46 protein-coding genes, 2 tRNA genes and 1 rRNA gene are annotated in these 51,627 nt (G+C 35.9%); 18 read left to right on the forward strand and 31 right to left on the reverse strand.

What is annotated here, in order from left to right; translation table 11 throughout:
- Window positions 1–65: 65 nt before the first annotated feature.
- Window positions 66–437 (forward strand): thiol-disulfide oxidoreductase DCC family protein, encoded by a 372-nt coding sequence (locus ACFSQJ_RS19645; RefSeq protein WP_377768622.1) that lies wholly within the window; start codon window positions 66–68, stop codon window positions 435–437.
- A gap of 4 nt (window positions 438–441) precedes the next feature.
- Here the strand turns inward: ACFSQJ_RS19645 and ACFSQJ_RS19650 are convergent.
- From ACFSQJ_RS19650 to ACFSQJ_RS19695, 10 genes are all read right to left on the reverse strand, one after another.
- A tRNA-Val gene (locus tag ACFSQJ_RS19650) sits at window positions 442–516 on the reverse strand.
- A gap of 27 nt (window positions 517–543) precedes the next feature.
- Window positions 544–954: a 6-pyruvoyl trahydropterin synthase family protein gene (locus ACFSQJ_RS19655; protein ID WP_377768623.1), complete on the reverse strand. Its 411-nt coding sequence runs from the start codon at window positions 952–954 to the stop codon at window positions 544–546.
- Window positions 955–1,032: 78 nt separating this feature from the next.
- A complete protein-coding gene (locus tag ACFSQJ_RS19660; protein WP_377768624.1) occupies window positions 1,033–1,869 on the reverse strand; it encodes a sugar phosphate isomerase/epimerase family protein in 837 nt (278 codons plus the stop codon).
- A 9-nt stretch (window positions 1,870–1,878) separates the two neighbouring features.
- Window positions 1,879–2,601, reverse strand: a complete 723-nt coding sequence (locus ACFSQJ_RS19665) for a gluconate 2-dehydrogenase subunit 3 family protein (RefSeq protein WP_377768625.1) — start codon at window positions 2,599–2,601, stop codon at window positions 1,879–1,881.
- Between the two features lie 2 nt (window positions 2,602–2,603).
- Window positions 2,604–4,328, reverse strand: a complete 1,725-nt coding sequence (locus ACFSQJ_RS19670; protein ID WP_377768626.1) for a GMC family oxidoreductase — start codon at window positions 4,326–4,328, stop codon at window positions 2,604–2,606.
- 28 nt (window positions 4,329–4,356) lie between these two features.
- Window positions 4,357–7,695, reverse strand: a complete 3,339-nt coding sequence (locus ACFSQJ_RS19675; RefSeq protein ID WP_377768627.1) for a VCBS repeat-containing protein — start codon at window positions 7,693–7,695, stop codon at window positions 4,357–4,359.
- A gap of 112 nt (window positions 7,696–7,807) precedes the next feature.
- Window positions 7,808–9,331 (reverse strand): SusD/RagB family nutrient-binding outer membrane lipoprotein, encoded by a 1,524-nt coding sequence (locus ACFSQJ_RS19680; protein WP_377768628.1) that lies wholly within the window; start codon window positions 9,329–9,331, stop codon window positions 7,808–7,810.
- A gap of 10 nt (window positions 9,332–9,341) precedes the next feature.
- Complete coding sequence (locus tag ACFSQJ_RS19685; protein WP_377768629.1) at window positions 9,342–12,449, reverse strand: SusC/RagA family TonB-linked outer membrane protein; 3,108 nt, start codon at window positions 12,447–12,449, stop codon at window positions 9,342–9,344.
- A 205-nt stretch (window positions 12,450–12,654) separates the two neighbouring features.
- Window positions 12,655–13,815, reverse strand: coding sequence for a family 10 glycosylhydrolase (locus ACFSQJ_RS19690; protein WP_377768630.1), 1,161 nt, complete (start codon window positions 13,813–13,815; stop codon window positions 12,655–12,657).
- The gene (locus tag ACFSQJ_RS19695; protein ID WP_377768631.1) at window positions 13,790–14,896 is read right to left on the reverse strand and encodes a carbohydrate-binding family 9-like protein; all 1,107 of its coding nucleotides are present in this window, start codon (window positions 14,894–14,896) and stop codon (window positions 13,790–13,792) included. Before ACFSQJ_RS19695 ends, ACFSQJ_RS19690 begins: the two co-directional genes overlap by 26 nt.
- Window positions 14,897–14,984: 88 nt before the next feature.
- On the opposite strand from ACFSQJ_RS19695, the gene ACFSQJ_RS19700 reads away from it, so the two are divergent.
- Together ACFSQJ_RS19700 and ACFSQJ_RS19705 are read left to right on the forward strand one after the other, a co-directional pair.
- Complete coding sequence (locus ACFSQJ_RS19700) at window positions 14,985–16,100, forward strand: sensor histidine kinase (RefSeq protein ID WP_377768632.1); 1,116 nt, start codon at window positions 14,985–14,987, stop codon at window positions 16,098–16,100.
- A gap of 5 nt (window positions 16,101–16,105) precedes the next feature.
- Window positions 16,106–16,819 carry a LytR/AlgR family response regulator transcription factor gene (locus ACFSQJ_RS19705; protein WP_377768633.1) on the forward strand — a complete coding sequence of 238 codons (714 nt, stop codon included), beginning with the start codon at window positions 16,106–16,108 and terminating at the stop codon, window positions 16,817–16,819.
- 277 nt (window positions 16,820–17,096) lie between these two features.
- Here the strand turns inward: ACFSQJ_RS19705 and ACFSQJ_RS19710 are convergent, their stop codons facing one another.
- The 12 genes from ACFSQJ_RS19710 to ACFSQJ_RS19765 form a co-directional block, all read right to left on the reverse strand.
- A complete protein-coding gene (locus ACFSQJ_RS19710; RefSeq protein WP_377768634.1) occupies window positions 17,097–18,509 on the reverse strand; it encodes a M16 family metallopeptidase in 1,413 nt (470 codons plus the stop codon).
- Window positions 18,510–18,649: 140 nt separating this feature from the next.
- Window positions 18,650–20,035, reverse strand: a complete 1,386-nt coding sequence (locus tag ACFSQJ_RS19715; RefSeq protein WP_377768635.1) for a S41 family peptidase — start codon at window positions 20,033–20,035, stop codon at window positions 18,650–18,652.
- Between the two features lie 51 nt (window positions 20,036–20,086).
- On the reverse strand, window positions 20,087–20,932 hold the full coding sequence (locus ACFSQJ_RS19720) for a cupin domain-containing protein (RefSeq protein ID WP_377768636.1): 846 nt from the start codon (window positions 20,930–20,932) through the stop codon (window positions 20,087–20,089).
- Between the two features lie 97 nt (window positions 20,933–21,029).
- Window positions 21,030–21,338 (reverse strand): LytTR family transcriptional regulator DNA-binding domain-containing protein, encoded by a 309-nt coding sequence (locus ACFSQJ_RS19725; RefSeq protein WP_377768637.1) that lies wholly within the window; start codon window positions 21,336–21,338, stop codon window positions 21,030–21,032.
- A 684-nt stretch (window positions 21,339–22,022) separates the two neighbouring features.
- Window positions 22,023–22,664 carry a class I SAM-dependent methyltransferase gene (locus ACFSQJ_RS19730; protein WP_377768638.1) on the reverse strand — a complete coding sequence of 214 codons (642 nt, stop codon included), beginning with the start codon at window positions 22,662–22,664 and terminating at the stop codon, window positions 22,023–22,025.
- Window positions 22,661–23,419 carry an alpha/beta fold hydrolase gene (locus ACFSQJ_RS19735; protein WP_377768639.1) on the reverse strand — a complete coding sequence of 253 codons (759 nt, stop codon included), beginning with the start codon at window positions 23,417–23,419 and terminating at the stop codon, window positions 22,661–22,663. Before ACFSQJ_RS19735 ends, ACFSQJ_RS19730 begins: the two co-directional genes overlap by 4 nt.
- A 50-nt stretch (window positions 23,420–23,469) precedes the next feature.
- Window positions 23,470–24,255, reverse strand: coding sequence for a class I SAM-dependent methyltransferase (locus ACFSQJ_RS19740; RefSeq protein WP_377768640.1), 786 nt, complete (start codon window positions 24,253–24,255; stop codon window positions 23,470–23,472).
- On the reverse strand, window positions 24,246–25,142 hold the full coding sequence (locus tag ACFSQJ_RS19745) for a TolB family protein (protein WP_377768641.1): 897 nt from the start codon (window positions 25,140–25,142) through the stop codon (window positions 24,246–24,248). Before ACFSQJ_RS19745 ends, ACFSQJ_RS19740 begins: the two co-directional genes overlap by 10 nt.
- A 34-nt stretch (window positions 25,143–25,176) precedes the next feature.
- The gene (locus tag ACFSQJ_RS19750; RefSeq protein ID WP_377768642.1) at window positions 25,177–25,596 is read right to left on the reverse strand and encodes a hypothetical protein; all 420 of its coding nucleotides are present in this window, start codon (window positions 25,594–25,596) and stop codon (window positions 25,177–25,179) included.
- A gap of 31 nt (window positions 25,597–25,627) precedes the next feature.
- A complete protein-coding gene (locus tag ACFSQJ_RS19755) occupies window positions 25,628–26,515 on the reverse strand; it encodes an alpha/beta hydrolase family protein (RefSeq protein WP_377768643.1) in 888 nt (295 codons plus the stop codon).
- 287 nt (window positions 26,516–26,802) lie between these two features.
- Complete coding sequence (locus ACFSQJ_RS19760; RefSeq protein WP_377768644.1) at window positions 26,803–28,626, reverse strand: CocE/NonD family hydrolase; 1,824 nt, start codon at window positions 28,624–28,626, stop codon at window positions 26,803–26,805.
- A gap of 105 nt (window positions 28,627–28,731) precedes the next feature.
- A complete protein-coding gene (locus ACFSQJ_RS19765; protein WP_377768645.1) occupies window positions 28,732–29,355 on the reverse strand; it encodes a DUF6624 domain-containing protein in 624 nt (207 codons plus the stop codon).
- A 117-nt stretch (window positions 29,356–29,472) separates the two neighbouring features.
- On the opposite strand from ACFSQJ_RS19765, the gene ACFSQJ_RS19770 reads away from it, so the two are divergent.
- The 12 genes from ACFSQJ_RS19770 (at window position 29,473) to ACFSQJ_RS19825 (ending at window position 36,341) form a co-directional block, all read left to right on the forward strand.
- Window positions 29,473–30,030, forward strand: coding sequence for an ankyrin repeat domain-containing protein (locus ACFSQJ_RS19770; protein WP_377768646.1), 558 nt, complete (start codon window positions 29,473–29,475; stop codon window positions 30,028–30,030).
- Between the two features lie 21 nt (window positions 30,031–30,051).
- The gene (locus ACFSQJ_RS19775) at window positions 30,052–30,438 is read left to right on the forward strand and encodes an acyltransferase family protein (protein WP_377768647.1); all 387 of its coding nucleotides are present in this window, start codon (window positions 30,052–30,054) and stop codon (window positions 30,436–30,438) included.
- Entirely contained in the window at window positions 30,426–31,160 is a 735-nt protein-coding gene (locus ACFSQJ_RS19780) for an acyltransferase family protein (RefSeq protein WP_377768648.1), read from the forward strand. The genes ACFSQJ_RS19775 and ACFSQJ_RS19780 overlap by 13 nt, the downstream gene beginning before the upstream one ends.
- Window positions 31,144–31,656, forward strand: a complete 513-nt coding sequence (locus tag ACFSQJ_RS19785; protein ID WP_377768649.1) for an RNA polymerase sigma factor — start codon at window positions 31,144–31,146, stop codon at window positions 31,654–31,656. Before ACFSQJ_RS19780 ends, ACFSQJ_RS19785 begins: the two co-directional genes overlap by 17 nt.
- Window positions 31,643–32,287 (forward strand): hypothetical protein, encoded by a 645-nt coding sequence (locus tag ACFSQJ_RS19790; RefSeq protein WP_377768650.1) that lies wholly within the window; start codon window positions 31,643–31,645, stop codon window positions 32,285–32,287. The genes ACFSQJ_RS19785 and ACFSQJ_RS19790 overlap by 14 nt, the downstream gene beginning before the upstream one ends.
- Window positions 32,288–32,428: 141 nt before the next feature.
- The gene (locus ACFSQJ_RS19795; RefSeq protein ID WP_377768651.1) at window positions 32,429–33,043 is read left to right on the forward strand and encodes a nucleoside deaminase; all 615 of its coding nucleotides are present in this window, start codon (window positions 32,429–32,431) and stop codon (window positions 33,041–33,043) included.
- Between the two features lie 106 nt (window positions 33,044–33,149).
- Window positions 33,150–34,019 carry a helix-turn-helix domain-containing protein gene (locus tag ACFSQJ_RS19800; protein WP_377768652.1) on the forward strand — a complete coding sequence of 290 codons (870 nt, stop codon included), beginning with the start codon at window positions 33,150–33,152 and terminating at the stop codon, window positions 34,017–34,019.
- An 82-nt stretch (window positions 34,020–34,101) separates the two neighbouring features.
- Window positions 34,102–34,611 (forward strand): YybH family protein, encoded by a 510-nt coding sequence (locus tag ACFSQJ_RS19805; protein ID WP_377768653.1) that lies wholly within the window; start codon window positions 34,102–34,104, stop codon window positions 34,609–34,611.
- Window positions 34,612–34,639: 28 nt separating this feature from the next.
- Window positions 34,640–34,954, forward strand: coding sequence for a hypothetical protein (locus tag ACFSQJ_RS19810; RefSeq protein ID WP_377768654.1), 315 nt, complete (start codon window positions 34,640–34,642; stop codon window positions 34,952–34,954).
- A 6-nt stretch (window positions 34,955–34,960) separates the two neighbouring features.
- Complete coding sequence (locus tag ACFSQJ_RS19815) at window positions 34,961–35,356, forward strand: hypothetical protein (RefSeq protein ID WP_377768655.1); 396 nt, start codon at window positions 34,961–34,963, stop codon at window positions 35,354–35,356.
- A 44-nt stretch (window positions 35,357–35,400) separates the two neighbouring features.
- The gene (locus tag ACFSQJ_RS19820; protein ID WP_377768656.1) at window positions 35,401–35,943 is read left to right on the forward strand and encodes an MOSC domain-containing protein; all 543 of its coding nucleotides are present in this window, start codon (window positions 35,401–35,403) and stop codon (window positions 35,941–35,943) included.
- A gap of 26 nt (window positions 35,944–35,969) precedes the next feature.
- Window positions 35,970–36,341, forward strand: coding sequence for a hypothetical protein (locus ACFSQJ_RS19825; RefSeq protein WP_377768657.1), 372 nt, complete (start codon window positions 35,970–35,972; stop codon window positions 36,339–36,341).
- A gap of 394 nt (window positions 36,342–36,735) precedes the next feature.
- Here the strand turns inward: ACFSQJ_RS19825 and ACFSQJ_RS19830 are convergent, their stop codons facing one another.
- From ACFSQJ_RS19830 to nhaD, 8 genes are all read right to left on the reverse strand, one after another.
- A complete protein-coding gene (locus ACFSQJ_RS19830; protein WP_377768658.1) occupies window positions 36,736–37,296 on the reverse strand; it encodes a BfmA/BtgA family mobilization protein in 561 nt (186 codons plus the stop codon).
- 166 nt (window positions 37,297–37,462) lie between these two features.
- Complete coding sequence (locus tag ACFSQJ_RS19835) at window positions 37,463–38,746, reverse strand: site-specific integrase (protein WP_377768659.1); 1,284 nt, start codon at window positions 38,744–38,746, stop codon at window positions 37,463–37,465.
- A 231-nt stretch (window positions 38,747–38,977) separates the two neighbouring features.
- A tRNA-Val gene (locus ACFSQJ_RS19840) sits at window positions 38,978–39,052 on the reverse strand.
- A 72-nt stretch (window positions 39,053–39,124) separates the two neighbouring features.
- The gene (locus ACFSQJ_RS19845) at window positions 39,125–40,336 is read right to left on the reverse strand and encodes a bifunctional folylpolyglutamate synthase/dihydrofolate synthase (RefSeq protein ID WP_377768660.1); all 1,212 of its coding nucleotides are present in this window, start codon (window positions 40,334–40,336) and stop codon (window positions 39,125–39,127) included.
- Entirely contained in the window at window positions 40,336–41,247 is a 912-nt protein-coding gene (locus ACFSQJ_RS19850; RefSeq protein WP_377768661.1) for an energy transducer TonB, read from the reverse strand. The genes ACFSQJ_RS19845 and ACFSQJ_RS19850 overlap by 1 nt, the downstream gene beginning before the upstream one ends.
- Window positions 41,247–41,633, reverse strand: a complete 387-nt coding sequence (locus ACFSQJ_RS19855; protein ID WP_339337558.1) for an ExbD/TolR family protein — start codon at window positions 41,631–41,633, stop codon at window positions 41,247–41,249. The genes ACFSQJ_RS19850 and ACFSQJ_RS19855 overlap by 1 nt, the downstream gene beginning before the upstream one ends.
- A gap of 7 nt (window positions 41,634–41,640) precedes the next feature.
- Window positions 41,641–42,333, reverse strand: a complete 693-nt coding sequence (locus tag ACFSQJ_RS19860; protein ID WP_377768662.1) for a MotA/TolQ/ExbB proton channel family protein — start codon at window positions 42,331–42,333, stop codon at window positions 41,641–41,643.
- 55 nt (window positions 42,334–42,388) lie between these two features.
- On the reverse strand, window positions 42,389–43,717 hold the full coding sequence (gene nhaD, locus ACFSQJ_RS19865; protein ID WP_377768663.1) for a sodium:proton antiporter NhaD: 1,329 nt from the start codon (window positions 43,715–43,717) through the stop codon (window positions 42,389–42,391).
- 245 nt (window positions 43,718–43,962) lie between these two features.
- On the opposite strand from nhaD, the gene ACFSQJ_RS19870 reads away from it, so the two are divergent.
- The 3 genes from ACFSQJ_RS19870 to ACFSQJ_RS19880 all read left to right on the forward strand — a co-directional run bounded on the left by ACFSQJ_RS19870 (window position 43,963) and on the right by ACFSQJ_RS19880 (window position 51,413).
- Window positions 43,963–45,105, forward strand: coding sequence for an acyl-CoA dehydrogenase (locus ACFSQJ_RS19870; RefSeq protein ID WP_377768664.1), 1,143 nt, complete (start codon window positions 43,963–43,965; stop codon window positions 45,103–45,105).
- 326 nt (window positions 45,106–45,431) lie between these two features.
- Complete coding sequence (gene gltB, locus ACFSQJ_RS19875; protein ID WP_377768665.1) at window positions 45,432–49,937, forward strand: glutamate synthase large subunit; 4,506 nt, start codon at window positions 45,432–45,434, stop codon at window positions 49,935–49,937.
- Window positions 49,938–49,946: 9 nt separating this feature from the next.
- Window positions 49,947–51,413: a glutamate synthase subunit beta gene (locus ACFSQJ_RS19880; protein ID WP_377768666.1), complete on the forward strand. Its 1,467-nt coding sequence runs from the start codon at window positions 49,947–49,949 to the stop codon at window positions 51,411–51,413.
- 122 nt (window positions 51,414–51,535) lie between these two features.
- Here the strand turns inward: ACFSQJ_RS19880 and rrf are convergent.
- Window positions 51,536–51,627: ribosomal RNA gene (gene rrf / locus ACFSQJ_RS19885) — 5S ribosomal RNA — on the reverse strand; the annotation flags it as partial.

A 51,627-nucleotide genomic window follows, 5' to 3' on the forward strand; every position in this document is an offset into this window, starting at 1 on the left:
TTTTGAGTTTGATGTGAAATGGTTCCGGTGGTTCTACGACCTATAAGGGGTAACAACTAGTAATCATGGACAACAGTATTATCATTTTTGACGGTGAATGTAATTTATGCAATGGCGTGGTAGGTTGGTTATTAAAATTCGCCCCTGCCGATAGCTTTAGTTTTGTAGCGTTTCAATCGCCATATGGGCAATCTTTACTACATACTTTTGGTTTTCCGAAAAAAGAGTTGACCACGGTTATCTTAATTGATGAGGCCGGTGCACATACCCATTCTGATGGTTTTTTAAAAATAGTTTCACAAATACCCAAGTGGAAATTGGTTGCGGCATTACTAGCCTTCGTACCAAGAATTATACGAGACACCATTTATAACCTAGCTTCAAAAAATAGGGTTCGTTGGTTCGGGAAATCGAATACGTGTACGGTAGGGTTTTAAAAAGTGGAGTATACTGGATTCGAACCAGTGACCTCTGCCCTGTCAAGGCAGCGCTCTAAACCAACTGAGCTAATACTCCAAAAAGTGCTGCAATATCGTAAAAATGTTACCAATCACCATACTCGGCAGCATTCTTTTGAGTTTCATGCAATGTAATATGAAGCAAATGCCCTTTTAAAAGTTTAGGCTTAAGAATATCATAGATGACTTTTACAAAATTTTCGGTCGAAGGCATAATTCCTTTAAACTCCTCACAGTCTTCGTTCAGGTTTTTATGATCAAAACGCTCTTCTACTTCGTATTTAATCATTTCACCTAAATCGGCCAAATCCATTACAAAACCTGTCTGCTGGTCTACTTCACCTTTAACCCGAACCTCTAAATCAAAATTATGGCCATGATAATTTGGACTATTGCATTTTCCAAAAACCTCTAGATTTTTTTCGTCCGACCAATCAGGGTTATGCAATCTATGCGCAGCATTAAAATGTGCTTTTCTACAAATAGTAACTACCATGGTATTGAATAAGATTGCAAATTTACTTCAAATTTCATTTTCAAAATAAATTAGTATCCTAATATGTTGCGGCAGTACTTATATTTTTCTCAAAAAATCTAAACTCTGTGGAATTTGCTCGACCACTCTGGAAGATTCATCTTCAATAAACATATATTCAACGCCCATCTCTTTACCCTTAAGCATTAAAGCCTTGATATCTATCATACCTGAACCTAAGACTACGTTGGTCTCAACATCACCATGGCCGGTATGGTTTCCAACAGTGCCTTTCTTCATATCTTTTAAATGCATCAACTTAAATTTTTCAGGATATCTTTCAAAAAGCGCAAATGGGTCTTCACCACCATGTACTACCCAGTACACATCCATCTCAAAGTCAAAGCTTTCCTCATTTTTAGCCATATAATCGAATAAGGTTCCATCTTCATAAGGCTTGAATTCATAACCATGGGGGTGGTATACCAACTGGATCCCTTCCTTCTTTAAGAACTCACCAGAAGCATTAAATACTTTTACAGCCTCCTTGGCATTTTCAATGTTAAAATGATCATCTTTATGGGCAATCCATGCGCACATTACATATGTTGCTCCAAAAGCTTTGGCACGTCTCAAAGTTTCTTCCGGGTTGTCTCTCAGCTCTTCAAAACTAGCACCGACGCTAGCTGTTTCAATTCCATTTTTATTCAATAAATCGATAAATTTCGACTCTTCCATACCATAGGTGTTTTCCCCACCTTCAATAACATTTATCCCCCAAGATTTAATTTGTGCTATCGTACCCGGTACATCTTTTGGAAACTGCGCTCTTAGACTATACAGTTGTAGCCCAATATTGTCTTCAACGTAATTATCGTTCTTACAGCTACTGACCATAATCGCTAAAATAAGCGCCCTCAATATAATTTGCCTCATTATAGTTTTCTAAGTTAACAGGTTACCCTCTTCATCCCACTCGGCGGCAATATTGCGTTTACTTTGATCTACACATTTTGCAATCCATTCAGGGTCGTAAGCCACACCATGTTGATCTAAAACATCTTGTGGAACACCATCCCAAACATTGGGCATATTGCCCTTATAGCCCAGTTCTTCAATACCTAGTTTGGTAGTATAAAAACCAGACATGGTTAAATTTCTGACCATACTAAAAAAGTTCACCTCAAAAGGTCTTTCACTATCCGGAGTATTGGGGTCATAATATGCAATTTCATCTAAAATCGCTTTTTGTTGTTCAATTGTGGCATCCTTAAAAACAAGCTCATTTTCTGTATTGCATTTATGGTCTAACCACATTAAACCACCCTTTAGATCGGTCTGCATTTTTTCTGATTCGGTATCCCTCGCTATAAAATCAATAAAAGAAACCACATCTGCATCAGATGCGCCTTTGTATTGCTCACTTGGCGGGAGAATTAGATCACAAAGCACAACCATGGTTTCTCTTTGGTGCTCGTTGAAAAAATCTTCCCCTTCTTTGATTTCAGTTAGAATCTTATTCTCGTAATCGGTACGCCATTTGACAGGTTCGTGTGCTTTTACATCTGTTACTTCCGGTTTTTCTTCACCAGGCTTACAACCATGTGCGGCCAAACCTGTCGCCACGGAACCTAAGGCTATTGCTTTTAAACTTTTTCTTCTATCCATGGTTAAATATTTTGTTTTTTTAATTGTTCAATAACATAGTCTGAAGCTCTCCATGAAAGTGCCAAAATTGTCCAGGTACAATTTTTGTCCGCTTGTGAGGTAAATACTCCCGCATCAACAACAAATACATTATCGACATCGTGTAACTGCTGGTATTTATTGGTCACTGATGTTTTAGGATTATCCCCCATTCTAGTTGTCCCAACTTCATGAATGATAGCACCTGGAGTATGAAGACCATAGTCCCTATCCTTACCTGGTTTATCGCCCATAAGTTCGCCTCCCATATTCGTCAATATTTCTTCGAAGGTATCATGGGCATGCTTGGCCTGATTTCGTTCTAAGTCTGACCACTTATAATGGAAACGCAGCACAGGTATACCCCATTCATCAACAACATTAGGGTCTATCTCACAATAATTATCTTTTCTTGCAATCGACTCACCTCTAGCAGATATACCAACGACGGCACCATAATATTTTTTCAAGTCACTTCTCAGGATATCTCCGTACCCCCCTGCTTTTGTTCCAAAAAACTTATTGAAATCATTTACATTAAAACCCGTTCCGTAGCTGGGCATGCCCATACCTCCCCAAATTTCAAGATGATATCCGCGCGGAAAATCAAGTTTGGAATTGTCGCCCCACCAAGGTGAATAAATATGCATTCCACCTACCCCGTCTTCGTTGTAGGATACTTTCCTGTTCATTAAATCTGGAATAAATGCAGCCCTATCGGCACCTGTTGAATCATGTAAATATTTACCAACTACATCACTACTATTACCTAAACCATTAGGGTGTTGCTTGCTTTTGGAATTCATTAATATTCTAGCCGAGCTACACGCAGAGGCAGCTAAAATTACTGTTTTGCCCTTCAACTTATATTCTTTTCTATCGTCTTTACTAATGTACGATACGCCCGTAGCTCTTCCTTCTTCATCGGTAGTTACTTCCCTTACCACAGAGTTTACAAAAAGATCTACTTGGCCTCTACTTTTCTGTGCCGGAAAAATTAAACAGGTACCTGCAGAAAAATCAGCATAGACCTGACAAGCCCTAGCACATTGCCCACAATAAAAACAAACACCACGTTCATTATTGATGCGCTTGGTCAACATCGACATTCTGGAAGGGTATACGGGTACTCCAGATTTTTTAGCCCCATTAATATAAAAAAGCTCATGTAATCTTGGCTTTGGAGGAGGTAGAAAAAAACCGTCCGGATCATTAGGGAGCCCTTCGTTGGTTCCAAAAACACCTATAAGCTTATCAACCTTATCATAGTACGGTTTTACATCGTCATAACCTATAGGCCAATTATCGCCATAACCATCCCGGTCTTTTCCTTTAAAGTCTTTTGGCCCAAATCGTAATGAAATACGACCCCAATGGTTTGTTCTGCCCCCGAGCATATGTGATCTAAACCAATTAAATTTAGTTCCTTCAACATGCGTATAAGGCTCTCCTTCAATATCCCAACCACCATAAGCAGCATCATAGTCGCCAAATGGCCTATATCGAGTACCTGCACCACGTCTTTCGGACTCATATGGCCAACGTAGTTGTGTTTTTTGCTCTGGGTCGGCAGGGTCAAAAAATGGACCTGCCTCCACTACGGCAATATCTAGTCCGGCATCTGCCAAAACTTTGGTGGCCATTCCCCCTCCGGCACCCGAACCTACGATTATAGCATCGTAAACTTTAGCGTTTTCTATTATCTGCATTAGCTCGTTTTTATATTATTTGAAATTGTCATTTTTTTATTTTTCGTTCAAAGAGTTGTAGTTGGTCATTATTATTCGCAACTACAATTACCTCTTTGTTTGCTATTTTCATTTGAAGAAGATTTTTGGTATCACCATAGGTGAAAAATCCACTTTTAGTATTTTCTACGGCCTTAAAATTGCCCTTACCATCTCCTAAGAGCAAAACGCCAATACCGGCATCGCTTCTTGGTGTTTCTATTTCGGATACGTAAAGGTTACCGACCGAAAGCACATCTAAATATCCATCACCATTAAAGTCATCTGCTATGGCATCATTCAAATTGGTCAATTGTGCTTCGGAAGGAAGCTCTTTCATTTTAAAACTGCCGTTACCTAAATTTTCTACATAATATGACGCAAAAGTATTTGCTTGGTAGTGCAGTGCATTCTTTAAGTCCGCTTCCCCATATATCTCGCTGATTTCCATTGAAGCAAAAAGATCGTATTTTTTAATTTCTTTCTTTAGCCCTGGTATTTGTTCCGAAGAACACGAAAACCCTCTAAGAGGATAATGCTTGTTGTTAGTATGGTATCCTAAAACAATGTCTCCAATTCCATTACCGTCAAAATCCTTGTAATAAATATCAAAAGGTTCTGTTGGAGAAGTTTTGTATTTGTAGTTAAGTCCTAAGTTACCAGCAATAAAATCAATATCACCATCGGCATCAAAGTCACTAGGTATCGAACTGAACCACCATCCGACGGTGTTCTCAAATTCTGGAATATTTTCTTTGCTTAAACTCCCTCCATTATTCGAAAAAACAGTAATTGGCATCCATTCTCCTACCACGATTAAGTCCAAATCATCATCCATATCATAATCTAGCCAAATGGCATCGGTTACCATACCTACATTTTCAAGCTCTGGAGCCAATTCAGAAGTTACGTTTTTCAAGCTTCCGCCATTATTTAAAAACAATGTACTTGACGCTGGAAGAGGGTATTGATGTGGCACATGCCTACCACCAACAAATACATCTAAATCGCCATCTTTATCATAATCTGCAACTACCACCTTAGAACCACTGTCTCTACCTGCGTTCAATAAAGCTCCTTTTTTGAAACTGCCGGTACCATCATTTAAGTATAGTCTATCTGCATAATGAAAGTCATTTTTTGCATATTCATTACCGCCACTAACCACATATAAATCTTCGGAACCATCGCCATTTACATCAAAAAAAACAGCATCTATATCTTCATAAGGTGCTTCTTTTTTCCAAAATTTAATATCAGTTTTCACAAACCCTCCATTGGCATTTTGAATCATTATCGCAGGCTCAAAACCTGAAGCACCTCCAATAAAAACATCATCTAAACCATCGCCATTTATATCTGCTTTTGCTAGGGCTGGGCCAAATTGAGATAATTTATGAGGTAGTAAAATTTGATGGTCAAAATCATCAAAATCGTTTTCTTGATGATTGTATACTAAACTTGCTGTTTTCGTAATATCCAGAAATAGATTGTCAACCTTTTGCTTTTTTTTCTTTTCAAAAGAGCTTGCATCCTCCATTGCCAATTTTATCAATGCATTGGATTTTAAATTGGTTTTTATGGTCTTTTTACCATTAGGCCAAAAGACTTCGAGCGTATCTATTTTTTTTGAATCCCCAAGACCAAAATGAACATAAGGTTCACTTGTTGAATATATGCCTCTTACATTGGTAGTTTCAAAAAACTGCTCTTGGCCATTTGTTACAATACGGACTCGCGAACCAAAGGTGTTTTTATTCTCTTTATCAACTAGTTGTACTCTTAAATAATTTGAATTTGGAATCGATTCTGAGTTATTGCGGTAAACAAAGGCCTGTTCATTAATGTTGTTTACCACTATATCCAGGTCACCATCATTGTCTAAATCTGCGTAAACCGAGCCATTGGAAAACGATTTTTCGGTTAAACCCCAATCATCCATTACTTTTTCGAACTTAAAGTCACCCCTATTTTTAAATGCGTAATTTTTCAACGGCTGTGATGGCAAAATGTCAAGAGCTTTATCCAAGTCCAGTATATCCCAAATACTAACATCTCCCGCATTCGGGTTTTCGGCAATCCATTTATTGGCCGTATCCAGAACATACTGACCAACTTCTTTATCGGCATCCGTATTTCTGATGTCACGCAATAGCCCGTTCGTTACATATGCATCTTTTAATCCATCATTATCAAAATCTGCCAAAAGATTGCTCCAGCTCCAATCTGTTGCTTCCATTCCTGTAAACTGTGCAACATCACTAAAAGTTCCATTACCATTATTTTTTTGAACGGTATTGTACATATATTGATAATGCCCCCCATCATTGACCACTTTCCAGAAAGCGTCGATATTCATTCCGCTCATGTTAGATTTAAGCCTAAAGTTATCTTCGGCTACCATATCTACAACAAAAATATCAAGCTGATTATCGTTATTTATATCGGCAATATCCACCCCCATACTGTAATAGGGCATGTGCTTTAATGATTCATTGGCTTTATTGGTAAAGGTTCCATCTCCATTATTTACAAATAGAAAGTCAGGAGCATAAAAATCATTGGCAACGTAGATATCTACAAAACCATCATTATTAATATCGCTTGCTGAAACCCCATTGGGAAATCCGGTAATAGCAACGCCAGCTTCTTTTGAAACGTCTTCGAATTTATCACCATGATTTCTATATAATTTTAAGTGGAATTCTGGTTTAAGTAGCTCCGATCCTCTATATTCTGAAAAATTACCAGGATTCGGCGGCTGTGTTAAAAGAAATAGATCCAACAAACCGTCGTTGTTATAATCTAAAAAAGTAGCGTGTCGTGTGCGTTGACTATTGGCAACTCCATAGGCAGCACCCATTTCTGTAAAAGTACCATCACCTTTATTTATATAAAGTAAGTTTGTTCTTAATTCGGGTTTTTTATCATACAATTCCCTACTGACATAGATATCTTGAAACCCATCATTATTAACATCTGCGATGGTCACTCCGGTTGACCAGCCATTATCTTTTGAAATACCCGATGCTGATGTCGCGTCTTCAAATTGAAGGTTTCCTTTATTTAGGAATAACTTGTCAGGCACCAGGTTACCAGCAAAAAACAAATCTTGCAGGCCATCATTATTAAAATCTCCTACGCCTACGCCTGCACCACCATAAAAATTTGCATATTGAAATATACTCAACTCCTTTTCGTCTTTTATATCATTAGAAAAATGAATGCCTGTTTCTGCCGAAGTCAATAAAGAGAAACGCGTATTTGGTATAACTTCTTCTTTATCACATGAAAAAACTATGATAAAAAAAGAACTAAATACTATAAAGATGGTGTACTTTTTAAACACGTTCTAAAGCTATAAAATTTAATTCTTAAAATAGATAAAGGAGAGTCGCCTCTCCCTTATCTGCTTGAATAAAACTAAACTAACTCATTAATTAATGAGGAAAAAACTTAAATTATTCAACATCCCACCACATTCTGGTAAAGAATTGATCAGCACCTTGTCTTCCAATTACAGCTTGATAATTATCCGCATTGGTAGTTTGTTCGCGCTCAAAATACCTTAGCCTTCTTGGGATTTCACCGTTACTTTCGTTGCCAGGATAATTATTTGGTGTTAAAGCAGGAATTCCTGTTCTTCTCCAATTCGCATAGGCTTCAATATGATTCAAGAAGGTAACAATCCAATACTGTGTATTTACTTGAACCAAACCGTTTGCAGCATCATAAGGATTTGCCGCTAAATAATCAGCAATCTCAGTGTCTGTAATACTTTGGTCACCTACATCATATAAATCTAATTGTCTCATGGCCGCTTCTACCCCAGCAGCGTAGTTAGTTGCAGCATCTGTGCCTATTCCCCATCTAATATTTGCTTCTGCTAGCATAAATGCGACTTCGGCATAGGTTTGAAAAAAGTACGGGTCGTCTTCTCCCGTAATCAAATTTCTATTAGGTTCGGAAAAGTTATTTAAATCATCTCCACCAGGAATAGCTTGAACCGTTGTTCCATCCAAGCCGTTAGGTAAACCTCTTTGTAATGCTGGATCATTAGAACCACTGGTATTTCTATCTCCATCATCATCTGGAAGAGCGGCATAAATACGCATTCTTGGATCGCTTGTGCTACTCAAAGCATTGATAAAGGTATCGCTCATACGCATACTATCATCTGCTTGAAAAACCTGACCGTTACCATTTCTATTGATACCTTCCGGACCATTTGTATGTCTCATATAGGCGATGTCGTCATTTGACTCCATAACCCCGCCATCAATAGCTCTTTGTGCCCATTGTTGTGCTGCGGTTGCATCAACTTTAATGAGCCGAAGTCCAAGGCGCAACATCATCGAATAGCCAAATCTTCTCCATTTACCTTGGTCACCATCAAATAATACATCTGCGCTTCCAAATTGTGAAGTACCATCGGGCAAAGCTGCTGTAGCTTCAGCCAATTCATTTAACATATCTGCATAAATCTCGCTTTGTAGATCATAAACTGGTCTAAAAACACCATCTGCAAAAGCCTTACCCGCTTCACTATAAGGAACGTCACCATATAAATCTGTAATCTTATGATATACAAATACCCGCCAGATTCTTGCTATTGCCAACATATCATCAGAATATTGTCCCTCTTCATCGCTTTCTAGTTGATTAATGATATCTTCAATACCTTTCACATGATCATTATACCCTCTTTCAAACCAAGCCCCAGACCATTGAGCATTATATAAATAACGATCTCCGGCACCCAAACCACTTGGGTTTGCCATGTGTTGAATCATATAAGAGCTGTATATTATATTTGCTCTCCAATTTTCAAATCGATCTCCAGCTGTAAACAAGAGGTTTGCTGTAAATTTAGGTGCTGGATCTAAAGATGTGGCAGCATTTGGATTTGTATTTAAATCTTCAAACCCTTCGTCACAGCTTAATAATACACTAAAAGCTGCAATTAATATTAGTATTTTTTTCATAGTGTTATTTTTAGAATTTAACATTTAAGGTTAGACCATAGCTACCTATTGGTGGCAAACCAAAATATTCTAGCCCTTGTGCATTACCTGCATTAAAGGCAGATTCAGGATTAATATTATCAGCCGCCCGGGAAATAAAGAATAGATCCCTACCTACAAATGATATGCTGGCACTTTGGATAAAAGTGTTTTCCAATAAGCTACTCGGTAGAGTATAGCCAAAACTTAACTGTCTAAGTTTTATGAAATCTGCATCATAAGTTACTTCTTCTGCTATTGAACCCAATCTTCCATAATATGATTGCAAGGTTGAGTCATCATGGGTAAAGGTGAAAGGATTTCCAGCTTCATCAACACCACTGACCGTTAAACCTCCTTCCCTACCTTCTAAGGTATTCTTGTGTAATCCATTACCATAAGCAATAGCATTTGTGCCTGAATATACTTGACCACCAAATTTACCATCTATCAAGAAGCTTAGATTGAAATTCTTATAATTGAACGAATTGTTCCAACCAACGGTCCATGGTGGTACACCATCTCCTAAAACTTGTCTTTCTGGATTAATTACTGGTAATCCTGCGGCATCATAAACAATCTGACCATTATTTCTTAAAAAAGCTGTACCTACAATCTTTCCAAAGCGCTCACCTGGTCTGTGAATAATATTCGCAGCAAAAGTTCTTACATTCCCAACGTTCACATCATTTCCTGCATCATCTGTAGACTCAACCAAACTTTCATTAAAAGTTAGGTTAACACTTGTATTCCAAGCAAAGTTCTGATTACGAATAGGCGTTCCTCTCAGTAGCATCTCAATGCCCTTATTTTTTAGAACACCAATGTTAGATGCAACATTACTAAAACCTGAACTGTTTGAAATATCAACATTCAAGATATCACCGTCTGTTGTATTTGTATAGTATGCAATATCCAACCCTAAGCGGTTATCCAAAAAACTTAAGTCTAAACCTATTTCTGTCTCTGATTTTAAAAATGGTACTAATGCCTCATTAGGTACGGTTGAACCCTGTATTCTACCTAAGGGTTGCCCTAAGTGCCCTTGCCCAAAAATTTCAAATGGCAAGCTTAAACTATATGGATCAGGAGCTCCACCACCTACTTCCGAATATGCTACCCTTAGTCTACCAAAACTTAGCCAATCTGCATTATCCATTAATTCTGAAAATACTAAACTTGCACTAGCTGAACCATAAAATTCATTATTGGGCGTCTCTTTATTTGGTGCCGATAATGTTGAAAACCATTCGTTACGACCTGTTACCGTAAGATATAAATAGTCTTTATAAGAGAATTCCACCGAACCATATAAAGCTGAAAGTGCAAGTTCATTTAGTTCTCTTCTTCTACTGGCATTTTCAACATTTCCTAAGATTTCAAGAAATGGCACTACAAAACGCTCACCTCTAAGGAATAAAAAATCACTTCTTTGTGTATTCTTATTTGCGCCAAAAAAAGCCTCTACATTTAAATCATTATTAATTGCCTTATCTATCCCTAAAATAATATCGGCGTCAACCTGAGTTAGATTATTCTCTTGTTCGTTTATTGCGCCAGGTGGGTTAAATGCAGTACCAAAACCTTCTACTACAGTTCCTCTAATAGTTTGATGATCAATACCGGCTCTACCAGTAAGACTTAACCAATCTAAAATATCATATTTTAAAGTTGCCGAACTTAAAATGCGATTTCTACGATCAAATGATCTAAATCTTGAGGCAGCCCAATAAGGATTTTGTACAAATGGATTAGATGAAATTTGGTCTTCAAATCCATCATCTCTAGCACCATTAGTAGCAGAACTTAAATCCAATACATTAACATTAGCAGGTAATACAGCAGGAGCAAAATTTGGATTACCCGGCGTATCTGATATTCTTGGCCTATTATTAACCTTCTCAACCACATACCTAGCGCTCAAGTTTAAAGAAAGTTTTTCATTATGAACAGCTCCCAGATTTAATGAAAATGATTTTCTATTTAATTTAGAATTTGGTACTACATCTTCGTTATCTAGATTGGAAATACCAAAACGATAATTAAAATCTTCTTTGCTCTTGGATAAAGCAACCGTATTTATAAAAGTTGTCCCTGTTCTATAAAATCTACTTAGATTGTCACCAGCATCGGTATATGGTCTGGAAACACCATCATATTGAACAGAATTTGCGGTACTTCCTAATCTTGGACCCCAAGAATTAAAAGCATTGTCCAAAGCTTCTTGAGCAGATGTTGGAGCAACTCCCTGACTACCTTGTCCATATTCTCTTTGAAAATCTCGGACACCTTCTTGTATATTGTCAAAAGTTACTTGGCTACTATACTCAACTCCAAATCCTTCTCTCTCTTGACCATTTTTAGTAGTAATTATAATAACCCCTGCAGATGCTCTTGAACCATATAATGCAGCGGCGGCACCACCTTTTAATACACTAACCGATTCAATATCATCAGGATTAATACTGGAAACCCCATCGCCAAAATCAGAACCACCCCATTCACTGGCCGCTCCTAACTGTGTATTATCAATGGTAACCCCATCAACAACATACAATGGTTGATTATCATTATCGTTATTCAATGAGGACGCCCCACGAATTACCACCCTACTGGTACCAGCAGCACCGGTAGCCGGAGGTGTAATATTCACACCTGCAACTTTTCCTTGCAATGCATTTAGGGCATTAGTTGTTTTTACTTCAGAGAGTGATTCACCCTCTAATTGGGTCACAGCATAACCCAGAGAACGTCTGTCTCTTTCAATGCCTAGTGCAGTTACAACGACTTCGTCTAAACTTTCCGCATCATCAGCTAAATAGACATTTAGTGTTGTTGTTCCTGCAGCCGACATTTCAATTGTAGCATAACCCAATGAAGAAAATACAAGTATTGCGTCTTCTGCCACACTTATATTGTAATTTCCATCGAAATCTGTAGAAGTTCCGTTTGAAGTTCCTTTTTCCACAACATTTACGCCGGGCAAAGGGTTTCCACTTTCATCCGTAACTGTACCTGTCACGGTTTTTTTCTGTGCCATTGCTCCTTGAAATACAAGTATTAAAAAAAGAAGCATGCAATACTTTAGTTTTTGTTTCATACTAGTTTAGGTTTACTTTTTATTGAGTTCAGTTTTTGGTTAATGAAATGTTAAGTTTATATATACTACGCTAGAATTGTAAAAATTTCGACCAATGACAATTGAGGAAAGCTAGACGAAGAAATTTAATCAACTACTATTTTTGGTAATGTTTGGCAAAGGGGGTTCAAACTCCTTTTAGTTATATACTTAAGAATTCGTTTTATTAATTACTCGCAGTTAAGTTTTTTACCACTAACAGGTGTTCACTAGATAGTGCCGGACCATCAAAAATTGAAACCCCCTTAGCCCCATTGGCTTTTGCGATTAGAATCGCTTTTTTGAGTTCTTCTGGGGTAAAATCAGGAATATAAAGTCCTGTGTGGAGCTCGGTCTTCTTGCCAACTAAATCGTTTACACCTTGCCGTGTTGCATAACCTATCCAGTCTAGCTCTTCATTATAAAAACCATGGTAAACCATTGGCAATACCACATCTATATTCCATTTATCCCAGCGTTGTCGTACCATATGGCCCGCCATTTCAGGATAAGGAAAAACCGCCGCTGTCAAATATTTATCGTTTTGATGGGCAATTCCATAAGCCTCATCAACGATTCGCTTTACCTGATTTAATCTAAAATTTTTCCATTCTATATCAATCTCTGGATGCTCCATATCCCTTGGGTTCTTGTGATGTAATTTTTCAAATTCTGAAATACATACTTCACAATAACAGAAATCGAATTCGGGCAACTCAGTATTCTGTTCTAGATTGTATTTTGGTAACAAGCCTATCGGTAAAAAAATATCTGAATATCTGATATAGTCTAAATGAACGCTCGCCACACCTTCTACCTTCGCAAGGCCTTCCACCAAGGAAAGAATATGCTTTCTAGATTCAACTCTGGTCGGACACATCCATTTGTAGTAACCTACATAGGGTGGGTTGTCATAACATGATTTTCCATCTCTACTAACTGCATACCATTCTGGATGTTCTTGGGCAACTTTATCTCCTGGGCGGTTTACCGTAAACATCCAAGCGTGCACTTCCAATCCTTCGTTTTTGGCCAACGGTGCCACTCTTCTTAAAAGTTCAGCATCTGTACCTGTATTAATTAGAACTGCGTCAAAACCTGAATTGCGATATTTCTTGAATTCTTTGATGTAAAAGGCATCGGTTTTCGCCTCGTTCGCTGTGAACCACGTCCAAAATTTAAACTCATCTTTTCTATTATTAAAGGTGGTTTTTTCAGCATCCTTGGCTTTCTTTTTTTTAGCCATCATTTGGTTATCTAAAAAACCAACTGCTAAGAGAGACAACAAAACAGCTATCAGAATCTTAGCGCCATTGCCTTTATTATTTGATGCTGTTGAACTTTCCATCTTTACTTATAATTAGTTTTTTATTGGTATAAGGGCTCAAAACCCAAAGGTTCCATCCTAACAAATGCTTTTCTAAATTCAGCGATATCGAGGTATCATCATTCACAAATTTGTCAGGAATTTCATAATTCAAGTCTTCATGTAATTTTCTGTACTGCTCGTATAACTTCCATTTCAACTTCTCATCTCTTGGCAACTCGAATTGAAAACCGCTAGAACTCAATTCATCTGAAAAATAGACATAGCCCCATCTTTCGGGTTCGTGCATATTGATTACCTCTTGTGGTGACCATACCCAATTATACTCGGGCATATACTTACCTGCGGCATCCTTTTTTCTCGAATAGTTCTTGTCAGAAATATCAAAATCCCAGTTAACCCTAGAAAAATTAATACGCCAAAAGTGATTAGCTGGAGCCTTATTACTATTTGAGGCTTCTGTAATAGCAACCCAGGGAATCGCAATTTCTATACTCCATCCCTTATCTTCATCACTTGGGTCGTTTAATGTTCCCTCTATTTTAATAGCAGATTTAAGCCCCTGAATATCCCAACTATCTAACACTTTCCCCCCATTTCTATAAGGCTTTGTTAAAAACAAATCCCAGGCTGTATTTAAAGCATTGATCTCTAATTCATAATAATTATGGGTATCGCCATCAGGATCTATGAATACCTCGAAATCATTATTGTAGAAAATAACCGTGTCTTTTTTCTTTAAATCGCCCCATACATGTTGCTCTTCCAGTTTTGCAAGCAAATAAAAGTATGTATCGTTCCACGCCATCTTCACTTTGGTATTGTACTTGGGTGCTTTAACCCCTTCAATATCAATGAAATTATCTGACCATGGTATGAACTGCCAAGCCACCTCATTTTCATTGCCATCAATTAATAATTCTTGGTCTATCTTAAAGGCGGTATAGATTTTTGGTATTGGTTGAGAAATTGAACAATGCATTCCTCCATACATTAAAAAAAGAGGTAGTAACATGCTCTTGACGAACTTGAAATCTACCCTAAAAAGATTCTCTTTTTTAGATTTATGGTAGTCTATACTATGGTCAGAGAATGATATCACAACTTTTTTATCTTAATAATATTCATAAATTTAGAGCGAACCAACTAGAATTTTAGACCAATAACCCTCGAGATTTGACAAACAACTCATGAAGAATAAAGTAAGTGCTTTTCAAGATTTAGGAATGAATGGTGATTACAATGATTTCTTGTTAAAACCAAAAGAAAAGCAGTATAATATCACCTACAAACACCATATCATCTTTTGGAGTATTTATTTCTTGTTCAATACATTACGATGGGGAAGTTATTTTCAAGACTATGATTATTCATTAAAATCAAATTTGATAGGTTTTCCTATTCATATGGCATTGACCTATTTTAATATTTACTTTTTAATGCCAAGGTTTGTCTATAAAAAGAAGTACTTTTTATATACTTTACTTATTGTAGCCTCACTTTTATTGATGCTATTCGCCAAGTACTACCTAACCTATTATTTTGTTACAACCAATGTCTGGCCCGAAGGTCCGGAGCCCATCGAGGTTATCACTTTCAACTATTCCATTCAAATGATGTTAGGTGAACTCTATGTGGTATCATTTGTGACGGCCATTAAAATCACAGTTGATTGGCTGGCCGAACATAGTAAATTACATGAATTGGAAAAGCGACAACTAGCCACTGAATTACGATTTTTAAGATCGCAGGTGTCTCCACATTTTTTCTTCAACACTTTAAATAATATTTACGCTTTAACTTTAAAAAAATCGAATAGGGCCCCAGAGGTTGTGCTTAAGTTATCAGAATTGATGAGATACCTTCTATATGCAACAGACAAGCGAAAACAGAGTTTAAAAAATGAAATTGAGTGCCTACAAAATTATATCGATTTAGAACGAATACGTTTTGACGACTCTCTTGAAATCGATATCGGACTAACAGGTAATATGGAAGGTAAGACCATAGCCCCCATGCTACTTATTCCCTTTGTTGAAAATTGTTTTAAGCATGGGGCCAGTAAGAATATCGGAAAAATGTCCATTTCTTTAGATATTGACGTAAAAGATGATTTTCTTTATTTAAACCTCAAAAATACCATACCGAAGAAGGCAGAAAATAACAAAATACCTACCAGAAGCGGTGGCATCGGTCTTTCAAATGTAAAAAAGAGACTAGAATTAGGTTACAACCCCGAAGATTATGAATTAAAGATTAAGAAAAAGAATAAAAAATTTCACGTTTTTCTAAAACTAAAAGTCTAATCAACATGATATTAAAAGTAATTATTATAGATGATGAACCTTTAGCGATCAACGTTATTGAGTCTCATTCGGAAAAAATTGACCAACTAGAAGTTGTCAAAACGTTTTCCAATGCGGTGAATGCAAGTATCTTTTTGCAAAGCAATACGGTTGATTTAATCTTTTTAGATATAAATATGCCCGTTTTAGACGGCTTCGGATTCTTAGAAACCTTAAAAAAGAAACCAATGGTTGTGATTACCTCTGCCCATGCAGAATACGCCTTAAAGAGTTATGAGGTAGAAGCTATTGACTACCTCGTAAAACCAGTATCTTTTCCGCGGTTTTTAAAAACCGTGAAACGGGTAATAGACCTACTCTCTAAAAATGAATCGATTCATCAAAAATCAAATGAAAATCCTAGTATCTTCATCAAAATAGATAATAAAAAGCTTCAAAAAGTATATCTGAATGAGATATTAGTTGTTGAAAGTCTAAAAGATTACATACGAATAAAAACAACATCGGACAAATACATAATTCACAAGACCTTAACTGGTTTCACTGATGAACTACCTAAAGATAAATTCATAAGAATTCATCGTTCGTATACTGTGGCTATTGATAAAATACAATCTGTAGAAGGTAATAGTGTCGAGATTGATGATATTAGGTATACAATTGGTCGGAGCTATTGCGACGAGGTAAAGAAAAAGATATTAAGTGACTATCATTCTTAACTAAAAAAGCCTCTAATTTCTTAGAGGCTTTTTTTAGTGGGCGCTGAGGGATTCGAACCTATTTTACCAACCCTTATGTTTATTGAGTTTTCCTTGCTCCTATTTTGTTATTAACCGAATTACAGACCGTTTTACGTTACCCTGACTTCGTAGAGGATAAAGATAACTATATCCTATCAAATAATATTTTTTTGACTCTTTTGAGTTTCAATTAGATGTTTGATCATAAGTATTTTTGTTTTGCTTGGAGAATAAGGATCTTTGTGTAATCATTCTCTCATTCTATATTTGGTGAAAACAATATCCTAAATGGCTTAGGCACCATCCATTTTTTAAAAACTTTCCTAACTTGTTTTGCCGTCAACCCTTGTTGTATTTGGAGCCTCTCAAAATAGGCATTGGGATTGTCATAATAAAGTAAGCTTTCGCCCAAAAGTGCTGTTCTACTCCATTGAAAACCTAAATTTTCTCGCATTTCTTTGATATCCATAATCTCACTTTCTTTAGCTAGCCCCAAATCACGTACAGTCAAATTCTTTTTTACAAGTCTTTTTATTCTGCCCAAAATAAATTTCTCTATCTGAATGCTATCGTTAGCATTTGGGAATTGAATTCTTAAGTGAAATTGTCCGGCAGTTTTATACATATCAGCATAAGCACCGCTTTTTATTACGGTAAACGGAAAGTAATTTTTAGCTTTAAAACTATTGTTTAAGTGTGCTGAAATGAGTCTAAGGACCGCATCATCTTTCAATTGATAATTCGGTATGGCCCAAGAAAAAACCATCGTATTTAAGGAATCGTTTTGGTGTGAGGTCTTCATTGAGATACCATCGTTTGATGGTACGATATGTTTTGAAACTTCATTTACTAGTCTTTTTTTCGATTCAACCTTACTAAAGTATTGATGGACCAATTTTTTAACCCTAGACATATCAAAATTGCCAACGACGAAAAGAATGATATTTTCTGAAAAGATTATTTCTTCATAACGCCGTTTAAAATCGTTTACGGAAAATGCTCTATTATTTTCAAGTTTACCATAACCGTTCGCTGCATAAGGATGCCCTTTGCCGAAAGTACCTTCACTTATTGCCAAACTCCCTTCAGCACTCCAATGGGGGTTTTTAGCATTCCGCTTAATTTCTAATAGCACTTTTTTTCTTTCATATTCAATCCGATTTTCTGTTATAGCATTTGCTCCCGCAATTAATCTGCCGGAAGCTCTTTCTAAAGCGAGATTTATTCCTTCTGGTATTACTTTCAAATAAAATCTACTGAAGTCTTTTTTAACTTGGGCATTACTTCCCTTTAAATAAGAATCAAAAAATACTTTTTTACTTACTGAATCCATTTTATTGTAAGGCATTACATGTTCAAAAAAATGTTGTAATCCATATTCATTAGGATTGTCAATTGCAGTTCCATCACGAATCCAAAATTCTACCGAAACTTCATTAACATTCTTGTCTGGTTGTAAAATTACTTCCAATCCATTTTGAAGCGTGTAATGATTATATTTTAACTGTAAGGAATCTAGTTGACTGTTGGTGTTTGCAGGTTTAAAATGTAAAATACCTTCAGAATTAAAATCATCATCAACCCTCAGATTATTTTTTATTGATAGGTCTTGAGAGAGACTAAAACTAGAGATCATTAGCGCTAGTAATCTTATTGTATTTCTTTTCATATCATGGATTTTGATTTGAACAAGTGTATCCAATCAGAAAAAAGATTACTATGTCAAGTAACAAAAAATAACATGCTATCATCCTATATGTACCAAAGCTGATTGAATTACTATTTTCCTATAAAACCTTTTAGGTCTATCTAATCTTGCATTTTTAATATGGTATTCAAAGCACTATCCTCACCTAGCATATAATCTGAAAATTGCAAGGGCACTCTTTTGTCAGGGTCCAAATGTTCAACCGCTACGCCGTCAAATATGGTTATCCAAAAACACTTACTCCAATCACTACATCCATTTTGCCAATCGTGATAAGCTGTCCAAATTCTTAAACGTATCTTTGAATTTGGCAATACCATCTCACTTCCACCATCAGCCCAAAATTGTAAGTAATCACCTATAGGTTCTCCTACTACTATAATATTTTCTTTGGCAACATCTTTGGCAATTGCCGCCGTCATAATTCCGGCTGAAAAGGTACCATTACCAGTGATAATATAAAACGGATTACCATCTAATCGTTTATTAATCTTCTTAATAAATGAGCGTGCAATATTATAGTCGCCTCCAGGGTTAAAACGTAGATCCATAATTGTGGATTCAAGTGACTTGTTTTTAACTTCATTTAGCACCTCATTTAGATACTCATTAATATTAACAGTCTCGCTATGTACATTTTCATTGAGCTGAACGTACAAAACATTCTCTACCATCTTATGCCAAACATTTGAATTTGTATTTTGAAATGGCATTGGCTGTGAAATAGAGGAATTAAGATGATACCAATTCTTCTTTGATTTCATTAGATTTCTATTAAGCCAATGTGGGGGCCAGTATCCAACACTGTTTCGGTTTTCAGCAACAGCCTCCATGATCATATGCCGTTCTGTCCCCAAATAATCTTCGTAAACCAACGCAATGGCATTTTTCGCATAACCATGTCCTACAGCATCTAAAATTTCGGGTGACATAAAATACAGTGGACTGAAAAACCGCAAACGATTATGGTTACCTCCATACCAGGGTTCTAATAATTGCAACAAATCTAAAGGTGTTCTACCATTTATTTTTGTGATTTTTACACCAAGTAGTTCTTGATATGGCGATTGGGCCAATACTACATGTAAATCGCTGTCGAACCAATAAAATCGTATAGGGATGGTATTAACATGCTTACTCAATTCGCTAGGGGCGACGTTGGTGTGCGTGTTCTCGGCTTGAGCCATAATTTTAGCAACCGACATAACGAACTTATGGTTCTCTAATGGTAGCTGTAACTTGATCGAATCAATATGTTTAAAAAACAAAGTCCTTTTTTCTTGAGTATCAAAGCTTCTGTCTTTATCAACAAACAAAGCCAAATATTCTAAATCTTGATGCTGCTTTTCTTTTAGACTTGTGGGCTGGGGATATTCCCTCTGGGGAGCTTCAACAACAAAACGATTATAAAAAATAGCAAAGACCAGTATTAATAGCAAACCTCCTCCAAGTAAGGTAATCACTAATCTTTTTAGCCATTTTTTCATTGCAATAGGAAAAAAGTTTCTACTCGATGGTTGATATACTTGCAACAGATATTAAGCTCCCTCGCCGAACATGATAAGAATTGCTTCTGCAGGTTTATCTGACTCGTTCCACCATTTGTGGGTAACATTTGCCGGGATAAAGATGGTATTTCCTGCAGAGACCGTAATATGCTCACCATCCACTTCCCCTTGAATAGTTCCATTAATCATAACACACATCATTGGAAATGGATTCGCTTGTTCCCTGGGGTCATGGCGTACTTTATCCCCTGAGGCAACACTGTACCAAGCAGTTCGCAAACCTTTTTCATAATAAAAAACAGTTGCGTTCGATCCATGGACCTTACGGGTAGCACCTTCATGAAACGGAATTATTTCTGGAAAACCTTTAGTCCAAAAATGAAACGAAAAGGCGTTTAGATGATGGTCATCATCAGTAGAAGGCTCATATGCGTTGATTTCCCGAACACTCATGGGTGTATAATCGCTGCCAAAGGCTTTACCTTGCGCAGTAAGAGCGTTAATCTTACCATTATAAATAGCTTTTAATGTTTCTAACTCAATGCTATATGCATAAGTAGGTATTTTGGGAAGCCCTTCTTTCAAATTGACTTCCCAGTTTTTCGAAGGTAATCGCTGTCCCGTTACAGTGACCGTCCAAGCTCCATCTACTTCAGGAACTTCTATTCCTATTACTCGCTTTTTGCTTGCATGTCGATCATTTTTATAATCATTGACATAAGAGACAATAATTTTATGGACTTCTTCTTTAAGTTTTGTTTGAAAACTCTTTTTTGTCTTACAATCTGAGTTAGTATAACAAATTTCATTTGCCGAGATACTCATTGTAAAAAAACCATATAATATGATGATACTAAAAATCTTGATTGTTTTCATATTGATGAATTATTATGAATTTTTTGATTGTACAAATGAATCCAAAACGGCAATTAAAACTTAAGAAAATCTGCGTTTTGTGGGGAAAATGTAAATTTTAGGGGTGAATCTGAAGAATGGTATTGATGTGCTCAGCATATTTTTTTGAAACTGGTATTTCATCATGGTATCTTTGTAATGAAATAGTCATGCTGCGGCTATTTATTTCTTTTACTTTGAAGTATTGAATGTTAATTAGATATTTTCTATGGCATCGATATATTGGTGAGAATGGATTTACAATTTGAGATTCTATATTCTTTAAACTCGATCTTAGCACTTTTTTCTCCCTACTCCCCTTGATTTCTAAATGTACGTCCACATAGTTGTCATCACTCACTATGTACATCACTTCACTAATATCCATTCGAAAGGATTTAAAGCTTGAAGTTTTGATAAGGTAACTTTCTCGAGATGATAACAAATTGAATTTTTTACGATTGAGAAAGCTAACAGCACCTAGTATAAAAAATATAACTATAATACTGATTCCTAGAACCCGTCCAAGAACTAAAAAGTATTCTTTTGTTGTGAAATTTTGAAAATCGGCAAGAAAAGTTTTGTAAAAAAAGATTGTGGCAGACACAGATATAATTACTAATGGGTACCACAAAAGAGCCTTACCCAAATTCCAGTTTTTGAATGCTTTTGGAAATATAGCTGGAATTACAAACTCCATAAAAAAAATAACCAAGAAAAAAATCAATCCAAAACTAAATATGATGAGGTAGATATACCATTCACCCGTTTGGTTTTCAATATTGAAAGGTCTAAATATCAAGATGAACAGGCTAGAAGCCAATCCAATTAATAACAACAATAAAATACTTTTACGATTTCTTTTTGGCCTAGGAAATGGAGTGAGTAAAAAATTCATAGCTCTTGAAGAAACTCATAACCTACTATATTCCTTATTGTCTATGAAACTAGACACACAGTAAGTCCTTATATACCAAAACTAAGAAAAATACCTGTTTTTTATTACTTATACTTTTCTAAATATCAAGTATTCATTTAAACAAGCGATACTTATTTGGGTATTGATTACTCTTCATTTTTTTAAATGTATTTCTGTCATCCCTACTTTTCTAATCAAGTCCCCTAAGTAAATCTGATTCCTATTATGCTTTCCTTCTATGAAAACCTGCTCGAATTCAATTATTCCCAATTGTTCTTTAAAATAATTATAATCCCATTCAGGCGGTGAGAAAACAATAATATCTAGTGTTATATAGTCTTCAATTTTTCTTATAAGTTTTTTTAGTGGCGGGTTTTTAGAAACTAAATCTCCACGATTTTCTTGATAATGGGAATACCAAAAAGGAATATCATATATAACTATATCTGCTTCAATGCTTTTCAAAAGGTTGTCATTAAATACATCTCCACAAATAAGTTCTGTTTTTGCGATAAAACCTGATTCTTCAAGATTGGTTTTACACATTTCTAAAATATTCTTATCAAGGTCAACCCCTATTACTTTTTTAAAGCCTTGTGCTAAATATTCCAGTGTAACCCCAATACTGCAACATAACTCGGCTAATGTTAATTGTGGATTACCAATTCTAGACTTTAAATATTTTGCATTGCAAGGATAATTCGAAATATAAAGCGAAAAATTATCACCCTTTATGTTTTTTCTATAACCTCTCTGGCCTACTATTTTTTGTATAGTAGTTTCTTGATATGTCACTTTTTAGTTCTTTTTTTAGAAAGAAAAGCTTTGGATTTTTGAATAAACTCTTCTTTGTTTTCTCCTTCATGAGCTCCATGAGAAACGTTAGGTAAAATCCATAGGTCAGAATTTGGCAGATTTTCTTTTACACGAGCGACTTCTATCAAGTCCATACCTTCATCATCATCACCAACAATAATTAACACCTCAGGTTTTATACTTTGCAATTCTTTGTCACTTAACCTAACTATATAATTCTTAAACTGATTCATTATCTTCTTTATATGCTCATCTGAATCATGTGACTTTTCAAGCCATGGAAAATTATTTCGGTTTTCAAAAGTGTATGCTTCTAAATACTGCGGAAAGTCTAGAATTGACCAAGTTCCTACAGCGCCAATTGTAATCATGCATTCTACCACATTTGGATTGGTTAGGGCAAGTTGATAAAGCACGTCTCCACCAAAACTAAAACCTATGGCTTTAATTTTTTCTAATTCTAAATATTGGATTAAAGCATTTAGGTCTTCAGCTACTGATTTTATACTGAGATTTTCCTTAAATGGTTCTGATTTTCCATGTCCTGTTAAATCAACTAAGTAAACTTCATATTCTTTATCATAATCTTTTATATATGGCTTCCACGACTTAGAAGACTGTGAGTAGCCATGCAATAGAAATAGAGGTTCTCCTTCACCGTAAACTTCGTAATAAATGTTTTTTCCATTTACTGAAACAGTTTCTGATTTTTTGGGTGCTTGCGAATACGTCATGGTTTGAATTAAAAAAAGTACTAACGGTATGATAGTTTTGAGCATTGAGTTTACAATTTTTCACCAATAATGTACATATAATCCCCATGGTTATTTTCATAATTCTCAATTATGCCTTCAATTTTACCACTATCTATATCAGCCCTTAACTTGGTTAAACCTTGTTCAACTTCATCTTGATTTGTTAATGATGCAAACGATGAAATTCCACTTCTAATTTGGGTATCAAAATATAGTTCGGGATTGTGCTTTCCACAATAGAGAAATTTATCCTCTAAATCAGGTTGAATAAAATATTTATCTGTGCTAGTAATCTTAAATCCACCAAAGTTCATTGCCGTTTTTATGACCTCAAATGAAGGCATTTGTATCATAGCATCAGATAATACTTTTGGAAAGTAATGATTTAACCAATATCCTTCCATCTGCTCTGGTGTTGCCGTGAAAATGACGATTTTACCGTTAGGTTTTAAAACTCTATTCAACTCCAAAAAACCATCCTGCAAGTTCGTCCAATGATGTATTGTAAGTGAGCCAATAATACCGTCAACTGAATTTGATTGAAGTCGTGTATTTTCAGCGGAACCAAGTCTCCAATCTACCAAGTTGTTTTCAAATCTTGCTTTTTCCAACATCTTTTCGGATGGGTCAATACCAATAAAATTGAATCCCCTTTTTTGAAATTCTTTAGTATAATTGCCTGTTCCGCATCCAATATCCAGATAAATACCGTCTTGATTAGGACTTAGATGTTGTAACATTCTTTGGGTTAAAAACGTATCGGGTTTCCGAGTACGATTATAACCGACACCTATTTTATCATATTTTATTTCCATCGTGTTCTTTTTAATTCTGATTCTATATTGACCCATTTAACTTTCCAGTCCTTTTCCTCATCGTTTCCAGTTGTAAAGAACAGGAACTTATTATCAGGTGTTATATAAGGATTACCTTGTCCTTTATCATTAATAATATTATTCAGTTTTTTAGTATTTGTCCAACCACCGTTTCCATCAGGGTAACTAATCATTAAATCAAGTTGATTCCCGATAGTAGCAAATGCGAGGTAATCTTCATTTGGTGAAACAAAAGGGGTACAAGTATTGACATTCAGGGTTGGTGAAAATTTGATTCTTTCTGCATTTTGAAATTTGTCTTTCACCCGTTTTGAACGATAGACATCCATTTCGCTGTAATCTAAATTACTTGAATGGAAATACAGAATTCCAGAATTTGTGATTGTAGGATGAGAAACCAATTTGTCTCTTAAATTAGGAATATCAACAAAACTTGGTTCGCTCCATTTTCCGTCTAATACATCAGATTTCCAAATATGCCAAGTTGTAGCAACACCTTCAAAATTGGTTGGTCTTGTTGAACTGAAATAAAGCGTTTTGCCATCAGGAGAAAAACTCATCCCGTGTTCATTGTACTGTGTATTGAAAAATGCACTTTCAGGTTCAGACCAATTTTTGTCTTTTTTCTTAATCACATAGATGTTAAAGCTTTTAAAATCCTTGTCAGAAATGGTATAATAATATTCTTCTAAATCTGGGCTAAGTATTCCTTTATGTATCAACTTACCTTCAGGAATCAGGTCGGCTTTAAAATCAATTGGGATATTCTTTGGAACAGAATTACTCAGAAACATTAATTCCTTAGTTTCATTTTTGCAACCAGAAAAAATAATTATAACTAAAAAGATAATTTTAAACTTGTCCATTTATTCAATTCTTAACGTCTCTTGTATTTACTTTTTAATATTTGTATAATATTTTATCCTCATAACCTTCAACGTTCAATAAAACAGTATTACCATCGACTTTTAAGTTTGAGATATCAAATGTCAATTGTTTAGTGAATAGCGCCTCACATAATTCCTCGTTCTTTAATGTTAGCCTTAGCATTCTTTGAGGTGGAAATGATTCTAAAATTGCTCCAGAATCAATGAGGTTTAATTCCCAAGTATTACCACTACAACCGCTTGAGCTAAAATCAATTCTCAAACAATTACCACTTATTTCTAAATCATTAATTGTTAGTAGGGCTGATGGGGAATTTCTGTATAATTCATCATTTATGACTGTTTGAAATTCACAATTATTTGAATCTCCGTTGTCGTTTGAACAACTTAACACTAGTAGTACAACTATTGCTAAGGCAAATTTTCTTTTCATTTAAATTCTTTTTAAAAACGGTTAATTTGAGCTATTTTGAATCGTCTAAATTATTATTAATAAACTCAATTAAGTCTTGCTCATAGAGTGTAAGCACTACTTCATCTGCTCCCTGATAAGCTGTAAATGACATTTTATCCCCTCTTTTGACAGTTACCTTTTCTAATGGACCTTCAAACATCAAGTGGCCTGCATTTTTGTAAAAAATATACTTGACTGGGTTTTCCTTTTTCTGTTGAGCTTTTAGCCAATCATCTATGGATATAGGAGAAGATGGGTAGGTTCTTTTCCAAACAAAATCTGTCTCGGATTTTCCAGCCCAATTGTCCAATTCACCAAATAGCACGATTGTGGGAATAGTAATGTCTTCAAGAGAATATCCCGTGGCGGCAGGAGCTTCAGAAATTATTCCCCGTATATTTTTCAGGGGTAATTCGCTTCCGGCATATAAAACCGTGCGACCACCATTTGATGCACCGTACAAGAAGATATTATTAGCATCCCATTTTTTATTTTCTTTTAATGCATATTCAAGGGCTCCTTCATATACTCCCCAAATAAGATTCTGTTTTCCATTATTTGATACTCTTCTGGTTACAAAATTCCAATCCAATCCATTCATTTCATAAGAGTCAAAGGAAATAGTTGCAAAACCGTTTCGTTGTAACATATCAATTCGGGCTTGGTCATCTTCTCTAAAACCTGCTCCACCATGAGCATAGACGACAACTGGAGGGTTTTTTACTTTTTTTGGCACCCATATTTCAACAGATTTATGTTTTGGTTCGAACTTTGCAACTGGACCATCCGTTGTATGCCAACCTCTTGAACCCACTTCTTTTAAGGCTGTAGGTTTTCTTGTGGATTTACAACCAAGGGTTATCGTTATTATAGAAATAAATACAGCTATTTTTTTCATTTTAATGAATTAAGAGTTATGCCTAAATGACTTATTCTCTTTCTTTTTGTTGCAAAATTTGTTTTACAACTTCTCCAAATACTTCAAATTAAACTCTGTGTTATTTTATTATTCGAAATAGAATTCGAAATGTCACACTATTTTTAAATAAAGTTAATTTAGGCGTGATATTCTTGTATAATCTGACTGAATATTCTTTTATGTAGAAATTTTATATTTAGGAATCAGACATAGTCTAAAGTCAAAGTTATCCTAAAGATTGGGTGATGAATACTTTAACTTTATACCTACTGAAATGAATTGTTTTTTACAGGAATCTTTATGTAACTATCACTATGCCATTTTATAATTAGAGGGTCTTTTGCATCGTCAATAGTTTCTGAACCCACATCTTTACCAGTACCATAATTAATTTCTGTAAAAGGCTCTTTAATAACATTTATGACCACGACTAACCTACTCCCTTTACTAATTTTCTTGCTGGTCATTCTTGCTTTGTTAAATGGAATACTCGTTTTTACATTTGGAACTAATAATTCTCTCTTCTCCGGATTTCTAACAAAACTAGACCTCCCGACATAGGGTAATGTTAGTGCGAAAAATTTCCCCTCAGGTGTTTGTTCAAATAATAAAACTGTGGCATCAAAATCCTTTTTATTGATAGACACTTTTAATTCGCCGTGAAATGAGCCATTCAATTCAAAGTCTTCTGTAAATGCTTCAGAGATAAAGGAAAATCCCTGGCCAATAGTAAGAGTTTCTCCGATTATATTCGTCCATCCACTTGAGTTCCATGTCAGGTTGCTTCTGTCAGAAAAATCTATTTTTTGTTCTAAATACTCATCAGCAACAAAAGATTTATTATCTAGGGTATAGTGTTTGTTGATACCATTATTACCTGAATCATACGTAGATTCAAATGCAATATTTGACCGCTTATTACTTAAGTAATATTTTAATGTATCATTTGATATGGTTTCTAAAGAAGAAGCATGCCCCCAGGTATTAGTCCCCATTATTTGATAATTAATTTTATCTTTTAAGAGTACAGGTTTAGCTTCTCCCTTTAATATATAATCAAACCATTCAAAAATTAAATTTGTGATATCTATTTGAGCTACAGGGTCAATTTCATAACCCATTATTTTTGTGCTTGGTTGTTGTTGAGCGCCAAAATGTGTGTAAGGCCCTATAACTAAATAATGCTCGGCACTTTTGTTGTATTTAGTATGCTCATTTAAATAATGTAATGCACCTGTTTGTCCGCCATCATAATAACCTGTCGTTGTTAAAATAGGGATATTTATATGTGAGAACTCGTTCTTATATGGCATCATATTTTGCCAATAAGAATCATATGTTGGATGTAACAAGCGTTCTCTAAATTGTGGATTTGGCAATCCATCTAAACTATCCATAGCGTTGTAAGCAGCACCTTTTTCATACCATTTCATATTCAAATCTCTCCACCTTTTGCCATTGAAATACAAGGTTGTATCTAAATATTTATTGTTCGAAACGTAATGATGCCATGGATAGTGAAAATTCTGATGAACACCATTTTCCATAGGTTCAGCAATACCAGGTGCTACTGAAACAGATGGAACGATTGTTTTTAATGCGCTATGAACTTTGTGTTTTAAAGAAGCCCATTGAACAAATCCGACATAACTACCTCCATACATACCTACTTTTTGATTACTCCAATCTTGTTTGCTAATCCAATCAATAACGTCATAAGTATCTGTTGGTTCATGAAGGTATGGTGTTACTTTATTTGGACTTAGTCCTTTTCCTCTAGTATATGAAACTATACCCGCGTAGCCTCTGTGTACAGCCATCTTAGCTTTGGCTAAATCAGTTTGTCTTGCATATATAGTATGGAACAATACGGCAGGACTTGGTTTAGTGATATTGGCATTTCTTACCACAATAGCATGTATTTTGGAACCATCTCTAGTGTTTATTAAAATACTGTCTTGTATTGAATATGTGGTATTGTTTTCTGTAAGAATCCTAGGTGTTTGAATAGGCTCTTTAGGTGCACAAGCACTTAAAACACCTGCTATTATTAGTGCAACAAAAATTATTTTTAAGCTAATTTCTTTCATTCAAGTACTATTAATTTTAAATGATAATTTCTATTAAGTTTACCGTTCTACAATCCCGATGATTATCTAGTAAGTCATCATTAAGAGTCAATGCTTCAACAGTTTTTATTTTGTCCAACCAACCCTTCTTTTCCATTTCTTGAGTTCTTTTTTTCTTTTCTCTAAATCAGTCGGTAGTGATTGATTTTCATTTTTAACTCGTCTTCTCATAATTTCTGTCTGTTCTTCAAGTGTGTTAAGTCCGATTGATTTTCTTCTTCGATTTACTTTGGTTAAATCATCAAAAGGTTTTGGGCTTAACTGTCCATTCTCATCCCAGTCAAATTGAGTACCAAAAAGTTGTGGTTTTTCTTCGAAAGAGGCTATTCGGTCAGTTAAGTAAACTAAATTCATAGGGTTGGCTTTCTTTTCATTAACTACAATCTCTAATAGCTTTTTACACTTTCTCATAAAATTGGGCTGTCCGATTGAGTGTTGTATAACCAACCAAGCTGATTCGCTAGCTTCTTTGCCTACTTTGTCAATTGTTGGATAACCTATAGTGTCTATTATTTCATTCAAAATCTCGGCATTTCTATTGTGCAACTTCTCCATTTCTTCGTTGTAGTCCTCACCAAGCTGTCCATCTTTAATAAGTGCATCACGAAGTTCTAAATCCTTATTTTTTAGTTCAATTATTTTCTTTGAAATGCCTCGGTAATCCATTCTGATATTCTTAATGTTTCTCATTTCTTTATTATTCGAAAAAGAAGGTGAAAAAATCACAGTTTTTGAAAAAAATCTCACAAAGTGTGATGTTTTGTTTTTATGAGCTAATAATAGGATGAACAAAAATCAAATTCAAAAATGAAAACTATAAGCACATTAAAATTCGCATTTACCTTATTAGCAGTATTATTTTTAAGCTGTAAAGGTCAAACATCTACTGAAAAGAGTTCAGGGCAGGATTATTCAAATGTTGAACTTCAAGAAGCTATTATCTCCGGGAATGTGGAGGCCGTTAAGTACCACATTAAAGTTGGCTCAGACTTTAATGAAAAAGACTCGTTTACCGGTTCAACCCCATTGATGACCGCGGCAACCTTTGGAAAAACTGAAATTGCAAAGCTATTAATAGAAGCCAAAGTAGACCTTAATATCCAAAACAACGAGGGCTCAACGGCCTTGCACAATGCTGCTTTTTTCTGCCGACAAGAAATTGTAAAGAATCTACTTGAACATGGTGCAGATAAGACCATAAAAAATAATTATGCTTCCACCCCTTTAGCATCTGTTGAAGCTCCTTATGCAGAAGTTGAAGGAATTTATAGCTATATAAAAGAGCAGCTAAGCCCATTAGGCCTAGAATTAGATATTGTTAGAATTAAGGAGACGCGTCCGGTAATAGTAAACATTCTCAAATAATCATAATAAAAAATTAGCTCCATGTCGCAAAGAAGATATGATATTGATTGGTTGAGAACGGCAGCTATTTTTATTCTTATTGTTTATCATCTTTCAATTGGGTTTCAACCATGGGGCCTTATGATGGGATTTATAAGAAATTCGGAATCATTTGAAAGTCTTTGGTTACTCATGGCAATGATTAATGTTTGGAGAATCCCACTATTGTTTTTCGTCTCTGGTATGGGAGTTTATTTTTCTCTTAGAAATCGAAATTGGCTACAATTGCTTAAAGAAAGGTTTACAAGAATTTTAATACCTTATGTTTTCGGAATACTATTTATTGTTCCCATTCATGTTTTGATTCTAAAAATTACTATAAACAACAAATTACTTATGCACCAAGCTCAGGGCATTTGTGGTTTTTAGGAAACATTCTCATCTATACATTTGTATTTTTACTATTGTTCTTGTTCCTGAAAAAAATTGAGGATCAACCTTTAGGTCTGAGGATTAAACGTTTCATTGGAAGTGTTTGGGGAATATTGACTTTGGCAATTCTCTATATTCTTGAATCCTTTATAGTAAACCCTGGCAATTTTGAATTATATGCTGAAACCTGGCACGGATTCTTTCTAGGGCTCATATCCTTTTTATTCGGTTTTCTGTTTATTTACAGCGGTAAGGTATTTTGGAAAATGATTTGTGCTAAGAGATGGTTGTTTTTAATCCTTGGATTTGCATTCTATGGAGTAAGGCTTTTTTATTTTGAACTGCAGACGCCTAATTTTCTAAAAGGGATAGAATCTATTGCGTGGATATTGGCATTGTTCGGTTTTGGATTTAAACACTTAAATAAGCCCAGCATTCTACTGGCCTACCTAAGTCAAAGCGCTTACCCGGTTTACATCATTCATATGGCTGTGTTATACCTAGTCTCTAAGTTTATATTTCCTTTAGACATATCTGCCATTGCAAAATTTGTAGCGTCTCTATTAATTACGGTACTATCAAGCTTGTTTATCTATGAGTTCGTGATTAGAAGAATTACTCTTTTTAGAATAGTATTCGGGCTAAAAAAGAAGAATAAAGACGAAAAGAATTTACCACCATATTCTAAAAACCAATCTATTTATGAGTATGGAGGATGACAAAAAGAAAAGATTTATACAATCGATAGAAAGCAATAAGGGAATAATTTACAAAGTTGCCAATTCGTATTGTTATAACAGAGACCATGTCGATGACCTAATACAAGAAATCTTGATCCAAGTGTGGTTGTCTTTTGATAGGTATGACAAGTCATATAAATTTTCAACTTGGCTTTATAGAGTGGCTTTAAACACAGCTATCTCGTATTATCGAAGAGAAAAGAGGCATGAAACTTTAAGGGTATCTGAAAATGTTCAAATTATTGAAGTCAATGAAGAAGAAACTGAAGGTCTTCAAGAAAAAGTAAAGTTATTACATCGATTAATCGGAAAATTCAAGGAGATAGACAGAGCACTTGTCTTACTCTATCTAGACGGTTACTCACAAAAAGAAACTGCTGATATTATCGGAATATCCGAAACGAATGTTGCAACAAAACTACACAGGATTCGCAAAAAATTAAAAAAACAAATAAAAGAAAATGGAGGAGTTTGAATTAAAGGCGCTTTGGTCTGAATATGATAAAAAAATAGACGATGTGATTTCTTATAACGAGAAAATCATGGAAGAGATTATGAAACAAAACGCAAAAAATAGTTTAGCAGCAGCTAAACCTGTCAAAAAGGTGGGAATACTAATTGGAATACCATGGATTTTATTTCTAGCCATACTTATGTTTTTTGGGTTTAAGTCTGGAAATTTATTTTTCTCAATTTCCTTTCTTGCAATACTAATCTGTACGGTCATAGCATTGGCAACTTATATTTACCATCTTGTATTGATTAACCAAATTAATGTAAGCAATTCCGTTCTTGAGGCTCAAAGAAAAATAGCGGAAATAAAGATATCCACACTTGTATCTACTAGAATAGTTTTTCTACAACTTCCTTTTTGGACGACATGGTATCTTCAGGCAAGTATGCTTGAAAGCGGAAATACATTGTACTGGGCGGTAAATATCCTAATCACCTCAATATTTGCCCTTATTTCTATTTGGTTGTTTCGTATGATACGAGCAGACAAATTGGGTAACAAGAAGATTAAGTGGTTGTTTTCAGATACTGAGTGGAAGGCAGTAGTTTCTGCCTCAGATATCTTGAACCAAATTGAATACTCAAAAGAGTAATATATTTTGAAAGTTCTGTACATAGCCACTTTGTACAAGATTTATAATGCAGAACAATCTATATTATCGCTCTATAATTTACAACCCAAACAAGCAGTAGTATTAAGCAAATATTAACCATTCTATTTTCCTAAACATTATATGGAAAGTGAAACAAAAAACATCATAAATCAAAGAGGCTATAGAGAGAATATCAAAGGAAATATGAAACGAATTTTATTAATATTCTTGCTGATATTAAGTATTTCATGTAATAAGAAGACCAAAAATTCAAATGACAAAATGCCCAAGAATATGGAAAATGAAGAAAAGTACATAAGATTAGCTATAGAAGTTGCTAAAGAATCAAGTCAAAACGGAAATTTTCCTTATGGATGTGTATTAGTGGACAAATCAGGTAAAGTTATCATGAAAGGAGAGAATACCATTAACACAGATAATGATTGTCTGGCACATGCCGAAGTTAACTTAATAAGGGAAGCATGTAAAGTATATGAATTTTCACATCTGAATGAATGTACGATTTACACAAGCGATGAGCCTTGTCCTATGTGTACCTCTGCTATTTATTGGAGTGGTATTGGAAAACTTGTCTATGGCTTGAGCAAGGCAGAGTATTACAGAATTGTAGGAGGAGATAATAAAAATTGGGTTTTTGAAATGCCCACAAGAGAACTTTTGGAAAAAGGAGGTAGAAAAGTTGAAGTGGTTGGCCCCTTATTAGAGAAAGAAGTTGCCTTGTTGCATAAGGAATAATTAATAAGATTAAAAATGTTATCAAATACAAGCCTCTGGATATAGCCAAATTGTACAAGTGATTATAGCAAATTGCAATTAACTTTAACAAAAAAATTGGAACATATTGAACATTGGAAATTTAGGCCATACATCAGCACTCTATGTTTGGAATGGACTGTGCGTTTTTTGGGGAACTTCTTTCAAAACTGACCCGCATGCCCACAATACCCTTCAACTTGTATTCGATATCGAGAAAGAATTCTTATTAAAGGACACAACATCTGAGTGGGTATCTTTTTCCGCGGCAATCATAGATGCTGAACACATTCACCAATTTGACAGCAACGATAGTATTCAGTTATTTCTTTATCTAGATATCGAAAGTAAGTATGCGAAACTCTTGAGTGAAAAATATTTACAAAAAGGCGCTATTAAGAATTTGAAAAAACTTGAAGTCCTGAAATCAAACAGCAATTTTCTCAAACAGCTTTTGGTTCAAAACAATTGTAATGAAATGTTCAAGGGCTGCCAATCTATTTTACAAGAATTACTTGATTTACCCGAAAATGAACCGATTGATGCAAGAGTACAGCAAGCTATTGACTTTATAACAAAATCACCAATAAAGAATTTCAAAGTAAAACAGATTGCTCTAGAAGTAGGGCTCTCAGAAAGTAGATTAAGACATCTATTTAAAGAACACATTGGGCAATCAATTAAGAATTTTATAAAGTGGATGCGAGTAATTGATTCATTAAATGATGTCTTAAAGGGCGGAAAGCTAATCAATACTGCATACGATTATGGTTTTTCGGACGCATCGCATATGACAAGGTCTTTCGTAGAAGTAATTGGTGTTCCTCCAAGCAAGATTAAGACCTATGAAGAAGAAACTAGAATTATTACTTGCAAAGACATAAGTCATTTTTCATTGAGTACTAGAATAATAAATAATACGGAAGTTAGTGAGACAACAAAGAAAATTAAACTATAGTTTTTTTGAAAAACTGTGATTTTTTCAACACCTTTTCGAATAATAAAACAGAAACATTAAAGTAAAAACAGAAACCAACTAAATGAGATACAGAATTACACTAAAAATAATTGCTTTAAGACTATTGGCTCTTTTTAGCTTAGTCACATTGTTCTCTTGCAATAAAAGAAAAGAGAAATTAGATTTTATTGGAATCGAGAAAGAGATTTTAGTTGAATTTGAAAAGTTTGAAAATAGTCTGTCTAATAGGGACTTGGAAACAATCTCCAAATACTATTCAGATAATCCAGACTTTTTTTGGGTAGAAAACGGTTCTATAGCTTATCCTTCGGGAGCAGCTGCTCGTAACTCAATTAAAAGCTTTTATCCCTCTCTAAAAAGTATGAAATTCAAATCACTGGATAAGAAAGTGGTTCCAATTAACAATTCTAATGCCCTGTTCTATGTGGAATATGAACAGGTTTTGGTCTTTCCTTCTGACCAAAAAATAGAAATCAATGGAGCAATGACAATTTTTATGAAAAAAGAAGATGGCGCGTGGAAATTTATTGTTGGTCATTCATCGGGTAAGCCCGAAAATCAAAATCAATAGGAGTAGAATAAAAAATTTACGAATAGTTATGGAGCGAATAGTAATAGTTGCATATAAGCCTTTTCTTGATAAGGAGGATGACTTAAAAAACTTGATGAACTCCCATTGGGATATTCTCCACGCGGAAGGTTTAGTTACCGATAGAAAATCGATTATTTGTGAAGCAGAAGAAGGAATAATTGTAGAAATCTTCGGGTGGAAGTCAAAAGAAGCTATAGAATTGGCTCATTCCAACAAGTCAGTGCAAAACATGTGGGAAGAATACTCAAAAGTTTGCGAATACATTCCAATAAGTAATGTAAAGGAAAGTAAGAATCTATTCTCTGAATTCACTTCAATATAAAAACCAATGAAAAAAATCAAAATAATAGTCTCAATATTAGTTTTAAGTTCTAATGCACTAATTGCCCAAACCTATGTTTCTCCCAAACAAAGAACAACAACAAATGGATTTGCAGATAGGGTTGAAACAGAGCTCGTCAAAAAAATTATTATAGATGAGAATAGCTTCCACGCGGGATTACCTGATGGAGACATTTTAAGTGGTTCTATTGAACTATTTAGAACCATAGAAAGAGATAATGAAAAACGAACAGTATATAAGATAGTTTCTGGCGGAATACTAAGTATTAATGATGATTTAGAAGATGATAATTGGGATAGCATTGTAATAAATCTATTGGCAACTTCTAAGAAAAAAGTCTACACTTTTTGGTTGACAAAGGGAAACAAAGGAGATGATTAGAAATAAGAATAGTTCATTTTCAAGATTGAATAGAATAAAAAGGAATGAAAGGAATAGTAAAATCAGTAAGCAAAAGTGAGGGACATACTTTTAGCAAATTTAACTGTAACCAAATTGTATTACTTAAAGGTTTAGGAGTTAAAGGTGATGCTCATTTAGGTAAAAATGTGAAACACCGCTCAAGGGTAGCCAAAGACCCGAGCCAACCTAATTTAAGGCAAGTGCACCTAATTCATTCTGAACTATTTGCTGAGCTAAGCGAAAAAGGATTCCATATCAAAGATGGTGAAATTGGAGAAAATATTACTACAAAAGGAATAGACTTATTGAGTTTACCCAAAGGAACAATCTTAAGTTTAGGTCAAACCGCAAAAATTGAGGTGACTGGTTTAAGAAACCCGTGCAAACAACTTGATGAACTACAAAAAGGATTAATGAAGGCTGTTTTAGACAAAGATGAGAAAGGAAATTTAATTCGAAAATCTGGCATAATGGGAATTGTATTAGAAGGAGGTGAAGTGAAAAATGGTGATAACATAAAAGTAGAATTACCACCAAGGCCACATTTGAAATTGGAGCGAGTATAAAAAAGATATTAATATTTCTCACACTATTGCTTGGAGTTTTTGGCTGTAGCCAAGAAGATGACTATGAAAATGAAGATGATTGCTTCTTAATTTCTGGCATTCCCATAATGGGTATTGATTCTCCAGCAAATGGACGAATAAATGAAATAATAAATATTGAAGTAGCACTGTCATTTCCTAGCCGATGTGCTTCTTTCAATGGATTTAATGATACCATTGACGGAAACATAGTTACAATAAAGGCCAAACCTGTAGAACTTTGCAGAACCGATAACACCTGTGCTACAATCATTTTGACCATTGTTGATTATGAGTTCATTGCTACTGAACCAGGTATATACACTTTGAACTTCATAGATTCTGATGATATAAGTACAGTAAAGGTCACAATTGAGTAAAGGTTTAAACTTTGCCAATATGAGGAGAAAATTAATAGTAATAATACTTTTTAGGGAAGGCTACATCAGGAAACAGTAGTAGAAGTTATTAAAGAAGAATAATACATTGATTTTCCACTCGACATCAAGTGATTTATATCTAAGCGTAAATAATTGAAATGATTCAAAAACGGAATAAAGTGATGCATTTATGTAGCTCTTAGTATTTGTCTCTATGTCAAGATAAATTTCTGTTTTTTTAATGGGTTGTGACTCGAAAGTGGTCCTGGCCAGACTTTTTTTCTCACAATAAATTTATAGTTCTTATTGAATAAGTAAGATGCGAGCGAAACTTTGTTTCGTGCTGCAAGCCCCAAAGCTTACCAAACTTCATCCTATCTTCTTGCGAGGTAAATCATAGTTCTTGTCCTAGAACTTTCTTCAAACTTTCTAAATCATTCTTATTAATATCCAGTTTAAAGTATGCTTTACCAAATCTTGGTTTTTCTTGCTTCACTTTATTAAGTAGTTTCAATACTTTGTTTCGCTCCTTTTTCCAGTTTTCTTTGAGGATATAGTTGTCGTATTGGGTAATCCTATCTTTTTTTAAAGACTGTTCAAACATTCTCTTTTCAAACTCCAAACTCTCCTTTCTGTCCCTTTCTTCATTCTCTGCATATTCAAACAATTTCTTGAGCTTATCATGGGTCGGTCTTAATTGTTCCTGCTCCATTCTTCGTAGTAGTTCTTCTATATAATCTAAGCGTTTATTTAGTCGATGCTCAAATCCCATATGTTTCATTAGATATTTATTCTTTGGTGAGATATTTGCCCCCTCAAAAAAGTCCATCATGAGCTCCAAGGTAAGTGTATGCGATTTTGAAATCTTCTTTGAAAACTCCCGATATCTTCCAGCGGTAATCCGACTGATGCTTATCGCCGAAAATTCACTTTTATTCTTCTTTTCCTGTTCCATTACAGTAATTTTTTTGAGGTTTGATAGGGTTTGACAATTCTTTTTCTTGTTTTTGCGACAAAAATAATTTTGATGCTATTTTCAATTAATTGAAAATCAATGGTTTGAACAACGTAACATCGCTTTAGCGTGTTACCCTCTTGCTTTACAAAACCCCTCCTCTCAGTCAGGATTTTGAAACCTTTTTCTCATAGGATTCGAACCCAAAATTTGGATTCGAACCCAAAAAGCCGTCTTCGAACCTCGCTTCCAATCCGCTCATTTCCTCACTGATTTTTTCATCCAGTACACGCGCATAAATTTGTGTGGTCCCTAAATTACTATGTCCTAACATTTTTGAAACCGTCTCTATCGGCACTCCATTTAGTAAAGTCACAGTAGTAGCAAACGTATGTCTCGCCATATGGAAGGTTAGGTTTTTGTTTATACCACATGCATCTGCCACTTCCTTCAGGTAACTATTTAATTTCTGATTGGAAATTTTCGGAAAAAGGTTACCACCCTTACGTTTCGGATGATTCTGATATTGTTTGACAAGCGGCATCGTAGGGCCAATCAAAGGAAGTTTGAAGGTATTTTTAGTTTTAAGCCTTTTGGTACTTATCCAGTACTTCCCATCAATACCAATAACGATATTATTATCAGTCAAATTCATTATGTCGCAATAGGCAATCCCAGTGTAGCAGCTAAAAATAAACAAGTCTTTCACAATTCTAAGTCGCTCGATTTTCGTACGATACTCTTGAATGTCTTGAAGCTCCTTTAAGGTTAAAAACTCCCGTTCTTTTTTCTCCATTCTTACCTTGAATTTTTGAAAAGGGTTTCGTTCTATCCAATCATTATTGACCGCCATCGTAGTCATTTTTCGCAAACGCTGAATATGCTTCATTGCCCCATTATTGGAAAGCTTTCCATGATAGTGAACTGGATGTAATTTGCGCAGAAATGTTTCAAATCCTACGATGAATCGATGGTCAAGCAAGCACAATTTATAATCTTCGCTCCTGTAGTGCTTCTTTATGTATCTGAGAAGATATTTTTGGGTGGTCTTGTAGTGACTGATAGTCGCTTTACTCAAAAGGTGGGCACCATGAGTATTATGGTATTCAAAGAGTGCCATCAAGGTCATTTGGCTCTCATCTTCGCCAAAATATTTGGCCTTGACCATCTGTGGTGTGATATGGGGCGTCTGGGAGCGCAACTCTCTATAGCATTGGAAAAGTTCGGATTCTACTTCTTTTAAATATCGATTAATTTCTTGGGATTCTTTGGTACGACCCAATACTTTGGATGCCTTGCTATCCCACATATCTACTGGGATAGTGTACTTCAGGCTTAGGTTTGCTCTACGCGAATCGAGGGTGATTCGAGCATAGATTTTTGCTGTATTGTCATCTCTTCTGGCTGTACTTATCCAGAAACTGATGGAAAATGTTGACCGAGTTCTCATAGGTTTTGTGTTAAATTAAACGAAAATCACCTACGAAAGTCAAATCTTAAATCACTGTAATATAACCAATTACAAGCTTATTCGGTTAACACTTTACAAAGAAATTTTTACTAACCGATTTACAGACCAAAACATCCCATTTTAAACGATATCATATGATAGCCTTAAAAATGCAAAACCTTGCAAATCAATAAGATATGCAAGGTTTTGTTTTTATTTAAACTCTAAAGGTGGGCGCTGAGGGATTCGAACCCCCGACCCCCTCGGTGTAAACGAGGTGCTCTGAACCAACTGAGCTAAGCGCCCCAATCTTTTCCCGATTAGGGTGTGCAAATATAGCACCATTTTTTATTTGGCAAAAAGAATCAACTAAAAATATTAGACAATTTCTGCAACCACAAAAGTACTGCCACCAATATACAAGAAATCGTTTTTCTTAGCCCTACTCTTGGCAAATTGAAAACCTTCTAAAACTGACTTGTAAGCTTCTCCATTTAAATCAAAATCTCTTGCTAATTGTCGTAGTTTTTTTACCTGCAAACCCCTTGGAACGTTGGGACATACAAAATAATACATTGCGTCTTTTGGCAGCATGGATAAAATAACATCAAGTTTTTTATCATTTACAAAACCTACAACCATGTGTAGTTTGTCGAAAGATTGTTGTTTTATCTGATTTAGAACCAAAGCCAACCCCTCTTTATTATGGGCGGTATCACAGATTATTGTGGGCTCTTGCCCCAATTGTTGCCATCTTCCTAATAAACCTGTGTTTTTTACAACACTAAGTAGCCCCTTGGTAATATGCTTTTTTTTGATTTTAAAACCTGTCAGCTCTTTTAAACAAGCCAAAACTCCTTTTACGTTTTTAGTTTGATACTTGCCTAACAAATCTGTAGGATAAACCACAATATCCTTTTGGTCGGCAAAAACAATACTTGATTTTTTCTGTGATGCCAGCATACTGAATATACCTTTTGTCTCAGCCTGAGTTTCGCTAACAACCACCGGAACTCCTTTTTTAATGATTCCTGCCTTCTCTAAAGCAATCTTTTCAAGTGTATCGCCCAAGAGGTGGATATGGTCGAGACCTATATTCGTAATCAACGAAACTTCTGGAACAATAATGTTGGTAGAATCTAAGCGACCCCCAAGGCCCACTTCAATAACGGCAATATCTACTTTCTGTTCGGCAAAATAGTGAAATGCCATTCCTACGGTCATTTCAAAAAAAGAAAGTGCGTGCTCTTCCAAAAAAAACTTATTGATAGCAATGAACCGCTTTACGTTTTTTTTACTGATTTTTTTTCCATTAATCTTTATCCGTTCCCTAAAATCTTTTAGGTGTGGAGAAGTGTATAGACCTACTTTATAACCTGCTTCTTGTAATACAGATGCCAACATATGACAACTAGAACCTTTACCATTAGTTCCCGCAACATGAATAGATTTAAACTTTTTTTCAGGATTATTTAAATGAAGTGCAAAGTTGATACTATTATCGAGCTTATCTTTATAGGCTATTTTACCTTTTTGCTGATACATTGGAAGTTGGGCAAACATCCAATCTAAGGTCTCTTTATACTTCACTACTGCCCCAATTTAAAATTGACTACCACAAAACCGATTTGCTGTGTAGGGGCTTTAGCATCAAGATTCCATTTATGCAGAAATGCAGTTTTTCTTGCAGGTTCGAGTAAACAAGGCGCATTATTAGTGGTACCCTTCACACCAGGTGTCGCTTTGATTACCTTTCCGTTTTTATCTACTACGATACGTACTACAACTCGACCATCTTCATTACATTCTTGTTGCACCTTACCTTTACTTACCAAAGATCTTCCATTAAGACCATAGCCTCCTGTTCCACTTCCGCTGCCAGGGGCTCCATAATAACTCGTGGCATACGGATTACCGGCAGGATTTCCTTTATCACCAGCTTTGTTATCATCGCCCTCACTGCCAGAATCATTTCCATCAGATTTACCAATGCCGCCCATTAAAGCATCCAATTTTTTCTTCTTAGCTTCCTGTTCAGCTAGTTTTCTTTCTTCTGCTTCTCTTTTTTCACGTGCAACACGAGCAGCTTCAGCTTTTTTTCTTTCAGCGGCCTCATCAGCTTTACGTTTAGCTTCTCGCTGCTGCTTAATTTTTATGGATTCCTCACTCTCTTGCGTTATGAGTTTTTCTGTTGGAGACTCTTTTTCTACAACTTCTTCTTCAACAGGCTGTTGCTCCACAACTTCTTGGATTTTTTCCTGAACCTGCTCAGGTACATTCGGTGTTTCGGGAATATCCAAAGGTTCTGACCTTATCTTCTCTTTTGGCTGAACTTTTCCGCTACCAAAATCCATTGTACCAAAATTTATGGCAATTCCGCTTTCTTCAGGTGGGTCTAAATAGGTAAGCCCTATGTAAAATAATAGCAGCAAAAGAACACTCAATAAAAGTGTAGTAAGTGTAAATGATTTTTTCTTGTGTCTCGTGTCTAAAAGTGGCATTATTTTGGCCGCACGGCCAGAATCACCTTATAGTTATTCTTGTTGGCAATGTCCATCACGTTAACAGCCTCTTTAATGGCTACGCTTTGTTCTGCCCTTAGGATAATCGTGGGTTTCTCTTGACCTTTTAGTGCTTTTTTTAATTCAATTTCAATGTACTCTCCGTTAATCTGTTCATTATTAACGTAATATTTCAAATCCTTATCAATAGTGACCGAAACATTCTGTGTGTTCGTAGACTTTCCTTTGGCTTTTGGCAAAAGTAAATCTAAGGCATTAGGCGCATTAGATGTCAGCATAAAAAACACCAATAACAAGAAAACAATATCTGTCATTGAAGACATGCTGAACTCTGGACTAACCTTATTTCTTCCTTTTAACTTCATTATAAAATTATATAGGCTCGTTAAGTAAATCCAAAAACTCTACTGCGTTGGCCTCCATCTTGTGCACTACTTTGTCGGTTCTGTTTACCAAGTGGTTATATCCTATATAGGCAATAATTCCTACCACTAATCCAGCTACCGTTGTCGTCATCGCAGTATAGATACCTGATGCCAAAGAGCCCATTTCTGCCTGGCCACCACTACTTGCCATTTCATGAAATGCCAAAATCATACCAATTACCGTTCCTAAAAAACCAATCATTGGGGCAGCTCCGGCCACAGTGGCCAAAATACTTACATTCTTTTCTAATTTATAGACCTCAAGAGTACCCGCATTTTCAATGGCGGTATTGATATCATCTAAAGGTTTACCTATACGTGAAACGCCTTTTTCCGTTAAACGAGCTACAGGAGAATCTGTCTGCGCACATAACAATTTTGCTGCTTCAAGTTTACCGTTCATGACATGGTCACGAATTTGATTCATAAAGTTTTTATCAATTTTAGAAGCTGCTTTTATCGCAAAAATTCGCTCAAAATAAATGTATAGTGCTACAAAAAGTAATATGAAAAGCACTGAAATAATAACGATACTACCTGTACCGCCATTAACGATTAAATCAATTACTGAAAGTGTTTTTTCTTCAGAAATAGATGCCATAGTTTCTGCACCGTCTTCCAAATCTTGAAATAGTATCATAAAGTATCCCCAATTTTAGTTGCAATAATAACGCAGTTTTGGGAATAAAATTATGCTAAAGAACAAAATCACGCAAAGCAATAAATACTATTCCCCCTGCAACAAAGCCTATAAAGGCCAACCAGGCGATTTTCTTTAGATACCAGAAGAAATCTATTTTCTCCATACCCATCGCAACTACACCTGCAGCAGAGCCTATAATTAGCATACTACCACCTGTACCCGCAGAATAGGCAATAAAGTGCCATAATGGATGGTCTGGACCCTCTGAAAACATGCCCATACTTGCCGCTACCAATGGAACGTTATCGATTACCGCAGAGCCAACACCAAGTAACATTACTACGATATCCCTTTGTGGTATGGCTTCATTCAAACTTTCGGCATAATTAAATAGAATACCTAAAGATTCTAAGGCAGCAACAGCAAGTAAGATTCCTAAAAAGAACAATATACTGGGCAATTCAATTTTGGTCAATGCAGAATGTACTGGGCTATGATGAGAGGCTTCATGATGATCCTCGTCCATAGCCGAACTAATACTAAACTTGGCATTACTATAAATTTCGGCAAAGGTAGCTACCACGGCCAGTGAAAGCATCATGCCCACATATGGTGGTAAATGCGTAATTGTTTTAAAGAATGGAACAAAAACGATAGCTCCTAATCCTAAATACAGCATAGTAGATCCATATTTTGATTTTGAACCTTCTTGCTTCTCCTCAATATCTACCTGACCTCTAAAAGCTTTAAATCTGCTTGCAACCAAGGTTGGCACAATCATACAAACTATTGAAGGCAACAGCACATGTAAAACTAATGAGCCAGCTTCAACCTTGCCCGCTATCCACAACATAGTAGTAGTTACATCACCAATCGGAGACCAGGCCCCACCTGCGTTGGCATTAATTATTATTAGACCTGCAAACCATAATCTAGTTTCACGATCTTTAATTACTTTCTGTAGGATGGTTATTAAAACAATTGTGGCCGTAAGGTTATCAATGATAGCCGATAAAATAAAGGCTAGAATGGAAAAAATCCATAGGAGCTTGCGCTTGCTGCGCGTTTTAATGTATCCTTTTATGGTAGCGAAGCCATCGAAGTAATCAATAATCTCTACTATGGTCATTGCACCGAGTAAAAACACCAGTATTTCAGCGGTTTTACCAAGATGATGCAGTAGTATTTCATCTATATGTGTGGGCTCCAACTCTTTGAGCTGGGCATTTACCTCAAAAACATCTAAATGGGCCAAAGCAATGATAGCCCACAGAATCGCCATCATTGCTAGTGCGGGAATAAGTTTGTCAATTTTTAGATTATGCTCTAATGTTATGGCTAAATAACCCGCAAGAAATATGATTATAATTATGGTTTCCATTTTCAGTTGGTTTTAAAAATGATTTCGTAAGATTATAAATAATTAGGTGATGTCCTAAAGATATTTAAACTAAGATGATTTTCATCATCTTATTAGGTACTAATATAAGGATTGATAAAAAAGCCTCCCAAGACAGGGCTATTTTTTTTGAAAATTCAATTATTCTTGTATTTCAGCTAAAATCTCTGAAAAATCAACAGGCAAGCCATATATTTGCACTATATTTTTATTTATTTCACAATAGTATGGACTTTACCCTTTCAGAAGAGCAATTAATGATTCAACAAGCTGCAAGAGACTTTGCACAAAACGAATTATTACCAGGTATTATTGAGCGAGATGATGCTCAGAAATTTCCAGCGGAACAGGTTAAAAAAATGGGGGAACTTGGTTTCCTTGGTATGATGGTTGATTCTAAATACGGTGGTAGCGGGCTAGACACATTATCTTACGTTATTGCTATGGAAGAACTCTCGAAAATAGATGCCTCGGCATCCGTTATCGTTTCGGTAAACAATTCTTTAGTATGCTGGGGTCTAGAAACCTTCGGAAATGAAGAACAAAAAGAAAAATATTTAACGCGCTTGGCATCGGGGGAAATTATTGGTGCCTTCTGCCTTTCAGAACCTGAGGCCGGTAGTGATGCTACTTCACAAAAAACCACAGCAATTGATAAAGGCGACCATTATATCTTAAACGGAACAAAAAACTGGATAACCAACGGAAACTCTGCCGAAGTCTATCTGGTTATTGCCCAAACAGATGCTGATAAAGGACACAAAGGAATCAACGCCTTAATAGTTGAAAAAGGCGCGGAAGGATTTGAAATAGGTCCTAAAGAGAACAAATTAGGCATTAGAGGTAGTGATACACATTCTTTATTATTTAACGACGTTAAAGTACCGAAAGAGAATAGAATGGGAGAAGATGGTTTTGGTTTCAAATTTGCAATGAAAACCTTGGCTGGCGGAAGAATTGGTATTGCGGCTCAAGCATTGGGTATTGCCGCCGGAGCATATGAGTTGGCTTTAAAATATTCAAAAGAACGCAAAGCTTTCGGGACTGAAATCTCTAATCATCAGGCAATCGCTTTTAAATTGGCCGATATGCACACCAAAATTCAAGCTGCCCGTCATTTGGTCTACAAAGCTGCTTGGGATAAAGACAACGGTAATGATTATACTTTATCTGGGGCAATGGCCAAATTGTACGCTGCAGAAACAGCAATGGAAGTAGCAACGGAAGCCGTACAAATTCATGGGGGTAACGGCTTTGTAAAAGATTATCACGTTGAACGCATGATGAGAGATGCTAAAATCACCCAGATTTATGAAGGCACCTCAGAAATACAAAAAATAGTAATCTCTAGGAGCATTCTAAGAGATTAAGAATTTATAACGATATTTTTATTTTAAACACCCCTATATAATTTAGGGGTGCTTGTTTTTATTTCTATTTTGTAGCGACTAAGTCGTACAAATAATCGACCAAACCCCTGTTCAATTCGCTTTACGCCTTAAAAACGTCCATTTTTTGTTGTCAACCTAGAAAATAATAGTCTAAAATTTGCAATTTGATAATTTGAAAGGTGCTTAATTTACATATTGCATATTTTTTAACACTTTTTTATATCTACTGATTTTTTTCTTGCATTTAAATTAAATCTTAATTAATAATTCAATGCTTATGATATTTTTGAAGAAATACCATAATCATGAAGCTAGAAAAACAAGGATTATATCTTCCCGAATTTGAACACGACAATTGTGGCGCAGGGTTCATTTGCAGTTTAAAAGGAAAAAAATCCAATGATATTATCCATAAAGCCTTGGAAATACTTGTTAAGCTTGAGCACCGAGGCGCTGTAAGCTCTGATGGTAAAACCGGAGATGGCGCAGGTATTTTAATTGACATTCCGCACGATTTCTTTGTGGAGGAATGTGAATTTGAACTTCCTAAAGCAGGAGAATATGCCGTGAGTAATGTTTTTCTTCCTCAAAAAGAAAATCAAAGAACATTCTGTATTTCTGTATTTGAAGAAAATATAAAAAAGCAAGGCCTTCAATTATTAGGGTGGCGCGATGTGCCTGTAAACAGAGCTATTCCCGGCAGAATTGCTACGGAAACAGAGCCTTTTGTAAAACAAGTGTTTATTGAAAAGCAAAATGAATTAGATGATTTTCAATTCAATTTAAAACTATTTATAGCAAGAAAAATCACGGAGCACACTATAATCTCATCTAAATTATCTCAAAGTCAGTTTTTCTACCTACCGAGCCTATCGACAAAAATTATCATTTTTAAAGGGCTTTTGATTCCTGAGGATATCAGTAGATATTATAAAGACTTGCAAGACCCAAGAGTTGTAACAAGGCTGGCTTTAGTACATCAACGTTTTTCTACAAACACTTTTCCTACCTGGGATCTGGCACAACCTTTCCGCTACATGTGCCATAATGGCGAAATAAACACATTACGCGGCAATGTTGCACGCATGAAGTCTCGTGAAGAATTGATGCAAAGCGATTGGTTCGGTGAAGACATCAAAAACATTTTACCTGTCGTGCTGCCGTTAAAATCAGATTCCGCCAGTATGGATATGGTCGTTGAACTGCTCTTAATGACAGGAAGATCACTTCCAGAAGTTATGATGATGTTGGTACCGGAAGCTTGGGAAAAGAATACAGAAATGTCAGAGGCCAAAAGGGCCTTCTATGAATACAATTCTTGTTTAATGGAGCCATGGGATGGCCCTGCCTCAATACCTTTTACAGATGGAAACTATATAGGCGCTGTGCTAGACAGAAACGGACTTCGCCCCTCAAGGTATACCGTAACTAAAAAGGGTTATGTAATCATGTCTTCCGAAACGGGTGTGGTAGATTTACAGCCCGAAGATGTTGAACTTCACGGTCGTTTAGAACCCGGAAAAATGTTTTTAGTGAACATGGAGGAAGGCCGCATCATAAACGATGAAGAGGTCAAAGAAACCATTGCCAAAAAACATCCCTATAAAAAATGGCTAAAGAATAATTTGGTTCATTTAAAGGATATTCCCTATAACGACTGCCCTGTTTTCTTTGGTGAATTTCCTTTGGAAACTAGACGTTCCGCTTTTGGGTACACCCAAGAAGATATCAATACCATTATTATGCCTATGGCAAAAAATGGAAAAGAACCGATTGGTTCTATGGGCTCAGATACACCTATTGCGGTACTTTCTGAGCGTCCACAATTAATTTACAATTACTTTAAGCAATTATTTGCCCAAGTAACAAATCCGCCTCTTGACGGAATTCGAGAAGAATTGATTACAGATATTAGCCTAACCCTAGGGAGCGACCATAATATATTCGACTTTACCGAAAAACACTGCAGAAAGCTAAAAATTCAAAATCCGGTAATATCAAAAGAGGATTTGGATAAAATAAAAAATTACGATTCGAACCCAGACTATAAAGTAGTATCAATACCTATTTTATACGAAGTCAATAAAGGTCATAATGGTCTAGAAGAAGCCTTGGATGGTATTTTGAAAAAGGCGATGAACGCCATTGATGATGGTGCAAATATTATCATTTTATCCGATAGAATGGTAAGTAGCGAAATGGCCGCCATACCTGCATTGTTAGCCTGTTCTTTTGTAAACAGCGGATTGGGCAGAAATGGTAAAAGGTCTAAACTTAGCATCATAGTAGAATCCGCAGAGCCAAGAGAAGTACATCACTTCGCCTTACTATTCGGCTATGGGGCGAGTGCAATCAACCCATACTTGGTAAATGAAATAATAGGGCAACAGCTAGAAGAAAATGGTAGCGACGAGTATACCCTTCAAGAAGCTATAGAAAATTACAACAAGGCAGTTGGCAAGGGCATTCTTAAAGTAATGAACAAGATTGGCATCTCCACTCTAAACTCTTATCGAGGTTCTAGACTTTTCGAATGTATAGGGATAAATACCAAAGTTGTAGAAAAGTATTTCCCCAATACTCCAACGCGTATTCAAGGCATTGGTTTATATGAAATTGAAAAAGAGATAGCAAAGCGCCATGCAAAAGCCTTTAATACCAAAAAAGTAGCAGCTGATTTAGAATTAGAGATTGGTGGTGAATACAGATGGAGAAGAGATGGCGAAAAACATATGTTCAATCCCCTTAGCATCGCTAAACTTCAAAAGGCTGTTCGTAACAACGAACCGAATACCTATAAAGAATATTCAGATTTGGTAAATGAGCAATCAAAAAATCTGATGACCATTCGTGGTTTGTTCGAATTTTCAAACTACGATCCCGTGCCAATTGAAGAGGTGGAGCCATGGACTGAAATTGTCAAACGTTTTAAGACGGGAGCGATGTCTTACGGCAGTATCAGCAAAGAAGCCCATGAAAATTTGGCAATCGCAATGAATCGTATTGGCGGAAAAAGCAATTCTGGTGAAGGCGGGGAAGATGCAGAGCGATTTTATAAAAATCAATCTGGTGATTGGAAAAACAGCGCCATAAAACAAGTAGCTTCCGGAAGGTTTGGAGTAACTTCAAACTACTTGACCAATGCCAAAGAAATTCAAATAAAAATGGCTCAGGGTGCAAAGCCCGGCGAAGGAGGGCAATTACCAGGGCCAAAAGTAAACCCTGCTATTGCCAAAACAAGAAACTCTACCCCTTATGTAGGTCTCATATCACCACCGCCACATCATGACATTTATTCAATTGAAGATTTATCACAGCTAATTTTCGATTTAAAATCCGCAAATAGAGAGGCAAGAATAAATGTCAAACTTGTTTCCGAGGTTGGCGTAGGAACTGTAGCCGCCGGCGTTGCAAAAGCCAAAGCTGATGTTATACTAGTTTCCGGTTTTGATGGCGGAACAGGGGCCTCACCGCTTACCTCATTAAAACATGCTGGTTTACCATGGGAACTTGGTATTGCTGAAGCACAGCAAACCTTGGTTATGAACGATCTAAGAAACCGAATTGTTCTAGAATGTGATGGACAGTTAAAAACAGGCCGTGATGTAGCTATTGCCTGTTTATTGGGCGCTGAAGAATTTGGATTTGCCACCGCTCCTTTAGTAGCTTCTGGTTGTGTTATGATGCGTGTTTGCCATCTAAATACCTGCCCAGTAGGTATAGCTACGCAAAACCCTGAATTGCGCAAAAAATTTAAGGGAAAACCAGAGCATGTTGTCAACTATATGTACTTCATTGCTCAAGAACTTCGTGAAATTATGGCTAAGCTAGGCTTTAGAACCGTTAACGAGATGGTAGGCCAAGTACAGAAGTTAGATAGAAAAAAAGCTATAAACCATTACAAGGCTTCAGGTATAGATTTGACCCCAATTTTGCATCAAGTGGATGTTCCTGCGGGAACGAAATTTTATAATACCCAAAAGCAGCAACACAATGTTGATAAGTCTATAGAGTTTGATATAATAGAAAAAGCTAATCCTTCTTTGTTTAGAAAAGAAAAACTGACCTTAGATTTTCCTATTAAAAATACAGACAGAGCTATCGGTGCAATTCTTAGCAATGAAATATCAAAAGTTTATGGTGCCCAAGGGCTTCCAATAAATACCCTCAAAATAAATTTCACAGGTTCCGCTGGGCAGAGTTTTGGTGCATTTGCCACCAGAGGTCTTACATTAATCGTGAATGGAAATACTAATGATTACTTAGGAAAAGGATTATCAGGCGCTAAACTTGTTATAAAAGTGCCCGAAAAATCGACAATTACCCCAGAAGACAACGTTATCACCGGTAATGTGACCCTCTACGGCGCAACTGCTGGCAGGGCATATATCAATGGTAAAGCAGGTGAACGTTTTTGTGTTAGAAATTCTGGAGCAAAAGCAGTTGTTGAAGGCATTGGTGATCATGGTTGTGAATATATGACAGGTGGCGTAGCCGTTATTTTAGGAGAAGTAGGAAGAAACTTTGGGGCCGGTATGAGCGGAGGAATTGCTTACATTTTTGATAAAAACAAAACGTTTAGAAAGCAATGTAATTCTGAAGACCTCAATTTGTTGGGTGTCGAAGAAGACAACGATATAAAGCAGTTGAAAGATTTAATTGAAAGCCACTATAACTCAACATTAAGCCCATTAGCACAACGTATTTTAGAAAACTGGGAAGACTGCTTACCTAAGTTCATTAAGGTATTACCTGAAGAATACAGACAGGCCTTAATACGATTAGAGAATGAAAAAATGGAAACCATATAATTAGATAGCATGGGAAAGACGACCGGATTTATGGAATATGAGCGCAAAGATGAATCTTATGCTCCAGTTAAAGATAGGGTAAAACATTACAAAGAATTCACGAAACCGCTTAAAGAAAGTGAACTCAAAAACCAAGGTGCCCGTTGTATGGACTGCGGAATTCCGTTCTGTCATAGTGGCTGTCCACTTGGTAATTTAATCCCCGACTTTAATGATGCTGTTTACAAGGGTAAATGGGAGAAAGCAACAGAGATTCTACATGCCACGAACAATTTCCCTGAATTTACGGGAAGGCTGTGCCCTGCTCCTTGCGAAGAAGCTTGCGTTCTTGGCATCAATGAAGATCCTGTATCCATAGAAAATATTGAAAAGAATATTGTTGAAACGGCTTTTAAAAACAACTGGATAAAACCTAATCCACCACTAAAAAGAACTGACAAAACAGTTGCGGTTATCGGTTCTGGCCCAGCAGGCTTGGCAGCAGCTCAACAGTTAAATCGTGCAGGGCATACGGTAACAGTTTATGAAAGAGATGAAAAGATTGGAGGATTGCTTCGTTTTGGTATTCCTGATTTTAAGATGGAAAAAAATGTTATAGACCGGAGATTGAAAATACTTATAGAAGAAGGTATTCTATTTAAAACAGGAGTTCATATTGGCGTTGATATTAAAGCTCAAGAATTGAAAACTAAGTTCGATGCTATTGTGCTCTGTGGTGGAGCTACAATTCGAAGAAGTCTTCCTATTCCCGGGGCTGATTTAAAAGGAGTCGTTCAAGCAATGGATTTTCTGCCCCAAAATAATAGAAGAGTTGCCAAAACGAAAAACTTAGGGGAAGCCATTTTAGCAACAGGTAAAGATGTTGTTGTTATTGGTGGGGGAGACACAGGTTCTGATTGTATTGGAACCTCTATTAGGCAGGGAGCTAAATCTGTATCGAATTTTGAAATTATGCCTATGGCTACTACCGAACGCCCCGAAAATCATCCATGGCCCTTTTGGCCAATGCGTTTACGCACGAGTTCTTCACACAAAGAAGGAGCAGAACGTTTTTTTAGTATTTCAACTAAAAAATTTATTGGCGATAAGAATGGAAACTTAAAGAGTCTCGTCACCTCAGAGGTAGAATGGGAATTAAAGCCTGGGCAGAGACCCATTCTAAAAGAAATCGCAGGAACTGAAAAAGAATGGAAATGTGAACTGGCCTTATTGGCTTTAGGATTCACGGGTTCTGAAACAACCTTGGCTGATCAATTTGGTCTAGAATTAGATGCCAGAACAAACATTAAAGCTTCTGAGCAAGATTATAAAACTAACATTCCTGGTGTTTTTGTTGCCGGAGATCAAAGAAGAGGGCAATCACTAATTGTCTGGGCCATTTCAGAAGGAAGACAAGCTGCCCATCATATAGATGCTTATTTAATGGGAAAATCTGATTTACCACTTAAAGGAGAAGGCGATTTACCAAGAGTTTAACTTCTTGACATTATTATATTTAATCAGAAAAGGCAGGTAAAACCTGCCTTTTCCATCTTCTTTATTCGGTGTTGTCCTTATTGCATAAAAAAAGCCCCTTCATTTGACTGAAGGGGCTTCAAAGAAGGCGGCGACCTACTCTCCCACTTGGTGTAGCAGTACCATCGGCGCAAACGGGCTTAACTTCCCTGTTCGGGATGGGAAGGGGTGAACC

It is taken from the genome of Croceitalea marina, assembly GCF_042684265.1.
Lineage (GTDB): Bacteria > Bacteroidota > Bacteroidia > Flavobacteriales > Flavobacteriaceae > Croceitalea > Croceitalea marina.

What these genes read in the sequence shown, in the direction of transcription:
- ACFSQJ_RS19715 (WP_377768635.1), bottom strand. Translation starts at nt 20,035, where the DNA reads ATGAAAAAATGGCTAAAAAGATTAGTGATTACCTTACTTGGAGGAGGT.
- ACFSQJ_RS19805 (WP_377768653.1), top strand. Translation starts at nt 34,102, where the DNA reads ATGAGATACAGAATTACACTAAAAATAATTGCTTTAAGACTATTGGCT.
- ACFSQJ_RS19850 (WP_377768661.1), bottom strand. Translation starts at nt 41,247, where the DNA reads ATGCCACTTTTAGACACGAGACACAAGAAAAAATCATTTACACTTACT.
- ACFSQJ_RS19810 (WP_377768654.1), top strand. Translation starts at nt 34,640, where the DNA reads ATGGAGCGAATAGTAATAGTTGCATATAAGCCTTTTCTTGATAAGGAG.
- ACFSQJ_RS19770 (WP_377768646.1), top strand. Translation starts at nt 29,473, where the DNA reads ATGAAAACTATAAGCACATTAAAATTCGCATTTACCTTATTAGCAGTA.
- ACFSQJ_RS19815 (WP_377768655.1), top strand. Translation starts at nt 34,961, where the DNA reads ATGAAAAAAATCAAAATAATAGTCTCAATATTAGTTTTAAGTTCTAAT.
- ACFSQJ_RS19835 (WP_377768659.1), bottom strand. Translation starts at nt 38,746, where the DNA reads ATGAGAACTCGGTCAACATTTTCCATCAGTTTCTGGATAAGTACAGCC.
- ACFSQJ_RS19880 (WP_377768666.1), top strand. Translation starts at nt 49,947, where the DNA reads ATGGGAAAGACGACCGGATTTATGGAATATGAGCGCAAAGATGAATCT.
- ACFSQJ_RS19645 (WP_377768622.1), top strand. Translation starts at nt 66, where the DNA reads ATGGACAACAGTATTATCATTTTTGACGGTGAATGTAATTTATGCAAT.
- ACFSQJ_RS19750 (WP_377768642.1), bottom strand. Translation starts at nt 25,596, where the DNA reads ATGAAAAGAAAATTTGCCTTAGCAATAGTTGTACTACTAGTGTTAAGT.
- ACFSQJ_RS19690 (WP_377768630.1), bottom strand. Translation starts at nt 13,815, where the DNA reads ATGGAAAGTTCAACAGCATCAAATAATAAAGGCAATGGCGCTAAGATT.
- ACFSQJ_RS19855 (WP_339337558.1), bottom strand. Translation starts at nt 41,633, where the DNA reads ATGAAGTTAAAAGGAAGAAATAAGGTTAGTCCAGAGTTCAGCATGTCT.
- ACFSQJ_RS19870 (WP_377768664.1), top strand. Translation starts at nt 43,963, where the DNA reads ATGGACTTTACCCTTTCAGAAGAGCAATTAATGATTCAACAAGCTGCA.
- ACFSQJ_RS19660 (WP_377768624.1), bottom strand. Translation starts at nt 1,869, where the DNA reads ATGAGGCAAATTATATTGAGGGCGCTTATTTTAGCGATTATGGTCAGT.
- ACFSQJ_RS19665 (WP_377768625.1), bottom strand. Translation starts at nt 2,601, where the DNA reads ATGGATAGAAGAAAAAGTTTAAAAGCAATAGCCTTAGGTTCCGTGGCG.
- ACFSQJ_RS19740 (WP_377768640.1), bottom strand. Translation starts at nt 24,255, where the DNA reads ATGGAAATAAAATATGATAAAATAGGTGTCGGTTATAATCGTACTCGG.
- ACFSQJ_RS19790 (WP_377768650.1), top strand. Translation starts at nt 31,643, where the DNA reads ATGGAGGAGTTTGAATTAAAGGCGCTTTGGTCTGAATATGATAAAAAA.
- ACFSQJ_RS19655 (WP_377768623.1), bottom strand. Translation starts at nt 954, where the DNA reads ATGGTAGTTACTATTTGTAGAAAAGCACATTTTAATGCTGCGCATAGA.
- ACFSQJ_RS19755 (WP_377768643.1), bottom strand. Translation starts at nt 26,515, where the DNA reads ATGAAAAAAATAGCTGTATTTATTTCTATAATAACGATAACCCTTGGT.
- ACFSQJ_RS19765 (WP_377768645.1), bottom strand. Translation starts at nt 29,355, where the DNA reads ATGAGAAACATTAAGAATATCAGAATGGATTACCGAGGCATTTCAAAG.
- ACFSQJ_RS19680 (WP_377768628.1), bottom strand. Translation starts at nt 9,331, where the DNA reads ATGAAAAAAATACTAATATTAATTGCAGCTTTTAGTGTATTATTAAGC.
- nhaD (WP_377768663.1), bottom strand. Translation starts at nt 43,717, where the DNA reads ATGGAAACCATAATTATAATCATATTTCTTGCGGGTTATTTAGCCATA.
- ACFSQJ_RS19685 (WP_377768629.1), bottom strand. Translation starts at nt 12,449, where the DNA reads ATGAAACAAAAACTAAAGTATTGCATGCTTCTTTTTTTAATACTTGTA.
- ACFSQJ_RS19670 (WP_377768626.1), bottom strand. Translation starts at nt 4,328, where the DNA reads ATGCAGATAATAGAAAACGCTAAAGTTTACGATGCTATAATCGTAGGT.
- ACFSQJ_RS19705 (WP_377768633.1), top strand. Translation starts at nt 16,106, where the DNA reads ATGATATTAAAAGTAATTATTATAGATGATGAACCTTTAGCGATCAAC.
- ACFSQJ_RS19710 (WP_377768634.1), bottom strand. Translation starts at nt 18,509, where the DNA reads ATGAAAAGAAATACAATAAGATTACTAGCGCTAATGATCTCTAGTTTT.
- ACFSQJ_RS19795 (WP_377768651.1), top strand. Translation starts at nt 32,429, where the DNA reads ATGGAAAGTGAAACAAAAAACATCATAAATCAAAGAGGCTATAGAGAG.
- ACFSQJ_RS19720 (WP_377768636.1), bottom strand. Translation starts at nt 20,932, where the DNA reads ATGAAAACAATCAAGATTTTTAGTATCATCATATTATATGGTTTTTTT.
- ACFSQJ_RS19745 (WP_377768641.1), bottom strand. Translation starts at nt 25,142, where the DNA reads ATGGACAAGTTTAAAATTATCTTTTTAGTTATAATTATTTTTTCTGGT.
- ACFSQJ_RS19785 (WP_377768649.1), top strand. Translation starts at nt 31,144, where the DNA reads ATGAGTATGGAGGATGACAAAAAGAAAAGATTTATACAATCGATAGAA.
- ACFSQJ_RS19760 (WP_377768644.1), bottom strand. Translation starts at nt 28,626, where the DNA reads ATGAAAGAAATTAGCTTAAAAATAATTTTTGTTGCACTAATAATAGCA.
- ACFSQJ_RS19775 (WP_377768647.1), top strand. Translation starts at nt 30,052, where the DNA reads ATGTCGCAAAGAAGATATGATATTGATTGGTTGAGAACGGCAGCTATT.
- ACFSQJ_RS19820 (WP_377768656.1), top strand. Translation starts at nt 35,401, where the DNA reads ATGAAAGGAATAGTAAAATCAGTAAGCAAAAGTGAGGGACATACTTTT.
- ACFSQJ_RS19735 (WP_377768639.1), bottom strand. Translation starts at nt 23,419, where the DNA reads ATGACGTATTCGCAAGCACCCAAAAAATCAGAAACTGTTTCAGTAAAT.
- ACFSQJ_RS19700 (WP_377768632.1), top strand. Translation starts at nt 14,985, where the DNA reads ATGAAGAATAAAGTAAGTGCTTTTCAAGATTTAGGAATGAATGGTGAT.
- gltB (WP_377768665.1), top strand. Translation starts at nt 45,432, where the DNA reads ATGAAGCTAGAAAAACAAGGATTATATCTTCCCGAATTTGAACACGAC.
- ACFSQJ_RS19725 (WP_377768637.1), bottom strand. Translation starts at nt 21,338, where the DNA reads ATGGATATTAGTGAAGTGATGTACATAGTGAGTGATGACAACTATGTG.
- ACFSQJ_RS19830 (WP_377768658.1), bottom strand. Translation starts at nt 37,296, where the DNA reads ATGGAACAGGAAAAGAAGAATAAAAGTGAATTTTCGGCGATAAGCATC.
- ACFSQJ_RS19860 (WP_377768662.1), bottom strand. Translation starts at nt 42,333, where the DNA reads ATGATACTATTTCAAGATTTGGAAGACGGTGCAGAAACTATGGCATCT.